The 57,671-nt window shown below is 62.3% G+C and carries 48 protein-coding genes, 2 tRNA genes and 2 pseudogenes (1 of these 52 cut by a window edge); 16 read left to right on the top strand and 36 right to left on the bottom strand.

Going from position 1 to position 57,671, the window contains the following annotated elements:
• Positions 1–89: 89 nt before the first annotated feature.
• Positions 90–1,295 carry a nicotinate phosphoribosyltransferase gene (pncB, locus tag M2396_RS09295; protein WP_150572869.1) on the top strand — a complete coding sequence of 402 codons (1,206 nt, stop codon included), beginning with the start codon at positions 90–92 and terminating at the stop codon, positions 1,293–1,295.
• 3 nt (positions 1,296–1,298) lie between these two features.
• Positions 1,299–2,126, top strand: a complete 828-nt coding sequence (gene nadE, locus M2396_RS09300) for an ammonia-dependent NAD(+) synthetase (protein ID WP_150572870.1) — start codon at positions 1,299–1,301, stop codon at positions 2,124–2,126.
• A gap of 64 nt (positions 2,127–2,190) precedes the next feature.
• Here the strand turns inward: nadE and azu are convergent, their stop codons facing one another.
• Positions 2,191–2,640 carry an azurin gene (gene azu, locus M2396_RS09305; RefSeq protein ID WP_259074374.1) on the bottom strand — a complete coding sequence of 150 codons (450 nt, stop codon included), beginning with the start codon at positions 2,638–2,640 and terminating at the stop codon, positions 2,191–2,193.
• Between the two features lie 346 nt (positions 2,641–2,986).
• Here azu and M2396_RS09310 point away from each other — a divergent pair, with 346 nt between their 5' ends.
• Positions 2,987–3,574, top strand: a complete 588-nt coding sequence (locus tag M2396_RS09310; RefSeq protein ID WP_259074375.1) for a TIGR00730 family Rossman fold protein — start codon at positions 2,987–2,989, stop codon at positions 3,572–3,574.
• Positions 3,575–3,720: 146 nt separating this feature from the next.
• Here M2396_RS09310 and M2396_RS09315 read toward each other — a convergent pair whose 3' ends face one another.
• From M2396_RS09315 to rnr, 8 genes are all read right to left on the bottom strand, one after another.
• Positions 3,721–6,018 (bottom strand): YgiQ family radical SAM protein, encoded by a 2,298-nt coding sequence (locus tag M2396_RS09315; RefSeq protein ID WP_259074377.1) that lies wholly within the window; start codon positions 6,016–6,018, stop codon positions 3,721–3,723.
• A 129-nt stretch (positions 6,019–6,147) separates the two neighbouring features.
• Positions 6,148–7,545 (bottom strand): replicative DNA helicase, encoded by a 1,398-nt coding sequence (dnaB, locus tag M2396_RS09320; RefSeq protein ID WP_101315971.1) that lies wholly within the window; start codon positions 7,543–7,545, stop codon positions 6,148–6,150.
• A 111-nt stretch (positions 7,546–7,656) separates the two neighbouring features.
• Positions 7,657–8,103 (bottom strand): 50S ribosomal protein L9, encoded by a 447-nt coding sequence (rplI, locus tag M2396_RS09325; RefSeq protein WP_101315969.1) that lies wholly within the window; start codon positions 8,101–8,103, stop codon positions 7,657–7,659.
• Positions 8,104–8,123: 20 nt separating this feature from the next.
• On the bottom strand, positions 8,124–9,014 hold the full coding sequence (locus tag M2396_RS09330) for a hypothetical protein (protein ID WP_150571557.1): 891 nt from the start codon (positions 9,012–9,014) through the stop codon (positions 8,124–8,126).
• Positions 9,015–9,047: 33 nt separating this feature from the next.
• A complete protein-coding gene (gene rpsR, locus M2396_RS09335) occupies positions 9,048–9,278 on the bottom strand; it encodes a 30S ribosomal protein S18 (RefSeq protein WP_101315965.1) in 231 nt (76 codons plus the stop codon).
• Positions 9,279–9,306: 28 nt separating this feature from the next.
• Positions 9,307–9,729 (bottom strand): 30S ribosomal protein S6, encoded by a 423-nt coding sequence (gene rpsF, locus M2396_RS09340; RefSeq protein WP_101315962.1) that lies wholly within the window; start codon positions 9,727–9,729, stop codon positions 9,307–9,309.
• Between the two features lie 258 nt (positions 9,730–9,987).
• On the bottom strand, positions 9,988–10,734 hold the full coding sequence (rlmB, locus tag M2396_RS09345; protein WP_101315960.1) for a 23S rRNA (guanosine(2251)-2'-O)-methyltransferase RlmB: 747 nt from the start codon (positions 10,732–10,734) through the stop codon (positions 9,988–9,990).
• Positions 10,731–13,385, bottom strand: a complete 2,655-nt coding sequence (gene rnr / locus M2396_RS09350; RefSeq protein WP_150572873.1) for a ribonuclease R — start codon at positions 13,383–13,385, stop codon at positions 10,731–10,733. The genes rlmB and rnr overlap by 4 nt, the downstream gene beginning before the upstream one ends.
• 269 nt (positions 13,386–13,654) lie before the next feature.
• Here rnr and M2396_RS09355 point away from each other — a divergent pair.
• Both M2396_RS09355 and M2396_RS09360 read left to right on the top strand, forming a co-directional pair.
• Positions 13,655–13,741 (top strand) — tRNA-Leu (locus M2396_RS09355).
• A gap of 80 nt (positions 13,742–13,821) precedes the next feature.
• Positions 13,822–13,908 (top strand) — tRNA-Leu (locus tag M2396_RS09360).
• Between the two features lie 89 nt (positions 13,909–13,997).
• Here the strand turns inward: M2396_RS09360 and M2396_RS09365 are convergent.
• The 4 genes from M2396_RS09365 to M2396_RS09380 all read right to left on the bottom strand — a co-directional run bounded on the left by M2396_RS09365 (position 13,998) and on the right by M2396_RS09380 (position 20,680).
• On the bottom strand, positions 13,998–15,491 hold the full coding sequence (locus M2396_RS09365) for a surface lipoprotein assembly modifier (RefSeq protein ID WP_259074384.1): 1,494 nt from the start codon (positions 15,489–15,491) through the stop codon (positions 13,998–14,000).
• A 73-nt stretch (positions 15,492–15,564) separates the two neighbouring features.
• The gene (locus M2396_RS09370; RefSeq protein WP_259074386.1) at positions 15,565–16,389 is read right to left on the bottom strand and encodes a Slam-dependent surface lipoprotein; all 825 of its coding nucleotides are present in this window, start codon (positions 16,387–16,389) and stop codon (positions 15,565–15,567) included.
• A gap of 58 nt (positions 16,390–16,447) precedes the next feature.
• Entirely contained in the window at positions 16,448–19,573 is a 3,126-nt protein-coding gene (locus tag M2396_RS09375) for a TonB-dependent receptor domain-containing protein (protein WP_259074389.1), read from the bottom strand.
• A gap of 144 nt (positions 19,574–19,717) precedes the next feature.
• A complete protein-coding gene (locus tag M2396_RS09380; RefSeq protein ID WP_101315949.1) occupies positions 19,718–20,680 on the bottom strand; it encodes an AraC family transcriptional regulator in 963 nt (320 codons plus the stop codon).
• Between the two features lie 220 nt (positions 20,681–20,900).
• On the opposite strand from M2396_RS09380, the gene M2396_RS09385 reads away from it, so the two are divergent.
• The 5 genes from M2396_RS09385 (at position 20,901) to M2396_RS09405 (ending at position 26,475) form a co-directional block, all read left to right on the top strand.
• Positions 20,901–21,944 (top strand): class I SAM-dependent methyltransferase, encoded by a 1,044-nt coding sequence (locus M2396_RS09385; protein ID WP_259074391.1) that lies wholly within the window; start codon positions 20,901–20,903, stop codon positions 21,942–21,944.
• A 4-nt stretch (positions 21,945–21,948) separates the two neighbouring features.
• Positions 21,949–23,229 carry an MFS transporter gene (locus tag M2396_RS09390; protein ID WP_259074393.1) on the top strand — a complete coding sequence of 427 codons (1,281 nt, stop codon included), beginning with the start codon at positions 21,949–21,951 and terminating at the stop codon, positions 23,227–23,229.
• Complete coding sequence (locus M2396_RS09395; RefSeq protein ID WP_191622861.1) at positions 23,226–23,813, top strand: hypothetical protein; 588 nt, start codon at positions 23,226–23,228, stop codon at positions 23,811–23,813. The genes M2396_RS09390 and M2396_RS09395 overlap by 4 nt, the downstream gene beginning before the upstream one ends.
• A gap of 83 nt (positions 23,814–23,896) precedes the next feature.
• Positions 23,897–24,910 carry an extracellular solute-binding protein gene (locus M2396_RS09400; protein ID WP_101315923.1) on the top strand — a complete coding sequence of 338 codons (1,014 nt, stop codon included), beginning with the start codon at positions 23,897–23,899 and terminating at the stop codon, positions 24,908–24,910.
• Positions 24,910–26,475 (top strand): iron ABC transporter permease, encoded by a 1,566-nt coding sequence (locus M2396_RS09405; RefSeq protein WP_259074398.1) that lies wholly within the window; start codon positions 24,910–24,912, stop codon positions 26,473–26,475. The genes M2396_RS09400 and M2396_RS09405 overlap by 1 nt, the downstream gene beginning before the upstream one ends.
• A gap of 103 nt (positions 26,476–26,578) precedes the next feature.
• On the opposite strand, the pseudogene M2396_RS24310 reads toward M2396_RS09405, so the two are convergent.
• The 13 genes and pseudogenes from M2396_RS24310 to M2396_RS09465 form a co-directional block, all read right to left on the bottom strand.
• A pseudogene (locus M2396_RS24310) lies at positions 26,579–27,094 on the bottom strand (methyl-accepting chemotaxis protein); the annotation flags it as partial.
• Between the two features lie 390 nt (positions 27,095–27,484).
• Positions 27,485–28,177, bottom strand: a pseudogene (locus tag M2396_RS24315) (methyl-accepting chemotaxis protein); the annotation flags it as partial.
• A gap of 519 nt (positions 28,178–28,696) precedes the next feature.
• Positions 28,697–29,989, bottom strand: coding sequence for an adenylosuccinate synthase (locus M2396_RS09415; protein WP_103435853.1), 1,293 nt, complete (start codon positions 29,987–29,989; stop codon positions 28,697–28,699).
• Positions 29,990–30,051: 62 nt separating this feature from the next.
• Positions 30,052–31,239, bottom strand: coding sequence for an ATP phosphoribosyltransferase regulatory subunit (locus tag M2396_RS09420; protein ID WP_101315915.1), 1,188 nt, complete (start codon positions 31,237–31,239; stop codon positions 30,052–30,054).
• A 267-nt stretch (positions 31,240–31,506) separates the two neighbouring features.
• Entirely contained in the window at positions 31,507–32,376 is an 870-nt protein-coding gene (gene hflC, locus M2396_RS09425) for a protease modulator HflC (protein ID WP_150571120.1), read from the bottom strand.
• Complete coding sequence (gene hflK / locus M2396_RS09430) at positions 32,376–33,569, bottom strand: FtsH protease activity modulator HflK (RefSeq protein WP_101315911.1); 1,194 nt, start codon at positions 33,567–33,569, stop codon at positions 32,376–32,378. The genes hflC and hflK overlap by 1 nt, the downstream gene beginning before the upstream one ends.
• 96 nt (positions 33,570–33,665) lie before the next feature.
• Complete coding sequence (hflX, locus tag M2396_RS09435) at positions 33,666–34,967, bottom strand: ribosome rescue GTPase HflX (protein WP_101315909.1); 1,302 nt, start codon at positions 34,965–34,967, stop codon at positions 33,666–33,668.
• A gap of 13 nt (positions 34,968–34,980) precedes the next feature.
• Complete coding sequence (gene hfq, locus M2396_RS09440; RefSeq protein ID WP_060480687.1) at positions 34,981–35,241, bottom strand: RNA chaperone Hfq; 261 nt, start codon at positions 35,239–35,241, stop codon at positions 34,981–34,983.
• A 94-nt stretch (positions 35,242–35,335) separates the two neighbouring features.
• Entirely contained in the window at positions 35,336–36,307 is a 972-nt protein-coding gene (miaA, locus tag M2396_RS09445; RefSeq protein ID WP_101315907.1) for a tRNA (adenosine(37)-N6)-dimethylallyltransferase MiaA, read from the bottom strand.
• A gap of 1 nt (position 36,308) precedes the next feature.
• Positions 36,309–38,204 (bottom strand): DNA mismatch repair endonuclease MutL, encoded by a 1,896-nt coding sequence (mutL, locus tag M2396_RS09450; protein ID WP_259074409.1) that lies wholly within the window; start codon positions 38,202–38,204, stop codon positions 36,309–36,311.
• Entirely contained in the window at positions 38,201–39,646 is a 1,446-nt protein-coding gene (locus tag M2396_RS09455) for an N-acetylmuramoyl-L-alanine amidase (protein WP_178080739.1), read from the bottom strand. Before M2396_RS09455 ends, mutL begins: the two co-directional genes overlap by 4 nt.
• On the bottom strand, positions 39,647–40,120 hold the full coding sequence (gene tsaE, locus M2396_RS09460) for a tRNA (adenosine(37)-N6)-threonylcarbamoyltransferase complex ATPase subunit type 1 TsaE (protein ID WP_101315901.1): 474 nt from the start codon (positions 40,118–40,120) through the stop codon (positions 39,647–39,649).
• The gene (locus tag M2396_RS09465) at positions 40,108–40,968 is read right to left on the bottom strand and encodes an NAD(P)H-hydrate dehydratase (protein WP_259074415.1); all 861 of its coding nucleotides are present in this window, start codon (positions 40,966–40,968) and stop codon (positions 40,108–40,110) included. The genes tsaE and M2396_RS09465 overlap by 13 nt, the downstream gene beginning before the upstream one ends.
• Before the next feature lie 65 nt (positions 40,969–41,033).
• Between M2396_RS09465 and queG the strand changes: the two genes are divergently transcribed.
• The gene (queG, locus tag M2396_RS09470; RefSeq protein WP_101315897.1) at positions 41,034–42,116 is read left to right on the top strand and encodes a tRNA epoxyqueuosine(34) reductase QueG; all 1,083 of its coding nucleotides are present in this window, start codon (positions 41,034–41,036) and stop codon (positions 42,114–42,116) included.
• Between the two features lie 4 nt (positions 42,117–42,120).
• Here queG and M2396_RS09475 read toward each other — a convergent pair whose 3' ends face one another.
• Positions 42,121–42,732: a trimeric intracellular cation channel family protein gene (locus M2396_RS09475; RefSeq protein WP_101315895.1), complete on the bottom strand. Its 612-nt coding sequence runs from the start codon at positions 42,730–42,732 to the stop codon at positions 42,121–42,123.
• A 94-nt stretch (positions 42,733–42,826) separates the two neighbouring features.
• Positions 42,827–43,369, bottom strand: a complete 543-nt coding sequence (orn, locus tag M2396_RS09480) for an oligoribonuclease (RefSeq protein ID WP_259074418.1) — start codon at positions 43,367–43,369, stop codon at positions 42,827–42,829.
• 186 nt (positions 43,370–43,555) lie between these two features.
• Between orn and rsgA the strand changes: the two genes are divergently transcribed.
• A complete protein-coding gene (rsgA, locus tag M2396_RS09485; RefSeq protein ID WP_101315891.1) occupies positions 43,556–44,587 on the top strand; it encodes a small ribosomal subunit biogenesis GTPase RsgA in 1,032 nt (343 codons plus the stop codon).
• A 97-nt stretch (positions 44,588–44,684) separates the two neighbouring features.
• On the opposite strand, the gene motB is transcribed toward rsgA, so the two are convergent.
• Both motB and motA read right to left on the bottom strand, forming a co-directional pair.
• Entirely contained in the window at positions 44,685–45,707 is a 1,023-nt protein-coding gene (gene motB / locus M2396_RS09490; protein ID WP_259074421.1) for a flagellar motor protein MotB, read from the bottom strand.
• 3 nt (positions 45,708–45,710) lie between these two features.
• A complete protein-coding gene (gene motA, locus M2396_RS09495) occupies positions 45,711–46,562 on the bottom strand; it encodes a flagellar motor stator protein MotA (protein ID WP_101315887.1) in 852 nt (283 codons plus the stop codon).
• Positions 46,563–46,692: 130 nt separating this feature from the next.
• On the opposite strand from motA, the gene M2396_RS09500 reads away from it, so the two are divergent.
• From M2396_RS09500 to asd, 3 genes are read left to right on the top strand one after another with little or no spacing between them, the layout of a single operon-like run.
• A complete protein-coding gene (locus M2396_RS09500) occupies positions 46,693–48,228 on the top strand; it encodes an HDOD domain-containing protein (RefSeq protein WP_181107302.1) in 1,536 nt (511 codons plus the stop codon).
• Between the two features lie 46 nt (positions 48,229–48,274).
• On the top strand, positions 48,275–49,084 hold the full coding sequence (locus M2396_RS09505; RefSeq protein ID WP_219855678.1) for a rhodanese-like domain-containing protein: 810 nt from the start codon (positions 48,275–48,277) through the stop codon (positions 49,082–49,084).
• Positions 49,085–49,093: 9 nt separating this feature from the next.
• The gene (asd, locus tag M2396_RS09510; protein WP_186700664.1) at positions 49,094–49,957 is read left to right on the top strand and encodes an archaetidylserine decarboxylase; all 864 of its coding nucleotides are present in this window, start codon (positions 49,094–49,096) and stop codon (positions 49,955–49,957) included.
• A gap of 91 nt (positions 49,958–50,048) precedes the next feature.
• On the opposite strand, the gene serB is transcribed toward asd, so the two are convergent.
• Entirely contained in the window at positions 50,049–51,263 is a 1,215-nt protein-coding gene (gene serB, locus M2396_RS09515; RefSeq protein WP_101315883.1) for a phosphoserine phosphatase SerB, read from the bottom strand.
• A 135-nt stretch (positions 51,264–51,398) separates the two neighbouring features.
• Here serB and M2396_RS09520 point away from each other — a divergent pair, with 135 nt between their 5' ends.
• Positions 51,399–52,871 carry a histidine kinase gene (locus M2396_RS09520; RefSeq protein WP_101315881.1) on the top strand — a complete coding sequence of 491 codons (1,473 nt, stop codon included), beginning with the start codon at positions 51,399–51,401 and terminating at the stop codon, positions 52,869–52,871.
• A gap of 114 nt (positions 52,872–52,985) precedes the next feature.
• Here M2396_RS09520 and M2396_RS09525 read toward each other — a convergent pair whose 3' ends face one another.
• The 5 genes from M2396_RS09525 to parE all read right to left on the bottom strand — a co-directional run.
• Positions 52,986–53,696, bottom strand: coding sequence for a membrane integrity-associated transporter subunit PqiC (locus tag M2396_RS09525; RefSeq protein ID WP_101315879.1), 711 nt, complete (start codon positions 53,694–53,696; stop codon positions 52,986–52,988).
• 173 nt (positions 53,697–53,869) lie between these two features.
• A complete protein-coding gene (gene parC / locus M2396_RS09530; protein ID WP_101315877.1) occupies positions 53,870–56,128 on the bottom strand; it encodes a DNA topoisomerase IV subunit A in 2,259 nt (752 codons plus the stop codon).
• A 10-nt stretch (positions 56,129–56,138) separates the two neighbouring features.
• Positions 56,139–56,657, bottom strand: a complete 519-nt coding sequence (locus tag M2396_RS09535) for a TIGR02281 family clan AA aspartic protease (protein WP_103435839.1) — start codon at positions 56,655–56,657, stop codon at positions 56,139–56,141.
• Positions 56,654–57,637, bottom strand: a complete 984-nt coding sequence (locus M2396_RS09540; protein ID WP_409035100.1) for an esterase-like activity of phytase family protein — start codon at positions 57,635–57,637, stop codon at positions 56,654–56,656. The genes M2396_RS09535 and M2396_RS09540 overlap by 4 nt, the downstream gene beginning before the upstream one ends.
• Positions 57,637–57,671, bottom strand: partial view of a DNA topoisomerase IV subunit B gene (parE, locus tag M2396_RS09545; protein ID WP_101315871.1) — the 3' portion only. It continues 1,870 nt past the right edge of the window; only the last 35 of its 1,905 coding nucleotides appear in the window; its start codon lies off the right edge, out of view — the gene reads right to left on this strand; it ends in the stop codon at positions 57,637–57,639. The genes M2396_RS09540 and parE overlap by 1 nt, the downstream gene beginning before the upstream one ends.

Raw genomic sequence — 57,671 nt, forward strand, 5'->3', positions numbered from 1 at the left:
TGCCCTGTGAAGCGCAAAGGCTGGCACAATGATCGCCATTCCCGCGCGCTTGCGCCGTTTCAGCGAGCGCCGCCGACCTGGAGCTTTCAATGAGCGAGAGCGCATTCTCTGAGCGCATCGTGCACAACCTGCTCGACACCGATTTTTACAAGCTGACGATGATGCAGGCGGTGCTGCACAACTATCCCGATGCTGATGTCGAGTGGGAGTTTCGCTGCCGCAACGGCGAAGACCTGCGCCCTTATCTGGGCGAGATTCGCCGCCAGATCGAGCTGCTCAGCGAGCTGACCCTGGACGACGGCCAGCTGGCGTTTCTTGAGCGCATCAGCTTTCTCAAGCCAGACTTTCTGCGCTTTTTGCGCCTGTTCCGCTTCAACCTGCGTTATGTCCATCTGGGCATCGAAGACGATCAGCTGTGCTTGCGTCTAAAAGGCCCGTGGCTGCATGTGATCCTCTTCGAGGTGCCGCTGCTGGCGCTGATCAGCGAGGTGCGCAACCGTCACCTGCACCCGCACATGCCGCTGGCGGCTGCCCGCGATCAGCTCTACCGCAAGTTCGACTGGCTCAGGGCCAACGCCAGCGAGGACGAACTGGCCGAACTGCAGGTAGCCGACTTCGGCACCCGGCGGCGCTTCTCCAGCCGCGTCCAGGAAGAAGTCGTGCGGGTCCTGCGCGATGACTTCCCGGGGCGCTTCGTCGGCACCAGCAATGTCGATCTGGCATGGAAACTGGATATCAGACCATTGGGCACCATGGCCCATGAATGGCTGATGGCCCACCAGCAACTCGGCCCGCGCCTGATTGACAGCCAGATCGCCGCGCTCGACTGCTGGGTCCGCGAGTACCGCGGCCTGCTCGGCATCGCCTTGACCGATTGCATCACCATGGATGCCTTCCTCAATGATTTCGATCTGTACTTTGCCAAGCTGTTCGACGGCCTGCGCCACGACTCCGGCGAGCCGGTGGCCTGGGCGGAAAAGGCTATCGCCCATTACCAGCAACTGGGCATCGATCCGATGACCAAGACCCTGGTGTTCTCCGACGGTCTCGACCTGCCGCGTTCGTTGCAGATATTCCGTGCCCTGCGTGGTCGCATCAATGTCAGCTTCGGCATCGGCACCAACCTCACCTGCGACCTGCCGGGAGTAGCGCCGATGAGCATCGTGCTTAAAATGACCGACTGCAATGGCTCGCCGGTAGCGAAGATTTCCGACGAGGCCGCCAAGACACAGTGCCGCGATGAAAACTTCGTCGCCTACCTGCGTCACGTATTCAAAGTTGCCCACAAGGAGTAACCCATGCAAGCCGTTCAGCAAGAGATCGCGCAGCAGCTCAAGGTGCAGCCGCCATTCGCCGATGCCGCCGCGCTCGAAGCCGAAATTGCCCGGCGTGTGGCCTTCATCAAGGACTGCCTGGCCAACGCCCGGCTCAAGACCCTGGTGCTGGGCATCAGTGGCGGGGTCGACTCGCTGACCGCCGCCCTGCTCGCCCAGCGCGCCGTCAACGAACTGCGCGCCAGCAGCGGCGATGACGGCTATCGCTTCATCGCCGTGCGTCTGCCGTACAACGTGCAGCACGACGAACACGACGCGCAGGCCTGCCTGGATGTGATCAAGGCCGATGAAGTGCACACCATCGACATCGCTCCCGCCGTGCTTGGGCTCAAGAGCAAGGTCGATGTGCTGCAGGACGGCGCACCGGCCATGGTCGATTTCGTGGTCGGCAACATCAAGGCGCGCATGCGCATGGTGGCCCAGTACAGCGTCGCCGGCGCCCGTGGCGGCCTGGTGATCGGCACCGACCATGCGGCCGAGGCGGTGATGGGCTTCTTCACCAAGTTCGGCGACGGCGCCTGTGATCTGGCGCCGCTCAGCGGCCTGGTGAAGAACCAGGTACGTGCTATTGCTCGTGCCTTTGGTGCGCCTGAGTCACTGGTCGAGAAAGTACCGACCGCGGACCTCGAAGACCTTGAGCCAGGCAAGCCAGATGAAGCAGCGCACGGCATCACTTACCAGCAGATCGATGCCTTCCTGCACGGTGAGCCTGTCGACCAGCATGCCTTCGATATCATCGTCAGCACCTACCGCAAGACCCAGCACAAGCGCGAGCTGCCGTTCGCGCCGTAATCGGCGGCGATAAAAAAGCCCGACCGCGACGTTGATCGCGGGCGGGCTTTTTTTGTGGCGTGGCTTACTTGACCACGACCTTGCCTTTCATCATCGAGATGTGGCCTGGGAAGGTGCAGAAGAAGCTGTAGTCGCCGCCAGCTTCCAGCTTGGAAGTGTCGAAGGTGACCTTGGTTTCTTTCTCTGGCGCACCGATCATCGCGGTGTGAGCGATGATATTGGCGTTGTCTTCCTTCAGGTAACCCTTGTCGATGCCTTGGGTCATGCCTTCGCTGGCAATGGCCTGCATGTCGGCAGTCTTGCTGACCACCAGGTTATGGCCCATGACGTTCTTCGGCAGGTTGCCGGAGTGAGTCAGGGTCACGGTGAATTCTTTGCAGCTCTTGTCGACGGTGAATTCTTTGCTGTTGTAGGACATCTGGTCAGTCGAATCAATGGTCACCGCGCACTCGGCTGCAAACACAGAAGCGCTGGCGAGGGTCAGCAGGGATACCGCTACAGCTTTCGCAAACATCGTGAATCTCCTTGGCAGGGTTTATCAATTGCGAGTCTGCCTGAAAGCGGAACGAGCGTGCCTGATATGCATCAAGGCAGTGTTCGGCTGGCAGCCAGTAAATTTGTTCTATGGATTGTATACAACCAATCTAAGTGCACATCATGCCTGCATAACCGACGATGGGACAACCTCTCATTTAGGAGCAAACGATATGTCCCTTGGTAGCTTGATGAACAGCCTGCTCGCCGCTTACGCCCATGGCACCACTGGCGCGGCCTGCGAGTTTTCCCGTCCCGAATAAATCCGATCTTGGAAGCGACAGGCATGCGCTTTACCCTTGGACGTCTGTAAAGGGAGAGAAGCAATGCCTGTACGTTCCGTTTGTGTGTTCTGCGGCGCCAGTATCGGCGCCAACCCCGCCTACCGCGCAGCGGCCGTTGCCCTCGGCGAAGCGATTGCCCGGCGTGGCCTACGCCTGGTCTACGGCGGCGGCGCGGTCGGCCTGATGGGCGTGGTTGCCGACGCGGCGATGGCGGCCGGCGGTGAGGTGATCGGGATCATCCCGCAGAGCCTGGTCGACGCCGAAGTCGGCCACAGTGGGCTGACCCGCTTGGAAGTGGTCGACGGCATGCATGCACGCAAAGCCCGTATGGCCGAACTCAGCGATGCCTTTATTGCCCTGCCGGGTGGCTTGGGGACGCTTGAGGAGTTGTTCGAGGTGTGGACCTGGGGGCAACTGGGCTACCACGCCAAGCCGCTGGGACTGCTCGATGTAAACGGCTTCTATACCAAGCTGGGCGGGTTCCTCGACCATATTGTCGAAGAAGGTTTTGTGCGGCCGCAGCACCGGGCGATGCTGTTGCTCGGGCAGCAGGCGGATGCGCTGCTGGACGGGATGGATGAATTCGTCGCGCCGGTGGTGCCCAAGTGGGTCGATCGCGCACCTGACTGACCGTGCATCTGGGCCCGCTTGCGCGGGCCTTTCGCGACACAAGGCCGCTCCCACAGATCCGGTGCACGCCTCGAAGGCGGCGCTGACCATGTGGGAGCGGCCTTGCGTCGCGAAAGGGCCGCAAAGCGGCCCCATCAACCTTCAGATCAACGCGGAACCGCTGGCTGACGCGGCTTCTTCTTGCCGCCGCCCTTGGCCGCTTCCTTACGCTCCTTGGCCGCCTGCTGGTTACGCGCAAACGCCTCGGCCTTGGCCTTCTCACGCTTGTCCCACGGCTTGCTGCCGTCACTGGCGCGCGGTGGCAACCCGGAGTGCTGAGTAAGGATCTTCTGTTCCTTGCCGACCTTGTGGCTGCCGCTCGGCGTGGAGTTCTTGCGCCGTGCACTCTGATAGCCGTCGGTCTGCGGCTGATGCAGCGGGATCAACTGGTGCTTGCCCGGGCCGATCAGGTCGGCGCGGCCCATGCGCTCCAGTGCTTCACGCAGCATCGGCCAGCCTTTCGGATCGTGGTAGCGCAGGAATGCCTTGTGCAGCCGACGCTGCTCGTCGCTCTTGACGATCTCGACGCCTTCGCTCTTGTAGGTGACCTTGCGCAGCGGGTTCTTGCCCGAGTGGTACATCGCCGTGGCCGAGGCCATTGGCGACGGGTAGAACGCTTGCACCTGGTCGGCACGGAAGCCGTTGCCCTTGAGCCACAGGGCGAGGTTCATCATGTCCTCGTCGGTGGTGCCCGGGTGCGCGGCGATGAAGTACGGGATCAGGTACTGCTCTTTGCCCGCTTCTTTCGAGTACTTCTCGAACATGCGCTTGAAGCGATCGTAGCTGCCGATACCCGGCTTCATCATCTTGTCCAGCGGCCCACGCTCGGTGTGCTCCGGGGCAATCTTCAGGTAACCGCCGACGTGGTGGGTGACCAGTTCCTTGACGTACTCCGGCGACTCGACCGCGAGGTCGTAGCGCAGGCCCGAAGCGATCAGGATCTTCTTCACCCCCGGCAAGGCACGGGCCTTGCGGTACAGCTCGATCAGCGAAGTGTGGTCGGTGTTGAGGTTCTCGCAGATGCCCGGGAACACGCACGACGGCTTGCGGCAGTGCTTCTCGATCTCGGTGCTTTTGCAGGCGATGCGGTACATGTTGGCGGTCGGCCCGCCAAGGTCGGAGACCACGCCGGTGAAGCCCGGCACCTTGTCGCGCATCTCCTCGATCTCGTTGAGGATCGACTCGTGCGAGCGGTTCTGGATGATGCGGCCTTCATGCTCGGTGATCGAGCAGAAGGTGCAGCCGCCAAAGCAACCACGCATGATGTTCACCGAGAAGCGAATCATCTCGTAAGCCGGGATGCGCTCCTTACCGTAGGCCGGGTGCGGCACACGGGCATACGGCATGCCGAACACGTAGTCCATTTCTTCGGTGGTCATCGGAATCGGCGGCTGGTTGAACCAGACGTCGACGTCGCCGTGCTTCTGCACCAGCGCACGGGCGTTGCCCGGGTTGGTTTCAAGGTGCAGAACGCGGTTGGCATGAGCGTACAGCACCGGGTCATTGCGGACCTTCTCAAACGAGGGCAGGCGCAGCACGGTCTTGTCGCGGGTCATGCCCGGGCTGTCGAGGATCTGCACCACCTTGGCTTCGTTCGGATCTTCGACCTCGCCCTTGGCTTGCTCGATGGCGCAGGCCTGGGTGTCTTGAGTATTCACGTACGGGTTGATGATCTTGTCGACCTTGCCCGGACGGTCGATGCGCGTCGAGTCGATTTCGAACCAGCCGGCCGGGGTGTCGCGGCGTACGAAGGCGGTGCCGCGCACGTCAGTGATCTGCTCGATGGTTTCGCCGTGGGACAGGCGCTGCGCGACTTCAACTACCGCACGCTCGGCGTTGCCGAACAGGAGGATGTCGGCGCAGGCGTCGATCAGGATCGAATGGCGGACCTTGTCCTGCCAGTAATCGTAGTGGGCGATGCGGCGCAGCGAAGCCTCGATGCCGCCGAGCACGATCGGCACATGCTTGTAGGCTTCCTTGCAGCGCTGGCTGTACACCAGGCTGGCACGGTCAGGGCGCTTGCCGGCCAGACCACCAGGGGTGTAGGCATCGTCGGAGCGCATCTTCTTGTCAGCGGTGTAGCGGTTGATCATCGAGTCCATGTTGCCGGCCGCGACGCCGAAGAACAGGTTCGGCTCGCCAAGCTTCATGAAGTCGTCTTTGGACTGCCAGTTCGGCTGGGCAATGATGCCGACCCGGAAGCCCTGGGCTTCGAGCAGGCGGCCGATGATGGCCATGCCAAAAGACGGATGGTCGACGTAGGCATCACCGGTCACGATGATGATGTCGCAGGAATCCCAGCCGAGCTGATCCATCTCCTCCCTGCTCATCGGCAGGAAAGGCGCTGGCCCGAAGCATTCGGCCCAGTACTTGGGATAGTCGTAAAGTGGTTTGGCTGCGTGCATGTCAGTGACCGGTTCTTGGTGTGCAGGGAAATCGCGGGCGCGGAATATAGCACAAATTTTGATCAAATCCGACGGTAATGGTCGGATTCATGATGAGGGGCTCGGGCGGCGCAGCAGCACCGCCGGCTGTTACTCGTCGTCGTCGAAGTTGTACGCCCCCGGGGCGAGGTTCTCGAAGCGGGTGTACTTGCCGATGAACGCCAGGCGGACAAACCCGATCGGGCCGTTCCGCTGCTTGCCGATGATGATCTCGGCGACGCCCTTGTGCTCGGTCTCGGGGTGATAGACCTCATCCCGGTAGACAAACATGATCACGTCGGCGTCCTGCTCGATTGCACCCGATTCACGCAAGTCGGAGTTGACCGGGCGCTTGTTCGGGCGCTGTTCCAGCGAGCGGTTCAACTGCGACAGGGCAATGACCGGGCAGTTGAATTCCTTGGCCAGGGCTTTCAACGAGCGGGAAATCTCCGAAATCTCGTTGGTACGGTTGTCACCACTGGAGCCCGGGATCTGCATCAGCTGCAAGTAGTCGACCATGATCATGCCGATCTCGCCGTGCTCACGCGCCAGACGGCGGGTGCGCGCACGCATCTCCGAAGGGCTGATACCGGCGGTATCGTCGATGAACAGCTTGCGGTCGTTGAGCAGGTTGACTGCGGAGGTCAGGCGCGGCCAGTCGTCATCATCAAGCTGACCGGAACGCACCTTGGTCTGGTCGATGCGACCCAACGACGAGAGCATCCGCATGATCAGCGATTCGCCTGGCATCTCGAGGGAGAACACCAGCACCGCCTTGTCGCTGCGCAGCACGGCGTTTTCCACCAGGTTCATGGCGAAGGTGGTTTTACCCATCGACGGACGGCCGGCAACGATGATCAGGTCGGCCGCCTGCAGGCCGCTGGTCTTGCCGTCCAGGTCGGTATAGCCGGTGGAGATACCGGTGATGTCGCTGTCGGAGTTGAACAGCGTGTCGATGCGGTCGATGGCCTTGGCCAGCAGGTCGTTGACCCCGACCGGGCCGCCGGTCTTGGGCCGCGCCTCGGCGATCTGGAAGATCTGCCGCTCGGCATCGTCAAGAATCTCGGCGGCGTTGCGCCCTTGCGGGTTGAAGGCGTTGTCGGCGATATCGGTGCTGATGCTGATCAGCTGGCGCAGCGTGGCGCGCTCACGAATGATCGCCGCATAAGCCTTGATGTTGGCAACCGACGGGGTGTTCTTGGCCAGCTCGGCCAGATACGCCAGGCCGCCGACCTGGCTCGACTGGCCTTCGCGGTCGAGCTGTTCGTGCAGGGTGACCACGTCGAACGGCTGGTTGAGATCAACCAGCTTGTGGATGGCACGGAAGATCAGGCGGTGGTCATGCCGGTAGAAGTCGCCATCCGAGACCTGATCCAGCACCCGCTCCCAGGCTTCGTTGTCCAGCATCAGACCACCGAGCACGGCCTGTTCGGCCTCGATGGAATGCGGCGGCACTTTCAGCGCAGCGGTTTGCAGGTCGAGCTGTTCTGGATGGGTGATCTCGTTCATGGCCACAATAGAATTCTGGGTGATGAGAAAAACAAAGGGCACGGCCTGCAAAGCAGAGCCGCGCCCAATGTTAACCGGCTAGCCCACGAGGAGCCAGCCGAGTGCTACAGCTTAGGCTGCAACGACAACCACGCGAACGGTGGCTTCAACGTCGCTGTGCAGGTGCACGGCTACGTCGTATTCGCCAACGTTACGGATGGTGCCGTTCGGCAGACGAACTTCAGCTTTAGCCACTTCAACGCCGGAGGCGGTCAGGGCATCAGCGATGTCGTGGGTGCCGATCGAACCGAACAGCTTGCCTTCGTCGCCAGCGGTGGCAGTGATAGTCACTTCCAGCTCGGCCAGTTGGGCAGCACGGCTTTCAGCCGAAGATTTCTTGTCGGCTGCAGCTTTTTCAAGCTCGGCGCGACGTTCTTCGAACGCAGCGACGTTGGCGGCATTGGCAACAGTGGCCTTGCCGAACGGCAGCAGGAAGTTACGGCCGTAACCGGCTTTAACTTTAACTTTGTCGCCCAGGTTGCCCAGGTTAGCGACTTTTTCCAGCAGGATCAGTTCCATTTGGTAAAACCTCTTAACTTTTAACCTTCACCGTTCGCGGAATCGTCACCCTGAGGCGACTTGCGACCGCGAAAATCAACCAGGCTATCGACAATGGCCAGGACCACGAGCAGCGGATAAGTCAGCTGCATGAACAGCACCAGCGTCACGTACAACCCGACCAGCCAGAATCTGCCCAGACGTTTCTGTGCCACCAACCCGTGCAGCAGGGCAAGCCCGGCAAACATGAGCGGTACGCTGCAAAGCGGCGTGAGCAGCGCCAGGGCAGAACCGAGGTTCGGACCCAACACCATGCACCCCAGCAATACCAGCGTTGGCACCAAGGGAATCCGTACCGCTTGAAACTCGCGGCCGAAACCTCCCGGGTTGTACAACGAGGCCTGCCAGTAGCGCCCCAACATCAGGGACAACACACTGACAACCTGCAGCAAAGCCGCAATCAGGCCATTGAGCACCGGTACGACAAGACTCCCAAGGCGTGCCTGCTCCTCTACCGATAACTGCTGGTAGAGACCGTCGAGCATCTGCGGCAGGGCTTTTTCAAGCGCTCGCGCCAGAGCTTCAATCGGTTCACGGAACACCGAACTGAGAATCAGGCCATACAACAGGCCCAGTGCAATGCTGGACAACAGCACCCGGTTCCAGGAATGCCCGGCGCGCAACAGCGCAGCCAACCCCAGCGTACCCAGCAACACCATCAAGGTGCGCGGCTCGCCGAAGACCCACCAGACCAACGCCGGCAAAATGCCCCAGACGATGACCGAGGAAGCGTCCTTGAAACCGCGCCGCAGGAACACCAGGCTCCCAGCGGCGGCACACAACCAGAACAACAGCGGCAATGCCGCACAACCGGCCACTACTACAGCGGCCTGCACGCGACCGCGCATGATGAAATCAGCCAACGCTCGCATGCTTATCCCTTGCTACTTGTCGAAAGCCAGGCCTCAGCGGCCGTGGCTGTCGGTGTAGGCAAGCAGGGCCAGGAAGCGGGCGCGCTTGATAGCGGTAGCCAGCTGACGCTGATAACGAGCTTTGGTACCGGTGATACGGCTTGGAACGATCTTGCCGGTTTCGGATACGTAAGCTTTCAGGGTGTTGAGATCTTTGAAGTCGATCTCTTTCACGTCTTCAGCAGTGAAGCGGCAGAATTTACGACGACGGAAGAAACGTGCCATGTAATAGGCTCCTCAAAAGGTCCGTGGATTACTCGTCAGCGCTATCGCTGGCGTCGCTGTCATTGCTGTCGTCGCCATCGGCGCCATCAGCTTCAGGACGTTCACGACGCTCACGGCGCTCGCTGCGGTTCTCTTCGGCCTTGAGCATCTCGGACGGGCCAGTAACGGCTTCGTCGCGACGGATGACCAGGTTACGGATCACGGCATCGTTGTAACGGAAGTTGTCTTCCAGCTCGGCCAGGGCCTTGCCAGTGCACTCAACGTTCAGCATCACGTAGTGAGCCTTGTGAACATTGTTGATTGCGTAGGCCAGTTGACGACGGCCCCAATCTTCCAGACGGTGGATTTTGCCACCATCTTCTTCGATCAGCTTGGTGTAACGCTCAACCATGCCGCCGACTTGCTCGCTCTGATCCGGGTGGACCAGAAAGATGATTTCGTAATGACGCATGAATGCTCCTTACGGGTTAGAAGCCTGCCAGGGAATCTGGTCAGACAAGGAGTGAATGACACTGTATGACTTGCCTTGTGCAGAAGGCACATGCGCGCCTGCCTGCTGGGCAAGGGGCGCAATTGTAGAGAAGGCGGGACGCACAAGCAAGGTGATTGGCGATTATTTGAACAGCGGCAGGGATCTGCCCAAATCGCCAGGGTGCAGACTGATCCCGGCGGGCAAATAGCTACGCCGGGATCGCTGCAGACGACTGGATCAGCGCTTCAGTTGGCGCTGACGTACGGCTTCGAACAGGCACACACCGGTAGCCACCGACACGTTCAGGCTGCTGACGCTGCCAGCCATCGGCAGCTTCACGAGGAAGTCGCAATGATCACGGGTCAGACGACGCATGCCCTTGCCTTCAGCACCCATGACCACCACCAGCGGACCGGTCAGGTCCTGCTGGTAGATCTCCTTGTCGGCTTCGCCGGCAGTGCCGACCACCCACAGGCCGCGCTGCTGGAGCTTCTCCAGGGTACGCGCCAGGTTGGTCACGGCGACCAGCGGGATCACCTCGGCAGCGCCGCAAGCAACCTTGCGCACAGCCGGAGTCAGGGTCGCCGACTTGTCCTTGGGCACCACCACCGCGGTGGCACCGGCAGCATCGGCGGTGCGCAGGCACGCGCCGAGGTTGTGCGGGTCGGTAACGCCATCGAGCACGAGAATCAGCGGCGGGGTTTCGGTGCGCTCGAGCAATTCCTCAAGCATCAACTCGCCCCACACCTGCGCCGGGCTGACTTCAGCCACCACGCCCTGATGCACGCCTTCAACCCAGGCGTCCATCTCGCGACGCTCGGCCTGGCCGACCGCTACGCGGTTTTCTGCGGCCAGAGCCAGCAGGGTTTGCAGACGCGGCTCACTGCGCCCTTCCGACAACCAGATCTGCTTGACCCGCTTGGGATGGTGCTGCAGCAGCGCCTGCACGGCGTGCACGCCGTAGATTTTTTCCAACTGACTCATGACTTGTTCTTGCTCTTGCGTGGCGCGCCGGACTTGGACGGCCCTTTACGGTGTTTGCTTGGCTTGTCGCTGGCGGGCTTGCTCGAACTTTTGCCGGACTTGCTTGCCGTCGGCGCATTGCGGGCTTCGCCCATCAGCGCTTTTTTCACTTCACGGCTCTTGCGTACTTCGGCGTTGCGCTGCACGGCATCGCTCGGGAAGTAGGCATCCGAACTTTCATTCTTGCGCCGACGCGGTGCTGGCTCGGCCTTGGCTTCTGGCTTGGCTTGCGACGTGGCCTCGCGCTTGCTGTCCTGCTTCACGTCACGCTTGCCCGTGCCAGCACCTTTGCCTGCCGGCGCGGACTTGCCCGCCGGAGCCGTCTCGGCGGCGCCACGTTGCTTGCGGCCAACCGGCGCATTGACGGTGGCTTCGGACATTTCGAAGTCGATCTTGCGCTCGTCGAGATCGACCCGCATGACCTTGACTTCAACCGTGTCGCCCAGGCGGAAGCTGCGACCGGTGCGTTCGCCCGACAGGCGATGATGCACGGCGTCGTAGTGGTAGTAGTCGCCCGGCAGCGCGCTGACGTGGACCAGACCTTCGACGTAAATGTCGGTCAGTTCAATGAACAAACCAAAACCGGTCACAGCGGTGATCACGCCCGGGAAGACTTCGCCCACGCGGTCTTTCATGTACTCGCACTTGAGCCAGTTGACCACGTCGCGGGTGGCCTCGTCGGCGCGCCGCTCGGTCATCGAGCACTGCTCGCCCATCTGTTCCAGGGTGGCAACGTCGTACGGGTAGATGCGCGCTTTGGGGATTGCCACGGCGCCGGCACGCTTGACGTGCGGGGTGTCGATCTTGGAGCGGATCACGCTGCGAATGGCACGGTGCACCAGCAGGTCCGGGTAACGCCGGATCGGCGAAGTGAAGTGGGTGTACGCTTCGTAGTTCAGACCAAAGTGGCCATTGTTGTCGGTGCTGTACACCGCCTGGCTCAACGAGCGCAGCATCACCGTCTGGATCAGGTGGAAGTCCGGACGCCCGGAAATGCTCGCCAGCAGGGCCTGATAGTCCTTCGGCGAAGGCTCCTTGCCCTTGTGCAGCGACAAACCCAGCTCGCCGAGGAAGGCGCGCAGTTTTTCCAGACGTTCCGGTGGCGGGCCGTCGTGCACACGGTACAACGACGGCACTTCGTGCTTCTGCATGAACGCAGCGGTGGCGACGTTGGCCGCGAGCATGCATTCTTCGATCAGCTTGTGCGCTTCGTTACGCACAGTCGGGCGAATTTCTTCGATCTTGCGGTTATCACCGAAGATGATCCGGGTTTCCTGGGTCTCGAAGTCGATCGCGCCACGGGTATGGCGCGCCGCCAGCAGGACCTTGTACAGGGCGTGCAGGTTCTTCAGGTGCGGCACGACTTCACTGTACTCATCGCGCAGGGCCTTGCCTTCACGGGTACGCGAGTGCTCGAGCATGCTGCTGACCTTGTTGTAGGTCAGCCGTGCATGGGAGTGGATCACCGCCTCGCAGAACTGGTAGTCGACCATCTGCCCGGACTTGTTGATGGTCATTTCACAGACCATGGCCAGGCGATCGACGTGCGGGTTCAACGAGCACAGGCCGTTGGACAGCTCCTCGGGCAGCATCGGGATCACCCGCTCAGGGAAATACACCGAGTTGCCGCGTTGCTGCGCTTCGATATCCAGGGCCGAGCCCAGGCGCACGTAGCTGGACACGTCAGCAATCGCCACGTACAGGCGCCAGCCGCCGGAGAACAGCCGCAGCTTGCCTTGCGGCTCGCAATAGACGGCGTCATCGAAGTCACGGGCGTCTTCGCCGTCGATAGTGACGAACGGCAGGTGACGCAGGTCGATGCGGCGTTCCTTGTCCTTTTCTTCGACTTCGGAGCGGAACTTGCGCGCTTCCTTGACCACTTCCTGCGGCCACACGTGCGGGATGTCGTAGCTACGCAGGGCAACGTCGATTTCCATGCCCGGCGCCATGTAGTTGCCGATCACCTCGACCACATCACCCTGCGGCTGGAACCGCGGCGTTGGCCAGTGGGTGATCTTGATTTCGACGAACTGGCCGATCTTGGCGCCACCGTTACGCCCGGCAGTGACCAGCACTTCCTGCTGGATCTTGGGGTTGTCCGGGGTTACGTAGCCAATGCCGCCTTCTTCGAAGTAACGGCCAACCACGCTCTCATGGGCGCGGGAGATGATCTCGACCAGCACACCTTCGCGGCGACCACGACGGTCAGTACCTGAAACCCGTGCCAGGGCACGGTCACCGTCGAACGCCAGACGCATCTGCGACGGGCTGAGGAACAGGTCAGCGCTGCCATCATCCGGGATGAGGAAGCCGAAACCATCGCGGTGACCCGACACGCGGCCGCAGATCAGGTCCAGTTTGTCTACCGGGGCATAGGTGCCACGCCGGGTATAGATCAGCTGACCGTCACGTTCCATGGCGCGCAGGCGGCGGCGCAGGGCTTCGATCTGGTCTTCTTCGAGCAGGCCGAACTCTGCGGCCAGCTCCTCGCGCGCGGCTGGCTCGCCACGATCGGCAAGGCGCTGCAGGATCAGCTCACGGCTGGGAATAGGGTTGTCGTATTTATCCGCTTCGCGAGCGGCCTCTGGATCGAGGGATTGCCAATCGGCCATCAGGAGGGGTTCACCTTGGTATATATAGAGTAGAAGTTTGGCATAGGCCTATTGAAACCGGAAATGTCGTCGTTGGACAGCCCCCGTCTGACAGTCTTGTTGGCGAGGGAAGCTCAACAGAATCAACGTGTTGAGTTTTTTACTTTTTTTTTGATACGAGGGCTTTACAGCCCCCAATGGCGTCCGTATAGTGCGCACCACAACGACGGACACCGCCGTTGTAGTTGAGATAAGCGATGTTGTAAAGCATCCTCTAATCTTGACAGTGTGCCCAGGTGGCGGAATTGGTAGACGCGCTGGTTTCAGGTATCAGTGACCGCAAGGTCGTGGAAGTTCGAGTCTTCTCCTGGGCACCAAATATTTCGAAGCATAGATAGCAGGTCTGTCTGTGATTCAGCAAGAGATTCATCGCAGTACGCTGTAGATGTAAAGCTTTGCCCAGGTGGCGGAATTGGTAGACGCGCTGGTTTCAGGTATCAGTGACCGCAAGGTCGTGGAAGTTCGAGTCTTCTCCTGGGCACCAAATTAAAAACCCACTAGCTTGCTAGTGGGTTTTTTCTTGCCTGCGATTTGGTATGCCCCGCCATGACCGGCCTGAGCAGCCCTCCTCCTTCAAAAACTCTTCTCGAATTTCAGCGCCACTTCGGTCTGGCGATAGGCATAGGCCCAGTCGATGCTGCTGTCAGTCACCGTGCGTTTGGCGTACAGGCTCGGTACCACGCCAGCGAACGCCAGCCGCGGAACGCTGAGCGTGGCGATATAGATCTGCTGGCGATCCTTGCGCAAGCCGCCGAGAAACGCATCGGGCTGGTCGTAGCGGGTCTTGCGGTAGAGACCGACGACGCTCAGATTCAGCCCGGCATCAAAGCTGTGATAGGCGCCGAGGCTGGCCAGGTACTCGCGATTGCTGGCACTGGCGGCGTCCTGGCTGCGCCGGGTATAGGTCACTCCGGTAAATACCAGGGTCCGTGGATCGAGCATGTACGACAGCGAAGTACCGACCTGCCGCTCGTCGTAGTCATCGAAATAATCGCGTTGCTCACCCTGAAAGCGAAAGTACTTGTTCTGCAGCTGCAGGCTGAGCTGCAGACGGTTGCTCAGGTTGTGCTTCCATTCGCCGCGTACGCCGCTGGCCTGGTACTTGGTGTGGTGGTCGCTGTAGTAGTTTTCGAACAACGGCGTCAGCGACACATCGTTGAGCGCGCTCTGAAAGTTGTAGCCGGCGTAGAGCACGCTGGTGTTGTCGTCGTACCAGGTCTGGTTCTCCTGCGTTTCGCTATGTTTGTCATAGCTGTTGCCATAGCTCAGCCCGCGCACCAGCAGGTGGTGGTTACCAGCCAGCTGAAAGCGTCGCTCGGCAGCCACGTCATAGACCGTGCTGGCTGACTTGATCGGCTTGGGCATCTGCCGCGAGTAATCAAAGCACTCGAAGAAAATCGTGCACACCTGGGTGGTGGTGAGCATGCCATTGCCCTGGTTGATATTGCTGTTGTAGCCAAACCCCAGCGATGCCGAGCCGTGCCACTCGCGTCGGCTGTCGATGGCGCTGCGGTACTGACCAAGCACTTCGAGCACCGCCTCGGGCACTTCAGCACTGGCGACCTCAGCGAACAACGCTTCGGCTTCAGCGGTCTGGTTGTCTTCGAACAGCGTACGCGCCAGCTCCAGACGGGCACGGACGAAGCCGGGCTGCAGTTGATCGGCGCGGCGCAGGTGAGCGATCGCCTGTTTGTACTTGCGCCCCTGGCGATCGATCAGGCCTTCGGCCATTTCCACCAATGCCTGTTCGTGCCCGGGCAGTTGCCGGTAGCGCTCGACAAACTGGCGCACCTTGCTCCACTGCTGCAGGTTGATCGACACATAGATAGCCGGGCCGAGGTCTGCGAGGCTGTTCTGCACGTTGTACGTCTGCCCCTCGATGGTGATCAAGGATGCGTCATTCTCGGCCGGGTCCGGTGCGCCCAGGTTGGCCCGCTCCCGCGCCTCGGCGCGGCGGTCAATCTTGTTCAGCAGCAGACGGGTGTCGTCATCGTCGGCCAGCAGTACGGGGGAGAACAAGGTCGAGAGACACAGCAGGGCGACGTGCACCCGCATGGACGGCAGCATGGTGATCGATCCAGAGACAGGGACAAAAAGTGGGAGGCAGGCGCCGCAGCGCCCCCTCCGTTGCACAGGGGTATTACTGCTTGGCGCCGCCGAAGGCGACTTTGGTGGTGCCGCTGGTGTAGATACCCGCCAGGGCCTCGGCGTTGTTGCCGTAGAACTGGCCTTTGATCTGATTGGAACGAGCGAATGACCCATTGGCTGCGATGGTAGTGCCCGCGAAGTTGATAGATCCTACGCTACCCGCCAGCGTGCCGGAGCCGCTGCCATAGTTGGCGGTCAGCACACCACTGGTCACGCCGGCGGCCGTACCTGGGTTGTACTGGTTGATGCCCACGACGTTGTACTTGGCATTGACCAAGGCCGGCATGCTGGTAGTTGGATTTTCGCCAACGAACCAGACCGTACGGTTGGCATGCGACAGGTTCAGGTCAGTGCTGTTGGTCGGCTGGGTACCGCTCTTGGCTGGCGCCCACTCGCCGAAGTACACCTCGGCACCCGATACCTTGGCGATGACTTCACCGCCGAATTGCGGGAAGCCGGGGGACGGCGCTGCGATCTGGCGATAGGCATAAACCTCGGTATTGTAGGCAGCCTTGTTTTTCCAGGTCTGCGAGGTAATTACGCCTGTACCGGGGTTGGTGATGAGCGCCGAGGTGGTGCCATAGCCGCTGAGAAGCGCATTGGTTTGAGCAATAGGCCCTGCCTTGAAGCTGACAACGGCTGAGGTGCTCGCGGTAGCGCCGGCTACCGTTGGCATAGCGATACCCGCTGTGCCTACTGCCATCAAGTTCGAAGGCAGTGCCTGCACATAAGTCGAAGAGGAACCACCGCTGACCGTAGCGGCAAATGCACCGGAGGTCACCAACGACAACGCTGTCATTACAAATAGTTTTTTCACAACACTCTCCTTGTCATAGTTTATGAACAACGCTGTTTTACAAAAAACAGCAAAAAATCTAGAAACGTGCAGTCAGCCCCATCTTGAGCGTGCGCCCGGGCGCTGGCATGACCGTGCGCGCCAACGGGTCAAGATAATATCGATTGGTTATATTGTTCACACCGAAGTCGACATCAATATTCTTATTGATATGCAGCGTCGCATACGTATCGAATACCCAAATAGGGTGCCACTCGTAAGGCTGATTGATGCCTTTGACCATATCAAGATTCTGCTTGATCCACTTAGCCTCTTCCTTGTTCTTCGCGCTGCTGTGATAGACCATGCGTGCGCCGATCTCCAGGCGCTCATCGAACAGGCGCATGCCGCTGTCCAGGTTCAAAGAATAGTGAGGCTGCAAGCTGGTCCTGGAGAACGTCGTCGGGAAGCCACCGGTTACACACTCCTTGACCCGCCCATAATAGGGATCAACGGTGCTGGCCATGTCTTTGTCGCACAGGCGCTGATCCAGTCGATAGCTGGCACCAAAACTGCTGAAATACTTGCCGGTATCAAAGCGTGTTTGCAACTCGATGCCTAACAGCAGCTTTTTTTCGTACTGGATAATATTGTAGGAAAAATCCCTGTCGATATAATCCTTGATCTCACTCTTGTAATAATTGATGCGAAAATCCGCGTTCCTCCACTCGGGTACAAACCCTAGCAGGTCCTGAACGTAACCGACTTCCCAGTTATACGCATGTTCTGGACTCGGCTGATTGGATGTGATGCTTGAACGGCTACCCGAGAACGCTTGAGTGTCTTCGTAGATTGTGGGAAAGCGAATGAACTCGACATACCTTGCGTACACCCTGGCACTGTCACTCAGCTTGAGGGTCACCCCTGCCATCGGCGCCCAAGCGCTGTCTCTGCGTTTCTTCGGCTTGGCCCAACGCTCATCCTCGGGTATCTGCTGGTATACCCCACCGCTTGAGGGTGCTTTCAAATAACGGGCAACCGTGCGGCCACTGCCTTGAGCATTGGCTACCTGTTCACTAAAGTTAATGGTGCCGTTGGTGAATGGATTTGCACTGCTGTCCAACCGCGTGCCTTTGAGCGGAACCTGCGCCACCTCGACGGGACCGTAATAAACTCCATCTACAGTAGCATTCGCCAGTTCGCCGGCAACAGCTTCCTCAATTTCAGCTGGGTTGTCCAACCCCCAACTCTCCACCATGTCCCTCACCGAGGCTTCATAATTGTTGGCCTCTTCGTCGCTGAGCAGCTTGACATATCCAAAGTCACGGATGGTCTGATAACTGTTAACACCCCAACCTTCAACTTGCCCTTTGCGATTCTCATCCAGCGTCGTATCGAACGAGTTGTAATCGCTGTAACGCGCCCCCGCCGTAAACGTCAACCACGGCGTTGCAGCCCACTCGTTATTAAAACTAAAGTTATACTGCTCCCGCCTGCCGCCGCGCGGCCCCAAGTAGTTGATGGCGTAGGCAACCACACCACCACTCTCTTGATCGAGATTGTTGCCCTGCTCCAGTTTTTCTTTGCTGAAGTCCCCGGACAGCGTCAGCATCCAACTGTCTGTCAATTGCATTTTATTACCCAGTGTCACCCCCCAACGGTCGTGCTGGGTCACTTGCAGCGCGCGCGAGAACAAGTTGAAGCGCCCGTCGGTATTGGCTAACTTGTCCGGCATGGCGCTATCGCCATTGCAGCCGAACAGACTGTAGCGACACTGCACATAGTTGTCCCAGGCGGCATCGCCCCTACCGTCAATACCATTGATGGCATATATCTGCTCGCCATTCTGGTAGCGCTTGGAGTCACTCTTGGTCAGCCAGAAACCAGCCTGGAGGTCGACCCAGCGATTATCTTCAGGGCTCCAGCTGTAATTGATTGAAAACGTGTCTTGCTTGACTTCACTGTAAGGCAGCTGAAAACCAAAATTGCTGCCACTGGGGACCTGCTTGATGACCTCGTTGATCATGTAAGGGATGGTTTCGCCAAACTCGAGATCGCTGTGCATGTAAGAGAGTTTAATGCGCTGCTCATCAGGCAAGTACAGCGTGCCCTTGAGCAGCGTGGTGCGCATCTCGTTGGACGTGCCCGCTACCTCGCCACCCGGGTTGTAGAAGCTGGCCAGGTAGTTGGCGGAGGTGTCGCCCACTACCGGCGCATTTTCCGCTGTAACGCCCTCATAACCGCTTTCGGATTCGTAACGCTTGCTGCCCTTCTTGCCGCTGAAGTAGTTCCCCTTTTTGCGATAGCTGTAAGCGCCAAGCAGGTCGAAATTGTCCTGGCGGGTCGCTGCGGCAATGCGGTAGGCATTGTCCTCGAAGTCGAAATCATTCGCCCGTGAGTCGGTATGCGGGGTGTAACGGGTGCCGCCGCCATTGGCGAAATAAACGGAAGTGCCGCCGGTATACGCGCCTTCGATATCGCGGTAGTCGCGGCCGAAGCTGCGCATGCCGTCTTCATTGGGCGCTACCGAATTACTGGCGGTTTCGCTCTTGAGCTCGAGTCCATAGGTCTCGCCTGGCCGCACGATATCCTCGGCGTCCAGCGTGCGGATCTCCACCGAGCCACCGATGCCACTCTTGACCCCAGCGGTCAGCGATGGCCCTTTCTCCACCGAGATGCCGCCGATCATATTCGGATCGACGTAGTTGCGGTTGGAGACCCCTGCCGAGCCCAGCCACACCGAGGTCGATTGCTCGGTACCATCCACGGTGACCGGAATCCGACCTTCGCCCTGGATGCCGCGAATGTTCGGATCAAGCGCGCCGCTGTTGCGTGACTCGCCGCTATAGACGCCATTCAAGCCCTTGAACAGGTCACCAACACTGGTGCCCTTGTAGCGCTCGATGTCTTCCTTGCCGACATAAACGTTGGAGACGTCCTTGCGATAAACGTCGTTCTCGCCCTTCTCGGTCTGGTCCTCCCATTCACCCTTGACCTCCAACGCCTCCAGCACCTGCAGGCCCTGCTGCGAAGTACCTGGCCTGCTCAGCTCATCCTCGAAACCTGCCGGCAGCTCGATCTCGATGGCGCCCATATTCGGCGCGGGCGCCTGAGCTCCTGGGGCGTTTTCCTCGCCCAGCGCTGCGGGGCTGGACAGTGTCAGCAGGATCGACCACGCCAATGGCTTGAGGCGCATTGGCGATGGCGGTGGGGTGAGCAAAGACATGGCGAGACCTGTATTTATCGTGACATGGCAGTTTCATGACCGCTGACTCGCGGCGCAGTGATACTAACGATAAATGCAAATGAATCTCGTTTAGATTGATATGCGAAAACAATAAAAACCTATGCGCACAGCCCGACCACGTCGCTAGCGCTTCTTGCCGAAAATCGACTTCGGCGCCCGGCCGAAGTAGCGGGTAAAAGCCACGGTGAAATTGTTCGGATATTTGTAGCCCACCTGCCAGGCGGCCTGGGCCACTTGCTGGCCGGACTCGAGCAGGGTCATCGCCTTGCGCATGCGCATGTCCAGGAGCATGCGCGCCGGGGTCGAGTCGAACAGGTGACGAAAACCCTCCTTGAGCTTGTGCTCGTTCATCCCCACCGCCGTGGCCAAGTACTCGACCGTCAGAGGCTGATGCAACTGCTCGCAGAGCAGGTTGCGCGCACGCTCGATGCGCTCGACGTCGCTGCTGCTTAGCGCCGAGCTGATGCTGTCCTGCGGCGCCAGCAGATTGAACTGTTCGGCCAACAGACTCAGCGTATGGATGTGCAGATCAAGGCGGTTGGCCGGGTTCAGCAGGCCTGGCTGCAGGTAGCGCACCAACGCCGCGGCATGCGCCTGCGCGGCTTGCGAGCTTGGGCGAAAGTCGAGGCGATGCAGATGCCCGGTACCCAGCACCTGCGCCGCCCGCTCCTCGCCGACGTACTTGCACAGGGTCTGCTCATCGATCACCAGGCGCAGCTGCGAGGCGGTTTGATTGGCCTGATAGCGGCGCTCGCCGGGGGTCGCCTTGAACGCCGTGATGGTGGTGTGGCCAGCCTCGAAAGCGAGGTGGTTGCCATCCTTGCCAGTGAACCCCGATTTACCCTGCAAGCCAATCGTCACCACCATCACATGGCCGTCATGCGGGCCGCAGGTCTCTTCGATCAAGGGGCGCAGCGGGTGGTAATGCAAGCGCCCCAGTGACAGGCCCCGCTCCAACTGCAACAGCTCGGAGTGGCACTGGCCAAGGTCCTCGCTCAGCTGCATGCGCAGGCGCCCATCAGCCAACACGCTGCGCTCGCGCGCTTGATCCAGACCGAGACGGCAACTCCCTTTCAATGTGCTCATGCTGACTTCCCTGAAGGTCCGCGAGCTCGCGTCGCATAGGAACGGCTCCGACTCGCATACTTATACTGAATGATTCTCATTTAATATATATCACCTTTATCAGTGATTCGGCCATGCCTTGTTTCGTTTCATACAAGCGGCCACTACAGGGAGTTACCGTGCCTCAATCTGCGAAGCCACACTGCTGCCGCGTGCACCTGAGCAACCCAGCGGGTGAACGATGACTTGCAACTACCAGGACCTGCGTAGCAGTCACCCCCTCCAGGCCTGCTGGGACCTGCAACTGGGCGGCCTTGGCGCCGATGCCCTGCGGGTAGCCCTTGAGTACGGCGTGTTCGACCAGTTGCGCCAGTTCACCAGTGCCCGGCACACGGCAGAGGCGCTGGCACTGGACCAGCAAGCCACCAGTTATCTGCTGGAGCTGCTGTGGTGCCAGGGCTTGCTCGAGCGCAACGAGCAGCAGCCTGCGCTGTATCGCAACCTGCCCACCGCCGAACGCCACCTGCGGGCCGAGGCCGACCACTACTGCGGCGATGCCCTGCTGTTCCGCCATCAGGTACTGCGCCAGACCGGCAGCCAGCTCGGCGACTACCTGCGCAGCGGTATGGCGACGCCGTCCGCCAGCCCACAGGCGATCGCTCGCAGTTGGGCCAACGCCGCTCGCCTGCAGATCGCTCAGGAGCAACGCGCAGTTACCACCGAGTTGGCCTGCGCGCTGATCGAGCGCCTGCCCGAATGCGCCCAATTGGAACGTGTGCTTGACCTCGGCGGTGGGCCGGGGCTGGTCGCCATCGCACTCGCCGAACGCTTGCCGAACCTGACCGGAGTGGTCTTCGAGTACCCCGAGGCGGCCGCCGTGGCGGACGACAACATCCAGCGCGCCGGGCTTGGCGAGCGTTTGCAGGCGCTTGGCGGCGACCTCAACCACGACGACATCGGCAGCGGCTTCGACCTGATCTGGTGCTCGTCGGTGCTGCACTTTGTCCACAACCTGCCCGCCATGTTGCGCCGCCTGCACGCCGCCCTGCGCCCCGGCGGGCTGCTGGTGTGCTGCCAGGCCGAGGTGCCCAGCGAACGCGCTGCGGCAGCGCAGGTCCTGCCGTACTACCTGCACATGCGCCTGCAAGGGCGCCACGTACTGGCCGAGGGTGAAATGGCGCACCTGCTTCAGGGCGCAGGCTTCAGCGCGGTACAGCAACTCAACGGGCTGCGTTTTCCGGTCACCCCGGTGAACGCCGTCATCGCTCGCAGACCTCAGGGATAACGTGATGAATCGCACTCGAATCGCCGGCCTGCAACTGCTGTTTGGCTGGCTCAACCTGGCATTGGCGGTGCCCAGCATCTACCTGATGTTCGGCATGCCGCTGGTAATGCGTCAGTACGGCTGGAGTGGCACCGAGATCGGCCTGTTTCAACTGGCTGGGCTGCCGGCAGTGTTCAAGTTCCTGCTCGCCGTACCGGTACAGCGGATGCGCCTGGGCAACGGACATTTGGTGCACTGGATGCTGTTGCTCGGCGCCCTGCTGCTGGCCCTGTATTGGCTGATTGGTCGGCATGACCTGATCGAACAGCGTCTGGCGCTGTTCACCATGACCTTCGCCATCAGCATCATCGCCACCTGGATGGACATCCCGCTGAACGCCCTGGCCGTGCAGTGGCTGCCACGCAGCGAACAGCTGCGCGCCGGCAGCATTCGCTCGGCGGCATTGTTCATCGGCGCGATCGTAGGTGGTGGCGCGATGTTGCTGGTTCAGTCCCGGCTGGGCTGGCAGGCGCCGTTTCTGTTGATGGCCGCTGCGTTGGTACTGGGCATGCTGCCATTGCTGGTCTTGCGCAAACGGGCACAGGCGGCTACCAGCGAACCTGTCGAGCCACCTGGCCTGGTCGCCGAGTGGATGAGTTTCTTCGCTCAGCCCGGTGCACGCCAATGGAGCTGGGTGTTGCTCAGCGCGTTCCCGTTCATCGGCGCCGCCTGGCTGTACCTCAAGCCGTTGATGCTTGATCAGGGCATGGCCATGGAACAGGTAGCCTGGCTGGTGGGAATCGCCGGCGGCGCCACGGGCGCCATATCGAGCCTGCTGTTTGGCCGGCTGATACCGGTGCTTGGCACGGCCCGGGCGATCCTGTGCTACCTGCTCGCCGCCCTGCTGGCGCTGCTGCTGTTGACCGTCAGCGTATGGCTGCGACTGGGGCCTGCCTGGCTGACCGCCAGCGTGCTGCTGCTCGCGGCAAGCATGGGCGCGGTGTCCGCGCTGATGTTCGGCCTGACCCTGTGCTTCAGCCGTCGCGGCAACACCGCCAGCGACTACGGCCTGCAGTCCAGCCTGTTTGTCATCAGCCGTCTGGCTGTGCCGGTTGCCGCCGGGCTGCTGCTTGATCGGCTGGGCCAGCACGGCATGCTGGCCTGCCTCAGCGCAGGTCTGCTGGTGGCGCTGCTGCTGGCCTGGCGAGTGCGTCACAGCATCGCCGGCAGCACCGCCGCTGTGCTGGCGAGCGAGCGTCACACCGCAGCGGGCCTGGCTCGCTGCATCAGCGAGGGCAAAGCATGAAGCAGCAAACCGTCGGCATCTGCCTGGTCAGCGGCGACAGCGCGCTGCGCGACGATGTGCAAGCTGTGCTGGATCGGCTCAACCACTGGCTAGGCCACGAGACTCCCGCCGCCAGCCAGTCATGGCCGGACAACGACCCACAGTGCCTGTACCGGCAGGTCGCCGAGCAGGCTCAGGCGTACGTTCGCGAGCATGCCGAGAGCCATGGCTTGTATCTGGATCTGCAGGTATTCGGCAATGCCGAGGCGGCACGCTCGGCCCTGCACAGCGAGCATGCCAGCGACAGCGATTATGTGCTGTTCGATACGCGCCAGCTGGCGCCGCAACCAGCCAGCGACCCATTGCTCGAACTGCTCGCAGCCCAGCCCCAAGCCAAACGTTCGCCCAGCTCTGCGCTGCTGCTGTGTAACGCAGACGATCTTGGCCACTGGCTCAACCGGCTTGGCGGCAACCGCCTGCTAAGGGTGCCACACGCCGACCAGGCGCTGCGCCGGGCTGATCTGTTGCGGCTGTTTGTCGATCACCTTGAACACGCCTACTTCAACCGCCTGCTGGCCCGCACGACACTGCAATCGAATGAATGAATTTCTCGTCACTCGGCCACATGAGAAACGATTTCGTTTACCATTGTTTCCAAATATGTAGCCGTAAGCGAGGAAGTACCCGCATGACGATCCGTCCGCAACCGCTGATGCGCACCCTGGCCGCCGCTGTTCTGAGCCTGGTGATTGGCGCACCGGCCGCCATGGCAGACGCGCCGGTCAGCCTGACCCTGTACAACGGTCAGCACAAGGAAATCGGCGAAGCCATCGCCAAGGCCTACGAGGCCAAGACCGGCATCCATATCAATATCCGCAAGGGCAGCAGCAACCAGCTTGCCAGCCAGATCATCGAAGAAGGCGACCGCTCGCCCGCCGATGTCATCTATACCGAAGAGTCGCCACCGCTGAACAACCTCGGCGAGCTCGGCCTGCTGGCCAAGATCGACGACGCCACCCTGAACATGCTGCCCAAGGAATACGTGGCCAGCAACGGCACCTGGATGGGCGTGACTGCGCGCACCCGCGTGGTGGTGTTCAACCCGAAGAAAATCGACGAAAAAGACCTGCCGCAATCGGTCATGGACTTCGCTGACCCTGAGTGGGACGGTCGCGTCGGCTTCGTGCCCACCAGCGGCGCGTTCCAGGAGCAGGCGGTCGCCATCCTGAAAATGCACGGCCGTGAAGCGGCCGAAGAATGGCTGACCGGCCTCAAGGCGTTCGGCAAGACCTACACCAACAACATGGTCGCGCTGAAGGCCGTGGAAAAAGGCGAAGTCGCCGCGGTGCTGGTCAACAACTACTACTGGTACGCGCTTGAGCGCGAGCGCGGCAAGCTCGACTCCAAGCTGTACTACCTGGCCGATGGCGATGCCGGCGGCCTGGTGACCATTTCGGGCGCTGCCGCGGTGAAAGCCAGCAAGCATCCCAAGGAAGCCCAGGCACTGCTGAACTGGATGGCCAGCGAAGAAGGCCAGCGCGTGATCACCCAGACCACCGCCGAATACCCGCTGCACAAAGGCATGGTCTCGGACCGCGGCCTGAAGCCGTTCGAAGAGCTGCGCCCGCCGCAGATCACCCCCGCCGACCTGGGCAATGCCGAGGAAGCGCTGGAGCTGGAACGTGAGGTCGGTCTGCTCTGATGACTGCCGCCCTGCCCCAAGCGGCCCAGGCGCGTTTCGTGCCTCGCCGCAAGCGCCCATCGATCTGGGTGCTGCTGCCGGTTCTGTTTCTGGTGGCGATGAGCTTGCTGCCGTTGCTGTACGTCGCCATGAAAGCCTGGGAAGCCGGCTGGCAGGAGGCATTGCATCTGCTTTGGCGGCCGTTCGTCTGGGGCTTGCTGCGCAATACCCTGCTGCTGATGGTTGGAGTCACCGCCGTGTGCATGGTGCTCGGCCTGGCCCTGGCCTGGCTGCTGGAGCGCAGTGACCTGCCAGGGCGGCGCATATGGGGCGTGGTGCTGTGCCTGCCGTTTGCCGTGCCGTCGTTTGTCAGCAGCTTTACCTGGGTATCGCTGAGCTCGGACTTCGAGGGCCTGGGCGGGGCAATCATGATCATGGCACTGTCCAAGTACCCGCTGATCTTCTTGCCGGTTGCGGCGACCTTGCGCAATGTCGACAGCTCGCTGGAAGAGTCGGCGAGGACCCTCGGCTGCAGCCGCTGGGGGGTGTATCGCAAGGTCACCCTGCCGCTGCTGTGGCCGGCGATGCTCGGTGGCGCCTTGCTGATCGCGCTGCACATGCTGGTCGAGTTCGGTGCCCTGTCGATTCTTGGCCTGCAGACCTTCACCACGGCGATCTATCAGCAGTTCGAACTGGAGTTCAGCAACGCCAACGCGGCGATGCTCTCGGCAGTGCTGCTGGCGCTGTGCCTGATCATGCTCACGCTGGAGCTGCGCGTGCGCGGCAAGGCGCGCCATGTGCGCATTGGCCAGGGTGTGGCGCGGCGCGCGCAGCCGATCAAGCTGGGCAGCTTCACGGCTGTCGGCCAGTTGTTCTGCCTGGCGTTGGCGGTGCTCGGTAGCGGTATTCCACTGGCGATGCTCGGCTACTGGCTGAGTGTCGGCTCGTCGGCAGCGTTTCCTGTGGGCGAGATCAGCCAGGCGCTGTTCACCTCGCTGTCGGTGTCGCTGGGCGGCGCCGGGTTCTGCGTCGTGCTGGCATTGCCGATCAGTTTCCTGGTGGTGCGCTACAAGGGCCGCCTGGCGATCTGGGCCGAGCGCCTGCCGTACCTGCTGCATGCCCTGCCGGGCCTGGTGATTGCCCTGACGCTGGTGTTCTTTGCCCTGCACTACGTGCCGGCGCTGTACCAGACCACGGCGTTGTTGCTGCTGGCGTATGCCTTGCTGTTCCTGCCTCTGGCCCAGGCGCCGGTGCGCACGGCGCTGAACAAGGCCTCGCCGACGCTTGAAGAGGCGGCCCGGACCTTGGGTGCGAGCAGCTTCAGCGCGTTTTGCCGGGTGACTCTGCCGATCATCTTCCCGGCGCTGGCAGCGGCCTTTGCGCTGGTGTTCCTGGATGCCATGAAAGAGCTGACCGCGACCCTGTTGCTCAGCCCGACCGGAATGACCACCCTGGCAACTGAAGTGTGGGCCCACACCGCCAACGTCGAGTTCGCCGCGGCGGCGCCCTATGCCGCGCTGTTGATCGTAGTATCAGGCCTGCCGGTGTATCTGCTGACCACGCGGATGTACCTGAACCGAGCCTGAGGTTTCTGAAATTGCGCTTGTCGTGAGTTTGCTGGGGCCGCGTAGCGGCCCCCGACGATCTCACTACACGTGCAGCTTCAGAACACCTTGAAAGGGATGACTCTTACGCCCGGAACTGACCAAGGCTGGCGCGCAGCTGCGCCGCCAGATCATCCAGCACCTTGCCGCTGGCGGTCGTCTGCATCACCACCTCGGCCGAGCGCTCGGCCTGGGCATGAATCGTCTCGACCCTGCCGCGTACCGCTTGCGCACCGTGTGCCTGCTGCTCGGCAGCACGGGTCGCCAGGCCAATCGCCGCATGCACTTGTTCGACGGCGGCCTGCACCGATTGCTGGCGGCGTTCGTTATCGCGCAGCACCAGCAAGCCTTCGCTGGCCTGGCGCCCGGCCTGGCTGATGGTTGCCACCGCCTGCTTGGCGCCTTGCTGCAGGGCAACGATATGCGCCTGAATGTCCCCGGTCGAACTCTGGGTCTTGCTCGCCAGCGCCCGCACCTCGTCGGCCACCACCGCAAAGCCACGCCCGGTCTCGCCGGCACGGGCGGCTTCGATTGCCGCGTTGAGGGCGAGCAGGTTGGTTTGCTCGGCAATGCCGTGGATTACCGTCAGCACCACCTCGATCTGTTCGCTCTGCTTGGCCAGCCGCTCGATCACCTGCGAGCCGGCATCGACCTGGCCCGCGAGGTTTTCGATCAAGCCAGCAAGCTGGGTCGAGGTGCGGCTGTTTTCGTCAGTGGCCTGGCGGATGTCGACCACCTGCTGCAAGGCAGCCTGCATCGCATGGCTCTCGGCCTGGGCTTCGTCGGCCATGCCGGACAGGTCGCGCAAGCTGGCCGCCACTGCGTCACGCTGCAAGGCTGCGGCAGCGTCGGCACCGGCGCTGCGCTGGGTCATGACACCGATTTCGACGCCGGTGCGCTGGGCGACTTCACCCGCCTCGCGGACGATCGGCTGCAGCTTGTCGACAAAGCGGTTGACCGCTGCCGCCATGTCGCCGATTTCATCACGGCTGTCGAGGCTGACCCGTTTGGTCAGGTCACCGTCGCCCGCAGCCAGGTCATTGAGTGCCGCAATCAGCAGGCGCAGCTTGTTGACCACGCGCCGGCCGAGTACCACTGCCACTACCAGCAGTACGCCAAGCCCCACCAGCACCAGGCCCAGGCCAATCCGCCAGCGCAGCTCGGCGGCCGCATCGCGGACGGTTTCGGCGGTGTTGGCCTGCATCGCGGTGGCGCTGTTTTGCGCAGCTTCCAGACGCGCACGCAGGGCCTTGCCGCTGTCTGCGGCGGCCGCCCCGAGGCTGTCGCCGACCAACTGCTCGCTGCTGCCGATCAATGCCGCGAAGCGTGCATCGAGGGCCTTCAGTTCCTGTTCGACGGATGCGGTGGAAACGCCCATCAGCACCTTGCCGATCTCGGCACCGTTGGGGCTGATCGGTGCTTCGACGAAGTACACCGCAGGGTCCTTGCGCGCAGCGTTGAGCACTTTGTCCAGCGCCCGCTCACCCTCGCCCTTGTCCATCAGCGCCTGGTTGATCGGGTTTTGCCGGTTGAGGTAGCGCGTCAGGTGCTGGCCCTGAGCATCGTCATAGATCACGAACAATACATTGGGATTGCGCTGGGCACGGCGGGCAAAGTCGGAGAGCACCGGCACGTCGTTGTCCCAGATCGCTCGCGGGGCAACCGAGGCGAGCAACTCGGCCATGTCGTTGGCCGAGTCCTTGAGGTTCTTCTCCAGGGTGGCGCGCAATTGCTGTTGTTCACTTTGCAGGCGCGTCGACAAACCGCTGCTCAAACGCTGCCGAGTGCTGCTGGAGAGGCCTTCAAGGCCGGCGCGGACGTCCTGCCCGGCCAATTCCAGTTCACCCGCAAGCTTGCGGCTATCGCTGCCCAGGCGCTCACCCAGGTTCGCCTCAAGGGCGCTCACTGTGCTCCGGGTCAGCGCAACGGCCACCAGCACCTGCACCAAAAGGGCGATACCCAAGGCAACAAACACAGGCCGCAACAGGCGGCTTCGTAACAATGAATGAATGGCAGACACGGTGAACCCTCGTGTTTCTGGCGCCACTATTTTGATGGCATCGACAAGGGCATTCTTACAGCAAGGGTTGTGCCGTCGCAGCAGGCATAAACGCCAAGTTTATTCACCGACGATACAACGTGTGCAAAAAAAACGCCGCGCTCCCTTGCGGGAACGCGGCGCTGGATCAGCCTGGCAGGCTAATCAGGCAAACGGATGACGCAGCACGATGGTCTCGTTGCGATCCGGGCCGGTCGAAATGATATCGATCGGCGCGCCGGTCAGCTCCTCGATGCGCTTGATGTAAGCGCGAGCCGCTTCTGGCAGCTCTTCGAGGGTCTTGGCGCCCAGGGTCGACTCGCTCCAACCCGGCATTTCTTCGTACACCGGCTCCAGGCCGATGTAGCTGTCGGCGTCGGAAGGCGCTTCGAGCACTGCGCCGTTCTCGTTCTTGTAACCCACACAGATGTTGATGGTTTCAAGACCGTCGAGCACATCCAGCTTGGTCAGGCAGATGCCCGAGATGCTGTTGACGTCGATGGCGCGACGCAGGATGACCGCATCGAACCAGCCGCAACGACGGGCACGGCCGGTGGTCGAGCCGAACTCGTGGCCACGCTTGGCCAGGGTTGCGCCAGTGTCATCGAACAGTTCGGTCGGGAACGGACCGGAACCGACACGGGTGGTGTACGCCTTGGTGATGCCGAGGATGTAATCCAGGTACATCGGGCCAACGCCGGAACCGGTGGAGATGCCGCCGGCAGTGGTGTTGGAGCTGGTCACGTACGGGTAGGTACCGTGGTCGATGTCCAGCAGCGAGCCCTGGGCGCCTTCGAACATGATGTCCTTACCAGCGCGACGCAGGTTGTGCAGCTCGGCGGTGACGTCGAGCATCATCGGCTTGAGCTGCTCGGCGTAGGCCATGCACTCGTCCAGGGTCTGCTGGAAGTCGATGGCCGGCTCTTTGTAGTAATTGACCAGCTGGAAGTTGTGGTAGTCCAGCAGCTCACCGAGCTTGGCAGCGAAGCGCTCACGGTGGAACAGGTCACCGATGCGCAGGCCACGACGAGCGACCTTGTCTTCGTAGGCCGGGCCGATACCACGACCGGTGGTACCGATCTTGGCTTCGCCACGGGCCTTCTCGCGAGCCTGGTCCAGTGCTACGTGGTAGGACAGGATCAGCGGTGCAGCCGGGCTGATGCGCAGGCGCTCACGCACCGGTACACCCTTCTCTTCGAGCTTGGTGATTTCCCGCATCAAGGCGTCCGGTGCAACCACTACACCGTTGCCGATCAGGCACTGCACGCCTTCGCGCAGGATGCCCGACGGAATCAGGTGCAGCACGGTTTTTTCACCGTTGATCACCAGCGTGTGGCCGGCGTTGTGACCGCCCTGGTAGCGCACTACGGCGGCAGCATGTTCGGTCAGCAGATCAACGATCTTGCCTTTGCCCTCATCACCCCATTGGGTGCCCAGGACGACGACATTCTTACCCATAACACTTGTCCTCATTCACGCAAACTTGGTTGCCGACCCTGATGCGGGCCGCGCGAGCTGTCTCAATGGGTCAGAGGCAGGATCTGCCAACGCCCTTCTTGCTGAATCAATTGCCGATCACAATCCGCCTCGAGGGCAGCACTCAGCGGCTGGCCAGGCAATGCCTGGACCACTCGCTGGCCCTCGTTGCGCAACTGGCAGACCATCTGCCAGAGGGCCGCGTCGCCGCTGTCGGGCATCCAGATGCCGCCAGAAGGCAATACGACCTCCGCTCGCCCCAGTGTGACCAGGGTCTTCAAATCCGTGGAGAAACCAGTGGCCGGACGCGCCCGGCCAAAGTCGGCACCGATGTCATCGTAGCGACCGCCCTGAGCGATCGACTGACCGACCCCAGGCACGAACACCGCGAACACCACACCGGTGTGATAGTTGTAGCCGCGCAGCTCGCCGAGGTCGAAGTACAGCGGCAGCTCCGGGAAGCGCGCTGCCAACCGATCAGCGATCGCCAGCAGGTCATCCAGCGCAGCCAGGACGCTGGCCGGGGCACGGCCAAGACGCACACGCGCCTGAGCCAGCACTTCACGGCCACCGCACAGCTCAACCAGGGCACGCAGCATGCCGCCCAGGTCCTGCGGCAGGTCAGCGGTCAGTGCGTACACTTCATCGCGGGCCTTGCGCTGCAGCGCATCGAACAGCTGCTGCTCGACATCGCCGGACAATCCGGCAGCACGCGCCAGACCACGGTAGATACCGACGTGGCCGAGGTCCATATGCACGTCCGGCACATCGGCCAGGCGCAGCATGGCCAGCATCAGGCTGATGACTTCGACATCGCTGGTCGGGCTGGCATCGCCATACAGCTCGGCGCCGAGCTGGATCGGGCTGCGCGAAGTAGACAGCTGGCGCGGCTGCGCATGCAGCACGCTACCGGCGTAGCACAGGCGGCTCGGACCTTCACGGCGCAGGGTGTGGGCGTCGATGCGCGCTACCTGCGGGGTGAAGTCGGCACGGAAGCCCATCAGCCGACCGGACTGCGGGTCGACCACCTTGAAGGTATGCAGGTCGAGGTCCTGGCTGGCACCGGTGAGCAGCGATTCCAGGTACTCGATATGCGGAGTAACGACCAGTTCGTAACCCCAACTCTGGAACAGGTCCAACACCTGCCGCCGCGCGACTTCAATGCGCGCAGCTTCAGGTGGCAGTACTTCCTCGATGCCATCTGGCAGCAGCCAGCGGTCTACCGTTGCCATTACGCCTTTTCCCCTTTGGTCCGAGCGGCCAACCCATAGGCAAGCCGTGAATACAGGCATTGGCACACAACAACAGGCAGCACTAATCCCAGCGCTACCGCCGTACCAACACCCTCGAATTACTAGCGCCGGGCTGACCCAATGCGAGCCAATCAACCTTGCAGACGCAAAAAAGCCGGGAAATTTCCCGGCTGACTCATCATACACCCCTTTTCCTTCGGGATGCACCCCGCCGGCAGTTTTACCTGCCAGGCGGGGCCTTGTCGCTTACGGCCGGCTCTTGTCCAGGTACCGGAAGAACTCGTTCTTCGGATCCAGGACCAGCACGTCGCTCTTGCTCGAGAAGCTCGCACGGTACGCTTGCAGGCTACGGTGGAACGAATAGAAATCCGCATCCTGGTTGTAGGCCTTAGCGTAGATGGCGGCCGCCTGGGCGTCACCATCACCGCGGGTTTCCTCGGATTCACGATAGGCTTCGGCCAGCAGTACTCGACGCTGACGGTCGGCATCCGCACGGATACCCTCGGCCAGCTCGTTACCTTTGGCGCGATGCTCACGGGCCTCACGCTCACGCTCGGTGCTCATACGATCGAACACGCTGCGGTTGACTTCCTTCGGCAGGTCGATGGCCTTGACGCGAACGTCGACCACTTCGATACCCAGCTCCTTGTTGGCCATGCGGTTCAGCGATGCAGTGATGTCAGCCATCAGTGCGTCACGCTCACCGGATACCACTTCGTGCAGGGTGCGTTTACCGAACTGGTCACGCAGGCCGCTTTCCAGACGTCGCGACAGACGCTCGTCGGCGATCTGCTTCATGCCCGAGGTCGCGGTGTAGAAACGGTCGGAATCTTTCACCCGCCATTTGGCATAGGCGTCGACCATTACCGCTTTCTTTTCCAGGGTCAGGAAGCGTTGCGTCGGTGCGTCCAGGGTCATCAGCCGCGCGTCGAACTTGCGCACCTGGTTGACGTACGGGATCTTCACATGCAGGCCGGGCTGAACATCAGCCTGAACCACACGACCGAATTGCAGCAGTACCGCACGTTCGGTCTGGGACACGATGTAGAAGCTGTTCCAGGCCACGACAGCCAGCACGACTGCGGCGATCAGGGCGATCAGCGATTTATTGCTCATCAGCGGCTCTCCCTAGTACGCAGTGCCTGTTGTTGCTGTTGCAGGTCCTGCGCTGCGCGCACGGCTGCGTCGTTGACCGACGGCGACGCGCTGCTGCTGCCGGCAGAAGCCGACGTGTTGCGACCGCCTTCAACCATCTTGTCCAGCGGCAGGTAGAGCAGGTTGTTCTGCCCGTCCTTGGTTGCCACCATGACCTTGCTCGAATTGCTGTAGACCTCTTGCATGGTCTCCAGGTACAGACGCTGACGGGTTACGTCCGGCGCCTTGCGGTACTCGGTGACCAGCTTGGTGAAGCGATCGGCTTCACCCTTGGCGCGGGCAATCACTTCATCGCGGTAGCCGTTGGCGTCTTCGATGATGCGCTGCGCCTGACCACGGGCCTCTGGCACCACGCCGTTGGCGTAGGACTCGGCCTGGTTGCGCGCACGCTGCTCGTCTTCACGGGCACGGATCACGTCGTCGAAGGCTTCCTGCACTTCACGCGGGGCTGCCGCGCTCTGTACGTTGACCTGAGTCACGGTGATACCGGTACGGTAAGTGTCGAGGAAACGCTGCAGACGCTCGCGGATGTCCACGGCCATCTGCTCACGACCTTCGGTCAGCACCTGGTCCATCGAGGTCGAGCCGACCACGTGACGCAGGGCACTGTCGGTCGCATGCTGCAAGCTCACTTCCGGCTGGTCGACGTTGAGCACGAAGTCCTGCAGGTTGGTGATCTTGTACTGCACGGTCAGCGGCACTTCGACGATGTTCTCGTCTTCGGTGAGCATCTGCCCCTGCTTGGTGTACGCACGCTCACGCGTCACGTTTTCCATGTACTTGCGATCGATCGGCGGGAAATAGATATTCAGGCCTGGACCCACGGTCTCGTAGTACTTGCCGAAGCGCAGCACAACCGCCTGCTCCTGCTCGTCGACCACGTACACGGCACTGTACAGCCAGATCGCAGCCAACACCGCCAGGCCTATGCCCAGCAGGCCGTAACCGCCACCCTTGCCGATATTGCGGTCACCACCGCCGCGTTTCTTGCCGCCACCGAACATGCCGTTCAGGCTGTCCTGCAGCTTGCGGAAGGCCTCGTCGAGATCAGGTGGGCCTTTTTTGTCGCCACCGCCACCACTGCCGCCGCCGCCACGGCGACCGCCCCAGGGATCCTGGTCTTTCGAGTTGCCACCCGGCTCATTCCAAGCCATAGCGCTCTCCATCTGATAAAGCAAAGACGCGCCCACGGCGCGCCGTCCAATGCTACAGAATGCCTGTCACGGCTGCCCGGCGACCTCGACGGGCATTTATTGCAAAGTGTGTTGCGCGATAAACGTCTGCGGCTCGATGCCGGCACGGCTGACCAGGCGATTAAGCTCGATCATCGGCAGGCGCACGCTGAGCAGGCTGCTGCCCTCTTCATCATGTTCCTCGCTCTGCACCGCGCCCAGTTCGAACAGCTGCGCGCGCAAGCGAGCGAAACGCTGATCAAGGCGCAGGGTGGCGACAAACAGATCATCCCCCAGCAACTCGGCAATTGCCTGGCCAACCAGCTCCAGGCCACGTCCATCACGTGCCGACACCCAGACCCGTTCCGGCTTGCCATCGGCATCGCGCTGGATCTGTGGCTCGACATCTTCAAGCAGGTCGAGTTTGTTATAGACCTCGAGGATCGGCAAGCCTTCTGCGCCGATCTCGCCCAATACCGCCAGCACCTGCTCGATCTGCTCCATGCGCTCTGGCTCATGGGCGTCGATCACGTGCAGCAGCAGGTCGGAGTTGCTCGACTCTTCGAGCGTAGCCCGAAATGCCTCGACCAGCTTGTGCGGCAGATGGCGAATGAAGCCCACGGTATCGGCCAGCACGATCGGCCCCAGGTCGTCGAGTTGCAGACGGCGCAAGGTCGGGTCGAGGGTGGCGAACAGCTGGTCGGCCGCGTACACGTCGGATTGGGTCAGGGCGTTGAACAGGGTCGACTTGCCGGCGTTGGTATAACCCACCAGCGACACCGACGGGATGTCCGCACGTCTGCGCCCGCGCCGCGCTTGCTCACGCTGGCTGCGGACCTTTTCCAGGCGCGCCTTGATCTGCCGCAGGCGGACCCGCAACAGGCGCCGGTCGGTTTCAAGCTGGGTCTCCCCCGGACCGCGCAGGCCGATACCACCTTTTTGCCGCTCAAGGTGAGTCCAGCCGCGCACCAGCCGCGTGCTCATGTGCTCAAGCTGGGCCAGTTCGACCTGCAGCTTGCCTTCATGGGTACGCGCCCGTTGGGCGAAGATATCGAGGATCAGCCCGGTACGGTCAAGCACGCGACACTCGAACACACGTTCGAGGTTACGCTCCTGACTGGGCGTGAGGGTGTGATTGAAAATCACCAGATCGACATGCTCGGCACTGACCAGGTCGCGTAACTCCTCGACCTTGCCACTGCCAATCAGGAATTTGGCGCTGGGCTGATGCCGTGTCACCGTAGACAGCAAGACGATTTCAGCACCGGCCGACAGGGCCAGCTCCTGGAACTCCTGCGGGTCTTCGCGCGCCTCAGGGTTCTGACCTTCCAAGTGAACGAGCAACGCTCGTTCACCACCACCGTGGCGCTCAAAGAACAATGCAGGCTCCTAATCAGGCGTTGCCTGGCTCGCTGTCACCGTTCTCGGAATCGGACGGGCTTGGCAGACGAACCGGACGTGCAGGTACGACAGTCGAAATGGCGTGTTTGTAGACCATTTGGCTGACGGTGTTTTTCAGTAGAACTACAAACTGGTCGAAAGATTCGATCGAGCCCTGCAGCTTGATCCCGTTGACCAGATAGATCGAAACCGGGACCTTTTCTTTTCTCAAGGTGTTCAAGTAAGGGTCTTGTAGCGAATGCCCTTTTGACATATGCCGCACTCCTGTAAGGATAAATAATAAAAAAACGAGAAAATTCTATGATTACGCCGCCCACTCGCAAGAGTAGACGGCAATTAGCAGGGACTCAGCTCAATATGGAGATGGCCCCAAGGTATTTCAAGGTGCGGGACAGATTGTCGCAGGCCAGGCTGTCCAGCCAGTGCACGTCGGACCAACCGCGCAACCAGGTGAACTGCCGCTTGGCCAGCTGGCGAGTCGCAATGATACCGCGTTCTCGCATCTCATTCTCATCTAGCTTGCCGTCTAGGAAATCCCAGACCTGCCGATAGCCCACTGCCCGTATAGACGGCAGCCCGGCGTGCAAGTCACTTCTGGCTCGCAGCTCTCGGACCTCATCGATGAAGCCCTGTTCCAGCATCTGTGAAAATCGTAACGCAATTCGCTCATGCAGAATGTGACGATCTGCAGGAGCGATCGCCAGACTGGCCACAGTATAGGGCAAATGGCCGGCCGCGCCTGCGTCTGCGCCGCTACTTTCGGCTGATTGGCGCTGGCGGTGGGCAGTCATGCTCTCACCACTCACCCGATACACCTCCAGCGCTCGGATCAAGCGCTGCGGGTCGTTGGGGTGGATGCGCGCCGCAGACACCGGATCGACCTCGGCCAACTGCCGGTGCAATTCGCCCAGGCCCAGTGCGCTGGCCTGGGCTTCCAGCTCGGCGCGCACGGCCGGGTCAGCCGCCGGCATGTCGGCCAGGCCTTCAAGCAAAGCCTTGTAGTAGAGCATGGTGCCGCCGACCAGCAGCGGGATCTTGCCGCGTGCGGTAATCTCGGCCATGGCCGCCAGGGCATCGCTGCGAAACTGCGCCGCGGAGTAGCTCTCGGCGGGGTCGATGATATCGATCAAGCGGTGCGGGTACGCCGCCAGGATGTCTTTCGACGGTTTCGCAGTGCCGATGTCCATGCCGCGATAGACCAGCGCCGAATCGACGCTGACCAGCTCGCAGGGCAGCACTTTGCTCAACTCGATGGCGAGATCGGTCTTGCCCGCCGCAGTCGGGCCCATGAGGAAGATCGCTGGAGGTTTGCTGCTCATGTCACCGACCGCGCAGGAAGAGTTTGTCCAGATCGTCCAGGCCCATCTGGGTCCAGGTCGGTCGGCCGTGGTTGCACTGGCCGCTGCGCTCGGTGTTTTCCATGTCGCGAAGCAAGGCGTTCATCTCGGGGATCGCCAGGCGCCGGTTGGCGCGCACGGCGCCGTGGCAGGCCATGGTCCCGAGCAGCTCGTTGAGGTGCGCCTGGATGCGGTCGCTGGTGCCGTATTCCATCAGGTCAGCAAGCACGTCCTGCACCAGCCGATTGGCTTCGGCCTGTTTCAGCAACGCCGGGATCTGGCGAATCGCGACCGTCTCCGGGCCTAGCCGCTGCAGCTCGAAGCCGAGGCGCTGGAACCACTGTGCATGCTCTTCGGCGCAATCGGCTTCACGCTGGCTCATCGCCAGGGTTTCCGGCACCAGCAGCGGCTGGCCACTGAGGCCTTCGCTGGCCATGGCCACCTTGAGCCGCTCGTACATGATCCGCTCGTGGGCGGCATGCATGTCGACCAGCACCAGGCCTTGGGCGTTTTCGGCAAGGATGTAGATGCCCTTGAGCTGCGCCATGGCGTAGCCCAGCGGCGGTATATCGCCCTGGCCGTCGGGCAGCGCGACCGGCGCGGCGCTGTTCAGCGGCGCATAGAATTCGCGGTAAGCGGCCTGCGCTTCGGCCACCGGCAGTGGCTGCGAGGGGCGCGGCGTGTGCTGGTACTGGTACTGGTAACCCGCACCAGCGCCGGAGCCGGAGCCGGCTGGAGCAGGCTGCTGCTGTTCGAGCACAGGCGTGGCCAGGCGCATCTCGCCCTGAGGGCCGAACTCGCCAGCCAGCTGGCCACCAGCACGCACCAGCTCGGCGGCTGCGGCAGGAGCGGCCACCTGACCTTCCGGGCGCACATCGGCCAGCGCGCGATGCAGGGTGCCGTAGAGAAAATCGTGAACCGTACGCCCTTCACGGAAGCGTACTTCGTGCTTGGTCGGGTGCACGTTGACGTCGACGCCGTTCGGCTCCAGCTCAAGGAACAACACAAAGGTCGGATGGCGGCCGTTGAACAGCACGTCGCGATACGCCTGGCGTACCGCATGGGCCACCAGCTTGTCGCGCACCGCCCGGCCGTTGACGAAGAAGTACTGCAGGTCAGCCTGGCTGCGCGAGAAGGTCGGCAAGCCGACCCAACCCCATAGGCGCAGGCCGTTGCGCTCGACGTCGATCGGCAGCGCCTGCTCAAGAAAGCCCGGGCCACAGATCGCGCCGACTCGCCGCGCCCGCGACACATCATCGGCGGCCTCGTGCAGGCTGAGGATGCTCTTGCCGTTGTGACGCAGGTGAAAGCCGACATCGAAGCGTGCCAGTGCCAGGCGGCGGATGACTTCCTGCAGGTGATCGAATTCGGTTTTCTCGGCCTTGAGGAACTTGCGCCGGGCCGGGGTATTGAAGAACAGGTCGCGCACTTCTACCGAGGTGCCGACCGGGTGCGCCGCAGGCTGTACCCGCGGGGTCATGTCGCGGCCTTCGGTCTCGACCTGCCAGGCTTCGCTGGCATCGGCGGTGCGCGAGGTCAGGGTCAGCCGTGCAACCGAACTGATCGACGCCAGTGCTTCACCCCGAAAGCCCAGGCTGAGTACGCCTTCAAGGTCTTCCAGCTCGCGAATCTTGCTGGTGGCGTGCCGTGCCAGGGCCAGCGGCAGGTCATCCGGGGAGATGCCGCTGCCGTCGTCACGCACACGCAGCAGCTTGGTACCACCCAGCTCGACCTCGACATCGATGCGCCGGGCACCGGAGTCGAGGCTGTTTTCCAGCAGCTCCTTGGCTACCGACGCAGGTCGCTCGACTACTTCGCCGGCAGCAATCTGGTTGGCCAGCCGCGGGCTGAGCAGCTCGATGCGCGAACCACCGGTCATTGCTGCGACGCCAGGGTGGTACCCGGAATATCCAGATGCTGGCCGACCTTCAGCTCATCGGTTTTCAGGCTGTTGCTGCTGCGCAGGGCAGCCACGCTGACCTGGTAACGCACGGCGATCATCGCCAGGGTTTCACCCGGACGCACGGTATGGTCACGCGGGCCTTGGGCAATCTTGCCGCTGTCACGCAGCCAGGCGATGTAGGTGCCAGGCGGCGGGCTCTGTTGGAAGTACTGGCGCAAGCCGGTGTGGATCGAGCGCGCCAGCGCCTGCTGGTGGCTCTTGGTAGCCAGCTTGGCGGCTTCGTTGGCGTTGGAGATAAATCCGGTTTCGACCAGGATCGACGGAATATCCGGCGATTTCAGCACCATGAAGCCCGCTTGCTCGACCCGGCGCTTGTGCAGCGAGGTGATGCGGCCCATGTTGCCCAGCACTTTTTGCCCGACATCCAGACTGGAGCTGAGCGTAGCGGTCATCGACAGGTCGAGCAGAACCCCGGCGAGCATGCGGTCCTTGTCGTCGAGGCTGACGTTGCCGGCACCGCCGATCAGGTCGGAGCGGTTTTCCGTGTCGGCCAGCCAGCGCGCGGTTTCCGAGGTAGCGCCGCGGTCAGACAAGGCGAACACCGAAGCACCAAAGGCGGCCTTCGACGGCGCGGCGTCGGCATGGATCGAAACGAACAGGTCTGCACCCTTCTTGCGGGCGATCTCGGTGCGTTTGCGCAGCGGGATGAAGTAGTCGCCGGTACGGGTCAGCTCGGCGCGGTAGCCTTTCTCGCTGTTGATCTGGCGCTGCAACTCTTGAGCGATCTGCAACACGATGGTTTTTTCGTGCTGACCGCGCGAGCCGGAAGCGCCCGGGTCTTCGCCGCCGTGACCGGCGTCGATGGCAACCACGATATCGCGCTTGCCGCTCGGTGCTGGCGGCAGCTTGATCGCCGGCTGGGTCGGCGTTACCGGGATGGCCGGCGTGGTGGCCGGCGGCTGCACCGGCGTCGGCGCGGGCGTCGGCGTAGTGGCCGCGATGGCGTCGGCTTCCTGATCGTACAGGTCGACCACCAAGCGGTTACCGTACTGGGCATTGGGCGCCAGAACGAAGCTTTTCGGGGTGACGGCCTTTTTCAGGTCGATGACCACGCGCAGGTCGGTCGGCGTGCGTTGCGCCGAGCGGACACTGCTGATCGGGGTGTTGGAGGTGGCCACGTTGAGCGGCGCGCCGAGGGTGGCACCATTGATATCGATAACCAGCCGATCCGGTGCGCTCAGCGTAAACACGCTGTGCTGCACGGGCCCGGAGAGGTCGAACACCAGTCGTGTGTTGTCCGGCGCGCGCCACAGACGCATGCTTTTTACTTGTGTGGCGGCCAGAGCGTTGACAGTCACTGCGCTGAGCAGCAGACCGACAACGACGACCAGTGCGCGTATGCGCATACCTAACCCCATTTACTGTTGAATTTTGTTGGCCAGCGCGGTGCACCAGGCTTGGCCACGAGCGCCCTGCGGCAACAGGTTAAGCGAGCGTCCGCCCGCTTGCGGGCTTATGGTAATGGTCAGGTCGGGCTTTGGCAAAACGCCCGCACCTTTATCGGGCCATTCGAACAGGCACAGGGCGTCACCTTCGAAGTAATCGCGAATGCCCAGGTACTCCAGCTCTTCCGGATCGACCAGCCGGTACAGGTCGAAGTGAAACGCCCGCACATCGCCGATTTCGTAGGGTTCGACCACGGTAAAGGTCGGGCTCTTGACCGGCCCGGTATGGCCCAGGCCACGGATCAGGCCACGCGACAGGGTGGTCTTGCCGGCGCCGAGGTCACCCTCGAGAAATATCACGCCATGACCGCCGGTCACTTCGGCCAGTCGCGCGCCGAAGGCCACAGTGGCTTCTTCGTCGGGCAGAAACAGGGTTACACCTGACACGCTGAATGCTCCTCCAATAATTCACGAATGACCGGCAGCAGATCACTGGCTGCCAGGCCCCTGCCCTTGACGCCCAGGCGCTCGCCAGCGCAGGCATGCAGCCACACGCCCAGGCATGCCGCCGACCAGCCATCCAGACCCTGCGCCAGCAATGCGCCAAGCACACCAGTGAGCACATCGCCCAGCCCTGCACCGGCCATCGCCGGGTGGCCTCGCTGGCACAGCGCCAACTGTCCGTCCGGATCAGCCACCAGAGTACCCGCGCCTTTAAGCACGCAGATGCTGGCGTACCTGCGCGCCAGCTTGCGCGCAGCGCCGGCACGGTCAGCCTGCACCGCCTCGGTGGAAATCCCCAACAAGCGCGCCGCCTCCCCTGGGTGCGGGGTGAGGATGCTCGCGCCGGGCACGGCCAACGGGCTGCTGGCGAGCATGTTCAACGCATCGGCATCCCACACCTGCGGCACATCGCTGTTGGCCACAGCCGACAGCAGGCTGCGCCCCCATGCGGCCTGGCCAAGCCCGGGGCCGACCACCAGCACGGAAGCGCGGGTCAATACCTCGATCAACTGATTGGCCGATGACACGCCCAGGCACATGGTCTCGGGCAGCCGGGTCAGCGCCGCTGAAACATGCTCAGGGCGCGTGGCGATGCTGACCAGGCCAGCACCACAGCGCAGCGCGGCCTCGCCACTGAGCAGCGCGGCGCCGCCGGTGCCGAGGTCGCCACCGACCACCAGCACATGGCCGAAGTCGGTCTTGTGCGCGTCTGCACGGCGCGCCGGCAGCCGGGCGAGGTTGCCTCGGCTGAGGGTTTTTACCGCGTTGCCGGGGTGTTTGGTCTGGGGCATGGGGTCAAAGGCTCCGATGTCTGGCAGAATTATACGCACCTGAGCCTGTAATGCCTTGCCCATCCATGTCCGTTTGTATTCCTGACCTCGCCGCGCTGGCCCAATCGATCAAGGATTGGGGCCGCGAACTCGGCTTCGCCCACGTCGGTATCGCTGGTGTAGACCTGGGCGAGCATGAACAGCACCTGGAGCGCTGGCTTGCCGCCGGCTATCACGGCGAGCTGGACTATATGGCCGCGCATGGCAGCAAACGTTCCCACCCCGAGCAGTTGATCCCGGGGACACTGCGGGTGATCTCGCTGCGCATGGACTACCTGCCCGGCGATACGCGCATGGCGCAGGTGCTCGCACAGCCGGAAAAAGCCTACGTGTCGCGCTACGCTCTGGGCCGCGACTACCACAAGCTGGTGCGCAAACGCGTGCAGCACCTGGCCGACCGCATTCAGGCAGACATCGGCCCGTTCGGCTTTCGTGCCTTTGTCGACAGCGCGCCGGTGCTGGAGAAAGCCATCGCGCAGGAGGCCGGGCTGGGCTGGATCGGCAAGAACACCCTGCTGCTCAACCGCAAGGCCGGCAGCTACTTCTTTCTGGCTGAGTTGTTCGTCGACCTGCCGCTGCCGGTGGATGAAGCCCAGACCAGCGAGCACTGCGGCCGCTGTCAGGCGTGCCTGGACGTGTGCCCGACCAATGCCTTCGTCGGCCCGTATGTACTCGACGCACGGCGCTGCATTTCCTACCTGACCATCGAGCTGAAGCAGGCGATCCCGGTCGAGCTGCGCGCGATGATCGGCAATCGGGTGTTTGGCTGCGATGACTGCCAGATCGTCTGCCCGTGGAACCGCTTCGCCCGCCCCACCCAGGAAAACGACTTCAAGCCGCGTCACGGCCTGGACAATGCCGGCCTGGCCGAACTGTTCATGTGGGATGAGGCGACCTTTCTGGGCAATACCGAAGGCTCGCCGCTGCGCCGCGCCGGCTACGAACGCTGGCTACGCAATCTGGCCGTCGGGCTGGGCAACGCACCGTCGACCATTCCGGTGCTGGAGGCGCTGCAGGCACGCCGCGAGCACCCGTCCGAACTGGTCCGCGAGCATGTCGAGTGGGCGCTGGCCCAGCACGCAGAACGGCAGGCGCAGCCAGCGAGCTGAGTGACTACTGCTGGTCGTTATAGTGAAACTTGGGCATTTCCCAGTGAAAGCGGATCGCCAGCAAACGCACCAGAAAACCACCAAACAGAGTCAGCAGCGTGGCCTGCTCGGCCGGCAGATTGAAGTGCACGCAGCCCAGATAGAACCACGCCGCCGCAAACGACACGCTGGCATACAGCTCGCGGCGAAACACCAGCGGGATGTCGTTGCAGAAGATATCGCGCAGAATCCCGCCGAAGACCCCGGTGATCACCCCACTGATCGACGCCACCAGCAGGCCTTGGCCCATCTCCAGCGCCGTCATGCAGCCAATCAGCGTAAACGCCACCAGCCCCAGCGCATCGAGCACCAGAAACAGCGAGCGCAGATGGCGCATCAGTGGCGCGATAAAGATCGTCAGCAGTGCAGCAAAGCTGGTCAGCACCAGGTACTCGGGGTGCTTCACCCAGGTCAGCGGATAGTGCCCCAGCAGCACGTCGCGCACCGAGCCACCACCCAGCGCCGTCACGCAGGCGATCAGCACCACACCGAACCAGTCCATGCCGCGACGGCCGGCGGACAAGGCCCCGGTCATGGCTTCGGCGGTGATAGCGACGAGGTAGAGCATCAGCAACATGGTGCGAGTCCGTGCGAGAAAGGCGCGCAGTCTACCCAGTTGCACCCCGCACCAGAAGGGGGCGCGCCGACTATCGTCCGCCGGCGCAGCAGGCTTAAACCTTGATGAAGTGTTCGCGGTAGTGACGCAGCTCGGCAATCGACTCGCGAATATCGTCCAGCGCCAGGTGGGTGCCACCCTTCTGGAAGCTGTCGCGCACCTCAGGGGCCCAGCGTGCAGCCAGTTCCTTGAGGGTAGAAACGTCGAGGTTGCGGTAGTGGAAGTAGCTTTCCAGCGACTTCATGTGGCGGTACAGGAAGCGCCGATCCTGGCAGATGCTGTTGCCACAGATCGGCGACTTGCCCTTCGGCACCCACTGCTGCAGAAACGCGATGGTCTGGGCCTCGGCTTCGGCCATGCTGATACGGCTGTCACGCACACGCTGGGTCAAGCCCGAGCCGCCGTGGGTACGGGTGTTCCACTCATCCATGCGTGCCAGCACTTCATCGCTGTGGTGAATGGCGATCACCGGGCCTTCGGCCAGGGTGTTGAGGTTGCTGTCGGTGACGATGGTCGCCATCTCGATGATGACGTCGCTGTCCGGATCCAGACCGGTCATTTCCAGATCGATCCAGATCAGGTTCTGTGTGTTGTCCATGAAGGGCTCCTGAGATAGGCCGTCATAGTAGCTTAGTGGCCCGACCGGGTAATTGGCTTTGCTCGCTAATTCACTGTGTTCAACGATTCCACAGGCACCTCCCCAACCAAGGTTAACGAATAGGCCACAACAGGAGCATGCTAAACTGTCAGCCGTTTTCCAACCGCAAGCCACCACGGAACATTCATGGCCAAACGCCAGCTCAACCGCCGCCAAAACTGGCGCATCGAAAAAATCCAGGGCGAACGCGCCGAACGCGCCGCCAAACGCGAGCAGCACGTCTTGCAGGAACTGGAAGGCGGCGACCTCGGACCCGAGCAATTCGGCCTGGTCATCGCCCACTTTGGCGTCCAAGTCGAAGTCGAAGCCCAGGACGGCGACACAGTTGGCCAGATCTTCCGCTGCCACCTGCGCGCCAACCTGCCTGCACTGGTCACCGGTGACCGCGTGGTATGGCGAGCAGGCAACCAGGGCATCGGCGTAATCGTCGCGCAACTACCGCGCTCGACCGAGCTGACCCGCCCCAACAACCAGGGCGTGCTCAAGCCGGTAGCCGCCAACGTCGATCTGATCGTGATCGTCTTTGCCCCCGCCCCTGAGCCCCACGCCAACCTGATCGACCGCTACCTGGTCGCCGCCGAGCACGCCGGCATTCGCCCGTTGCTGTTGCTGAACAAGGCCGACCTGATCAACGAGCAAAATGCACCGGCGCTGAATGCCTTGCTCGAGGTCTACCGCGACCTGGGCTACCCCCTGCTGGAGGTGTCGGCGCACCACGGCGACGGCATGCAGCAGCTGCAGAAAATGCTCGATGGCCACGTCAGCGTGTTTGTCGGCCAGTCCGGTGTCGGCAAGTCGTCGCTGGTCAACAGCCTGCTGCCGCAGGCGCACACGCGGGTGGGTGATCTGTCCGAGTGGTCTGGCCAGGGTACCCATACCACCACCACGGCGCGGCTTTATCACTTCCCCAACGGCGGTGACCTGATCGACTCCCCCGGTATCCGTGAATTCGGCCTGGTGCACGTCAGCCGCGATGATGTCGAAGCCGGCTTCATCGAGTTCAGCGAACTGTTCGGCACCTGTCGCTTTCGCGACTGCAAGCACGACCGCGAGCCAGGCTGCGCCTTGCTCAAGGCGCTGGACGAAGGCCGGATCAAGCCACAGCGTATGCACAGCTACCGCTCGATCATCGCCAGCCTGACCGAAGACAGCTATTAACAGCTGGGGCAGGTAAGTCGGGGCTGCTTTGCAGCCCAATCGGCCTAACTGACTGGCATTACCGCATTGCAGCCCTTTTTTGCTGTGCCGCAGGCGGTTATTCCTTCGGCTCGTCCATCTTCAAGGTACCGTCCTCGAAGATATTGAGCTTCTGCCGTAGCTCACGCGGCTGCATCGGCGCCTCGCCGGCACCAGCGGGCGCTGCTGCACCTGGCGCTGCCGAGCCTGGCGCCGCGGGTGCGTCAGATGCCGGCGGTGCATCCGGAGTGCCCTGCTCGCCCTCGATATTGCGCTGGGCCTTCTTGGTCAGGACGATGATATCGATGCGCCGGTTGACCGGGTTGAACGGGTTCTTGCGATCGAACAGCGACGACGAGGCATAACCCACCACCCGCGCCACCTGATCATCCGGATAGCCACCCGCCACCAGCGCACGTCGCGCAGCGTTGGCACGGTTGGCCGACAGCTCCCAGTTGCCGTAGTCACCGCTGCCGGCATAGGCCTTGGCATCGGTGTGGCCGCTGACGCTGATCTTGTTCGGCACCGCCTTGATGGTGTCGGCCATGGCCAGCAGAATGTCCTCGAAGTACGGCTGCAAACGCGCGCTGCCGATGTCGAACATCGGCCGGTTCTCGGCATCCATGATCTGGATACGCAGGCCGTCCTGGGTGATCTCGAACAGGATCTGATCCTTGAACTTCTGCAGCTGCGGGTTTTCTTCGACCTTGTTCTGCAGCTCCTGCAAGAGCAGGTTCAGGCGTTCCTTTTCAACCTGCTCGGCCATGGTCTCGACCTGATCCTTGTCCAGCTGCACGCTGGTGTCGGGCGTCGGCTCGGACTTCACCTCAGGGTTGATGGTCTTGTCCGGCGCCAGCTCCGGCGAGCCACCCAGGTCAATCACATAGGGCGTACCGCTTTCGGAGAAGCCGATCGGGTCCTTGAAGTAGCCGGCGATGGCGATCTTCTGCTCTGGGGTGGCCGTCGACATCAGCCACAGCACCAGGAAGAACGCCATCATCGCCGTCGCGAAGTCGGCAAAGGCGATCTTCCAGGCGCCGCCATGGTGACCGCCGCCAAAGCGCTTGACGCGCTTGATGATTATCGGCTGATTGTTTTCCATGAATCAGCGACCGCGAACTGCTTGTTCCAGCTCGGCGAAGCTCGGACGGTGCTTGGGGTACAGCACCTTGCGCCCGAATTCCACGGCCAGTGACGGCGGCATGCCCGAGGCCGAAGCCACCAGCGACGCCTTGATCGACTCGTACAGATTGACCTCTTCCTTGGCATCGTGAGCCAGGCAGGTAGCCAGTGGGCCGAAGAAGCCGTACGCAGCAAGAATACCGAAGAAGGTACCCACCAGCGCCGCACCTACGTGCATGCCGATGGCAGCCTGGTCGCCCTCACCCAACGAGGCCATGGTGACGACGATACCCAGTACCGCCGCAACGATACCAAAGCCAGGCATGCCGTCGGCGATCCCGGTGACCGCGTGCGAAGGGTGGTCGAGTTCTTCCTTGAGGCTCAGCAGCTCCATGTCGAACAGGCCTTCGAGCTCGTGCGGAGCCATGTTGCCGGTGGACATGATGCGCAGGTAGTCACAGATGAACGCAGTCATGCGCTCATCACCCAGCACTGCCGGGTACTTGGCGAAGATCGGGCTGGCCGAGGCGTCTTCGATATCGCCTTCGATCGCCATCATGCCTTCGCGGCGGCTCTTGTTGAGGATCTCGTAGACCAGGCCCAACACCTCCAGGTAGAAGGTATGGGTGAAGCGCGAGCCGAACATCTTCATCGACTTCTTGATCACGTGCATGGTCATGTAGCCAGGGTTGGCCTGCAGGAACGCGCCAAACGCAGCCCCGCCAATGATGAGCACTTCGAACGGCTGGATCAGCGCCGCAATCTTGCCGTGGGAAAGCACGTAGCCTGCGATCACGCTCGCGAAGACGACGATGATGCCGATAATTTTAGCCATAGGTTCAAAGCACTTGAAGTCGAGGTCAGGGTCGGGGACGGGAGCTTGAAAACTCTTCTTCTACTTATCGGCAGAACTGCGCCAGACTATAGCCACTCCAAGTGAAAAGCCAGTTCGGACTGATGTCAAAATGCCAATTGAAACCAAGGTACCAAGTCAGACGCCACGCACTTTAGACCGCTGGATAAAACTGCTGGATGACGTGCGCCTGCCCGTGCCCAAGGAAAGCCACGACCGGGTACTGGCGGCCATCAATGACAACCGTCGATCATTGCGCGACATCGCCGAACTGATGCAGGACAGCCCCGCCTTGGTACTGTCGGTCATGCGTGAGGCCAATCACTCGGCCAACGCCAGCCAGGCCGAGCCGGCCGAGAGCCTCGAAGTTGCCCTCAATCGCCTCGGACTTGAGCGCAGCGCACAGCTGCTGGCGCGCCTGCCGGCCTTGCCCGGCGATGACATCCCGCCGGTACTGCGCCAGTTTCTGTTGATCAGCCAGCATGCCGCGCAGCAGGCCAGTGGCCTGTTCGCCAGCCGCCTGGCGCGGCTGTGGCAGGAGATTCACTGGGGCAGCCTGCTGTTCCTGTCGCCGCTGTGGCCGATGGCCGTGACCTACCCCAAGCTGCTCGACACCTGGGAGCTACGGGTTATCCACAAGGGCGAAAACGCTGCCGAGGTCGAGATCGAGCTGTTTGGCGTACGCCTGATGGAGCTGTGCCAGGCGGTCGCCCTGCACTGGCGCCTGCCGGAGTGGGTAACCCAGGGCTACCGCCTGCTTACCAGCGAACGCGAACAATTGGCTCAGGTATTCAACATTGCCCGCGAGACGGACAGCCTCGAGCAGCAGCATCGGCTGGATGAAGAACCAGGCCTGCGCCGCTGGTTCAACCAACCGGCCAACACCGTATTGCTGGCCAACGGCCTGGCACTGGCGGCGCAAGTCGGCTGGGACAACCCGCACCTGCTGCGCTGGCAACTGCTGACCGCGCTGTATTTGCAGACCTCGCTGGACGACGTCCAGCAGCAGGTTCACCAGCAAGCCGCAGCGAGTGCCCGCCATCACGCCCGCCACGCCCTGTTCCACCCGGCCGAAGCGTTGATCTGGCCATGGCAGCAGCGCCGCCCGCACCCGGACATGCTCACACCACCGCCGCCGCCTGCAGAAAACCTGGAGCGCTGGCGCTCGCTGTGCGCCGAAATGCTGGCCCAGCCCAGCCGCTTCAGCAATGCCGTGCACCTGGCTACCCACGCCCGCGATGCACTGCTCGCCTGCGGCATGCAGCGGGTACTGCTGCTGACCTACGACAAGGCCACTGATGCCTTGCGCGTGCAGCAGACTGCTGGCCTGCCCAAGGAAGCAGCTGCACTGAACCTGGCAGTCAAACAGAACAAACTGTTACAACGCTTGACCAGTCAGGCCGGGCAATTGCGCCTGACGCCGGACAACCACGCCCAGTTCGCCGCCCTGCTGCCAGCGCCGATCAATGCCCTGTTCCCCAGCGAGCACCTGCTGCTGCGCTCGCTGGCGGTCAATGGCCAGGTAATCATGCTGCTGCTTGCCGATCAGGCGGGCCGCCCGCTGGCCGACGTCAGCGTGCAGGCACTGGGCAAGACTGCACAGTGTATCGAGCGCGCTCTGGCTACCTTCGCCACCCGCAGTAGCTGAGCCTTACGCTACAATCGCCCCCTCGCGTTCCACCTGGAGACTGTGGATGACTGATTTTTCCGGCTTGCCGCTGGTTATCGAAGCGCAAGACCTGTTGCCACGCCTGGGCTCGCCCGCGCTGATCGTGGTCGACCTGACCAGCGCCAACCGCTATGGCAGTGGCCACGTGCCCGGTGCGCGCTTCGTCGACCCCAAGCGTACCCAGCTGGGCCAACCGCCGGCGCCTGGGCTACTGCCGGCGCGCGCCGACCTGGAAAAGCTGTTCGCCGAACTCGGCCATCGTGACGATGCCGTCTATGTGGTCTACGACGACGAAGGCGGTGGCTGGGCCGGGCGCTTCATCTGGCTGCTGGATGTCATCGGTCATGCGCAGTATCACTACCTCAACGGTGGTATCCAGGCCTGGCCGGCTGATCAGCTGTCGACCGAGACGCCCGCCAGCGCCACCGGCTCGGTCAGCCTGACCATAAACGACGAGCCGACCGCCACCCGCGAATACCTGCAGAGCCGCCTCGGCGCTGCCGACCTGGCCATCTGGGACGCTCGCGCGCCGGGTGAATACCGGGGCGAGAAAGTGCTCGCGGCCAAAGGCGGGCACATCCCCGGCGCCGTCAACTTCGAGTGGACCGCAGGCATGGACATGAATGACCACCTGCGCATCCGCAAGGACATGGCCGAGATCCTGCAAAATCTGGGTATCACTCCCGACAAGGAAGTGATCACCCATTGCCAGACCCATCACCGTTCAGGCTTTACCTATCTGGTGGCCAAGTCCCTCGGCTACCCCCGGGTCAAGGCGTACGCCGGCTCGTGGGGCGAATGGGGCAACCATCCGGACACGCCCGTAGAGGTTTAAGGAAATTCAATGAAATCGCGTTTGTTCATCATCAGTCAGTACCTGCTGCCGCACCATCTGCTGTCACGCCTGGCCGGTTGCGTTGCCGAGTGCCGCGCGCGCTGGTTCAAGAATGCCTTCACCGCCTGGTTCGCCAAGCGTTATCAGGTCGACATGTCCGAAGCGCTGGTCGAAGACCTCAGCGCCTATGAGCACTTCAACGCCTTCTTCACCCGCGCCCTGAAGCCAGGTGCGCGCCCGCTGGATGAAACTCCAGGAGCCATTCTGTGCCCGGCCGATGGCGCCGTCAGCCAACTCGGGCCGATCGAGCACGGCCGCATCTTCCAGGCCAAGGGCCATGGTTACAGCGCGCTGGAGCTGCTCGGCGGCGATCCGGCGCTGGCCGCACCGTTCATGGGCGGCGAGTTCGCCACCATCTACCTGTCGCCGAAGGACTACCACCGCGTGCACATGCCGCTGGCCGGCACCCTGCGCGAGATGGTCTACGTGCCAGGCCGGCTGTTCTCGGTCAACCAGACCACTGCCGAAAACGTACCGGAGCTGTTTGCCCGCAACGAGCGCGTGGTCTGCCTGTTCGATACCGAGCGCGGGCCGATGGCCGTGGTGCTGGTCGGGGCGATGATCGTGGCTTCGATCGAAACCGTCTGGGCCGGGCTGGTCACGCCGCCCAAGCGTGAGCTGAAGACCTTCCGCTACGACGAAGCCAGCCGCACACCGATCCACCTGGAAAAAGGCGCCGAACTGGGCCGTTTCAAGCTCGGCTCCACTGCCATCGTGCTGTTCGGCCCGGAGCAGGTGAAGTGGGCTGAAAGCCTCGGTGCCGGCTCTGCCGTGCGCATGGGTGAACTGCTGGCGGTACCGACCGCAGTCTGATCCGCCGCCTAAGAAAAGGCCCCGCATGGCGCAAACCATGCGGGGCCTTTTCGTTTGTCGGGGCCGCTCTTCGCCCCCTTACGGGCTCAGATCAGCCGCGAGCGTCGCGGTCGCGCAAGCCGAGCAGATACAGCACACCATCCAGACCAAGGGTCGAGATCGCCTGTTTGGCCGACTGGCGCACCAGTGGTTTGGCGCGGAAGGCCACGCCCAGCCCTGCCAGCGACAGCATGGGCAGATCGTTGGCGCCGTCGCCTACAGCAATGGTCTGTGCCAGTTGCAGGCCTTCCTTGCTGGCCAGCTCCTGCAACAGGTCAGCTTTACGCTGGGCATCGACAATTGGCTCGATGGCCACGCCTGTGACCTTGCCGTCGACCACTTCCAGTTCGTTGGCGAACACATAGTCGATACCCAGCCGCGCCTGTACCTGCTTGGCGAAGTAGGTAAAGCCACCGGACAGGATGGCGGTCTTGTAACCCAGGCGCTTGAGCTCGGCGAACAGGTTTTCGGCGCCTTCGGTCAAGCGCAGCGATGCGCCGATCTCGTCCAGTACCTTAACGTCCAGGCCTTTGAGCAACGCCATGCGCTCCTTGAAGCTGGCGCGAAAATCCAGCTCGCCGCGCATGGCCCGCTCGGTAATGGCGGAAACCTGCTCGCCGACGCCGGCGGCCTTCGCCAGCTCGTCGATGACTTCGGCTTCGATCAGCGTCGAATCCATGTCGAACACCGCCAGCCGGCGGTTGCGGCGGAACAGGTCATCCTTCTGGAAGGCGATATCCACGGCCAGCTCTTCAGACAACGTGAAGAACGCGGCACGCAGGGCCTGAGCATCACTCGGCTCGCCGCGCACAGAAATCTCCAGACACGCTTTGCCGTGCTCGCTGTCGGCGTTCAGCGCCACCCGCGCCGACAGGCGTTCGATGCGCTCGATGGTCAGGCCATACTGGCTGATGATCGCACTGACCCGCTGCAGCTGCTCGGGGGTGACCTTGCGGCTGAGCAAGGTGACAATCTGCCGGGCGTCGCCCTGGCCATCGGCCCAGTGCTGGTAGTCAGCCTCGGAAATCGGTGTGTAGCGTGCCTGCAGATTGAGCTCGTGGGCCTTGCTCTGCACGCTGTGCAGCAACTGCGTGGCGACTTCGTTATCCGGGATATCGACGAGGATGCCAAACGACAAAGTGCCGTGCATCACGGCCAGGCCGATGTCGAGAATGTTCACACCGCCCTGGAGCAGGACGCCGGTGATGGCGGCAGTGAGACCTGGGCGGTCTTCACCGGTGATGTTGATCAGAACGATTTCGCGCACAACCTGGCTCCGACTTCGATGAAAAATGCGCATTCTACCGACTTTCGGTGACTATCGGGCGCCACTTGCACTTTGCCGACAAATGCCGGGTCGCTATACTGCGCAGCACTTTCTCGTCATAAAGAGCCGCGCTCTGTGAACCGGCCCACGCCAGTTAAATCCGATAACTTCTTCCTGATGCTGTTCCATGCTCTGCGCCAACGCCGCGTACCCTTGGCATTGCGTATCGCCAGCACCAATATTTTCCTGGTGGCCATGGCGCTGGTGATCTATGCCTGCGTGATGGGCCTGCAGTTCAAGCAGGCCATGCATGAGCAGGCGGACGCCCTGGGGCAGAGCCTGACCATCCAGACGGCCACCTCGGCGACCGAGCTGCTGGTGTCCAACGACATCCTCAGCCTCAACGTGCTGCTGGGCAATCTGGTGAAGAACCCGCTGGTGGCCCACGCCGCCATCTACAGCGTCGACAACCGCATCCTCGCCGAGGCCGGTCAGCGCCCGAAAAACACCCTGCTGGGTGAAGCCGAAGGCCTGTACCAGACCAAGATCACCTTTCAGGACGTGACCGCCGGGCAACTGCGCATCAGCCTGGACATGAGCGAGTTCCAGCAACCGATGCTGATCAGCTTGCAGAGCATGGGTATTCTGGCGGGGATCCTGCTGGTCTTGGCCCTGACCCTGAGCCTGCGCCTGGGCCGCTACATCTCCACGCCGCTGCTGCAGCTGCGGGTCTGGCTACGTGATCCGCACCCGTACACCCCGGCCATCGATCGTCAGGACGAGATCGGCGACCTTGCCCGTCAGTTGCATGCCCGCCTCGCGCCACCGCCGCCGCCTGAGCCGGAAGAAGAGGAAGAGCACGACGACGAGCATGACTTCGCCGACCTTGATCACGCCCCGGCAACCACCAGTGTCGCTGCCCGCAGCCGGGCTATTGCCCAGCAGGATGAGGAAGACGATGAAGCCTTTGCCGGCCTGATCGACGTCGAGCAAAGCAGCGCCAAGCCGGTTGTGGCCGCGCCAGTCTCGACCGAACCGCAGTACAGCGCCGTACTGGCCGTACAGCTGGGTTCGCAGGAGCAACTGCGCCGCCTGCCGCGCACGCGCCTGACCGAGCTGCTCGAACGTTATCGCGACTGCCTCGAGCAGGCTGCTTCGCTGTATGAAGGTGAAACCTTCACCCTGACCGACGGCAGCACCTTGCTGCTGTTCCACAGCCGCGAGACGGGTGAAGACTACCTGACCAATGCCATCTGCTGCGGCGAGCTGCTGCGCGCCCTGGGCCATGCCCTGCAGATCGAAGTGGCCGATAGCGGCATCACCTTGCAGCTGCAACTGGGGCTGACCGTGGGTGATGACCTGCAAGGACTCGAGCAGGTCGATCTGCTGATGACCGAAAAAGCCCAGGATGCCCTGGCCCTGTCGCAGCACAGCCGCAACCTGCTGTTGGTCGAGCGCAAGATCACCGATGATGCGCTGGTCCGCCAACGCGCCCGCATCCGCCCGATTGCCAGCCCTGAGGGTGCATGCTGTGTCGAGCGGTTGATGGAGCCGTACCCATCGATGCTGGAGCGGCAACTGGCGCGCATGCACGAGCGCCGGGCCTGAGGATTGGTCCACCCTGTGGGAGCGGGTGAACCCGCTCCCACAACCCGCACAAACAAAAAGGCCGCCCCCACAGATTTCTGCAGGGGCGGCCTTTGCAAGCGCCTCAATTCAAACTCAGAACCTGAACACTTCCATATCGGTACGCACCGGCGAAGCAATCGGGATCTTCGACTTCTCTGGGGTCTTCTTGACCTGCACCGGCGCCGCCGGCTTCTTGCGGGTTTCTTCAGCCAGGGCCGGCTGATTGGCCAGCGGCTTGACCGCGTTGCTCAACTGCTCGGCCAGCTTCTGCAACAACTGCCCTTGCGCCTGCACCTGGGAAGACTCGCTGCCCTCATGCGGTTGCTCAAGGTGCACTATGCGGTTGTCACGCACGTTGCCGCGGCGATCCAGCAGGCGCCACTGTGCATCCAGAATGGCCGGCTGATCCTTGCCCGAATCCAGCCGAGTGATCGACAGCAGCACCTGCACGTCCGGCGCAAAACCACTGCTCGCCGGCGCCAGCACCACCCGTTGGCTGTCTAGGCGCCAGGCCAGCTGGCGCACCAGCAGTTGGTCAATATCCGAAGACAGGCTGCCCGCCCAACGACCGTCCGTCGCCGAAGTCAGGCTGCCGTCTGCCTGGCGCTGCAAAAAGGTCTCGCGCTGCAGGTAGTCAGCCACCGAAACCGGGCCCAGCACCACAGCCATACCGGCACTCTGCGAAGGCTGGCCAGGTTCACCACTGTCCAGCTGATACAGGGCTACCGGCTGGTGCACACTGCACCCGCCCAGGCCCAGCAGACCGGTCATCAACAGCGCAAATGGAAAGCGCGGAAATTTCATCATCCCATCCAGGTGGCAGCCATTCGGCATACCGCAGTGATACACATGTAGAGTCTTTGGGGCGCTCGGCCACGCCGGCGCCGCGAGCGCCTATCATCCGCGAAAAGGTCGTCCGACTCCAGTAGTTCCGCCGCGAACAACGCCGAAAGTGCCGGTTCAGACGACTCGCCTGGTTAGCTCGAAGCTTCCACCAGCAGCCCATCGACGCGCTGGAAGCCGCGGGGCAGCTTGCTGCCTCGCCGACCGCGTTCGCCCTTGTAGTGCTCCAGATCATCTGGTTTGAGCGACAGGGTACGCTTGCCAGCCTGCAATACAAGGGTCGAACCCTCGCTGATGACGGCCAGGTCGGTGACGTACTCCTCGCGACTGGCAACCCGGTCGCCAGGTACGCCAATGATCTTGTTGCCCTTGCCCTTGCCCAGCTGCGGCAGGTCGGCGACCTTGAACACCAGCAAGCGGCCTTCGGTGGTCACCGCTGCCAGCCAGTCCTGCTCGCGGTTGCTCACCGGCCGCGGCGGGATCACCTTGGCGCCGTTGGGCAGGCTGAGCAAACCCTTGCCGGCCTTGTTCTTGGCCTGCAGGTCTTCGCCCTTGACCACGAAGCCGTAACCCGCGTCGGAGGCCACCACATACAGGGCGTCGTCCTCGGGCAGCAGCACGCACTCGAAGGTCGCCCCCGGCGGCGGTGTCAGCCGCCCGGTCAGCGGCTCGCCCTGGCCACGGGCCGAGGGCAACGTGTGCGCGGCCACCGAATAACTGCGCCCGGTGGAGTCGATCAGCACGGCAAACTGGTTGGAGCGCCCCGCCGCAGCGGCCTTGAAGCCGTCACCGGCCTTGTAGGAAAGCCCAGTGGCATCGATGTCATGGCCCTTGGCGCAACGCACCCAGCCTTTTTCCGAAAGCACCACGGTAACCGGCTCGGTCGGCATCAGCTCGTTTTCCGAGAGTGCCTTGGCTTCGCTGCGCTCGACAATTGGCGAGCGACGGTCGTCGCCATACTTCTCGGCATCTTTGATCAGCTCGCTGCGCACCAGCTTTTTCAGCTTGGCGTCGCTACCCAGCAGGGCCTGCAGCTTGGCCTGCTCTTTAAGCAGTTCGTCCTGCTCACCGCGGATTTTCATTTCTTCCAGGCGAGCCAGCTGGCGCAGGCGCGTCTCGAGGATGTATTCAGCCTGGATTTCGGTCAGCTCGAAGCGGGCAATCAGCGCCTGCTTGGGGTGCTCTTCGGTACGGATGATGTGGATAACTTCATCCAGGTTGAGAAACGCCGTGAGCAAGCCGTCCAACAGGTGCAGGCGCCGCTCGACCTTGTCCAGGCGGTGCTGCAGGCGCCGGCGCACGGTGCCGACGCGGAACTGCAACCACTCCTGCAGCAACAGCCGCAGGTTTTTCAGTTGCGGCCGGCCATCGAGGCCGATGATATTAACGTTGACCCGGTAGCTGCTTTCCAGATCAGTGGTGGCGAACAGGTGCTGCATCAGCTCGTCGGCATCGACCCGATTGGAGCGCGGGATGATCACGATTCGGCATGGGTTCTCATGATCGGACTCGTCGCGCAGGTCAGCCACCATTGGCAGCTTCTTGGCCTGCATCTGCGCAGCGATCTGCTCGAGCACCTTGGCCCCGGAGACCTGGTGCGGCAAGGCGGTGACGACAATGTCGCCATCCTCGACGCGGTACACCGCACGCATGCGGATCGAGCCTTTGCCGCTCTCGTACATCTTCAAGATGTCGGCACGCGGCGTGATGATCTCGGCTTCGGTCGGATAGTCCGGGCCTTGAATGTGCTCGCAAAGCTGCTCGATGGTCGCTTTCGGCTCGTCGAGCAGGCGCACACAGGCGCTGGCGACTTCGCGCAGGTTGTGCGGCGGCACATCGGTGGCCATGCCCACAGCAATACCGGTGGTGCCGTTGAGGAGGATATTCGGCAGCCGCGCCGGCAGAACCGACGGCTCCTGCAGAGTGCCGTCGAAGTTGGGCACCCAGTCGACCGTGCCCTGGCCGACTTCGTCGAGCAGCACTTCGGAGTAGCGCGACAGGCGCGCCTCGGTATAACGCATGGCCGCGAACGACTTCGGATCGTCCGGCGCACCCCAGTTGCCCTGGCCGTCGACCAGGGTATAGCGGTAGCTGAACGGCTGCGCCATCAGCACCATGGCTTCATAGCAGGCCGAGTCGCCGTGCGGGTGGAACTTGCCGAGCACGTCGCCGACGGTACGCGCCGACTTCTTGTGCTTGGAATCGGCATCCAGACCCAACTCGCTCATGGCATAGACAATGCGCCGCTGCACAGGCTTGAGGCCGTCGCCGATATGCGGCAGGGCGCGGTCCATGATCACGTACATGGAGTAGTTGAGGTAGGCCTGTTCGGTGAAGTCAGCCAGGGAACGGCGCTCGACGCCGTCGAGACTGAGTTCCAGTGAGTCGCTCATGCGGGCCTCGTCATTTCAGGTTCTGGCGCAACAGCATGCTGCCGCCGCGCTGGGTAAATTCAAGTTGTTTGAGGGCGCTCATGCCGAGCAGCACGGTTGTGCCGTCAAGGCCGGGCACCACCAGGGCGCGTACGCCCTGCAGGCGGATATCACCTAGTTGCAGGCTGTCCAGACGGGTCCGGTAGCCTTCAGTGCGGCCATTGGCGGTACTCACCAGCACAGGCGCACCGCGTTGCAGCTCAAGGCCTTTGGCCAGCGACTCGGGGATGGCGACATCGGTCGCGCCGGTGTCGAGCATGAAGTGCACGGTCTGGCCGTTGATTGCGCCGTCGGCGACAAAGTGGCCCTGACCATTGCTCAGTAAGCGAACTTCGATGAAACCATCACCATGGGCCGACTCGGGTTGCGCATTGGGGTTGCGCTGCTGATCCTCCCAGACGCCAAAAAAGCGCGTGGCAAGAAACATCGCCGCCGCCCAGGCGAGAATCATCAGCACCCTGCCCGCGCGCTTGCCGGCCGGCTGGCTCATGGTTTGCCACTCCAGCCGCCTTGTGGCGCAGCAAAGCGCCAGACGATCGGCCGTACTTCGCCATCGCCGCGGGCGCCGTTGTTGTTGTCCACGCCAATCCAGGCGCCCTCGTCATCGATGATCAAGGCTTCGGCGACGCCAAACAGCTGGTCATAGCGGCGCGCCTCGGTCAGCGCATCGGCGGCAAACGACCAGCAGCGCTCGACGGCGCCGCTGTCCACGGCGCGCCGGCATACCCGGTAGGCATTACGCTCCAGGGTAAACAGCTTGCCGGCATACAGCGCCAGGTCGGCAAAATCGCGCGACACCGGCCGCGGCTTGTCCACTTGCGGCGGCTGCATCTCGACCCCAGCCTCGCTGAACAGCACACAGCTGCGCACGCAGGTCCACAGCGACTGCTGGCGTTGCAACGCAACCAGGCCGCGCCGTTCCCGTTCGGCGGCCAGCCATAGGCGATCGCCCGCCGGGTTGATCACCACCCCCTCGAACAAGCCATTGAAGCGCAGCAGCATGCCGCTGGCACGTGCCCGGCCAACCATCAACGGGTCGATCTTCAACCAGTTCGGCTCACCTTGCAGCGGCAGCTGCAGCACCGCCGCATGGGATTCGCTGACCAAGTAGAAGTTACCCGCCTGATCGCAGCTGATACCTTCAAAGTCCAATTCACCACCGCGCACTGCGGCGACCGCCCAACTGCGCACCTTCAAGCCTAATGGCAAGCCACTGTCAGGCGCCGGCGGCGCGCTGAAGGGCATCGCTTCGGCCTGCCAGGCGCCATCGCGCTGCTCGAAGCGGTAGATCCGGTCGTCATCGCGGTCGGATACACCCCAGAGCGCGCCACGGCACATCGCCAGGCCCGAGAGGTTGCCGCTGGGCATGCCGTCAATGGCGTGCTCGCTGCTCAGCTTCAGCTCCGGCCAGTCGCTCGCCAGACTCGGCAAAGCGACCAGGGCCAGCACTGCGGCAAGCAACCGAACAATCAAACCATGACCTCAGCCAGGTTGCCTTTGGTTT

Source organism: Pseudomonas sp. BIGb0278, from assembly GCF_024809895.1.
In the GTDB taxonomy this organism is placed as follows: Bacteria; Pseudomonadota; Gammaproteobacteria; order Pseudomonadales; family Pseudomonadaceae; genus Aquipseudomonas; species Aquipseudomonas shirazensis.

What these genes read in the sequence shown, in the direction of transcription:
- pncB (WP_150572869.1), top strand. Translation starts at nt 90, where the DNA reads ATGAGCGAGAGCGCATTCTCTGAGCGCATCGTGCACAACCTGCTCGAC.
- nadE (WP_150572870.1), top strand. Translation starts at nt 1,299, where the DNA reads ATGCAAGCCGTTCAGCAAGAGATCGCGCAGCAGCTCAAGGTGCAGCCG.
- azu (WP_259074374.1), bottom strand. Translation starts at nt 2,640, where the DNA reads ATGTTTGCGAAAGCTGTAGCGGTATCCCTGCTGACCCTCGCCAGCGCT.
- M2396_RS09310 (WP_259074375.1), top strand. Translation starts at nt 2,987, where the DNA reads ATGCCTGTACGTTCCGTTTGTGTGTTCTGCGGCGCCAGTATCGGCGCC.
- M2396_RS09315 (WP_259074377.1), bottom strand. Translation starts at nt 6,018, where the DNA reads ATGCACGCAGCCAAACCACTTTACGACTATCCCAAGTACTGGGCCGAA.
- dnaB (WP_101315971.1), bottom strand. Translation starts at nt 7,545, where the DNA reads ATGAACGAGATCACCCATCCAGAACAGCTCGACCTGCAAACCGCTGCG.
- rplI (WP_101315969.1), bottom strand. Translation starts at nt 8,103, where the DNA reads ATGGAACTGATCCTGCTGGAAAAAGTCGCTAACCTGGGCAACCTGGGC.
- M2396_RS09330 (WP_150571557.1), bottom strand. Translation starts at nt 9,014, where the DNA reads ATGCGAGCGTTGGCTGATTTCATCATGCGCGGTCGCGTGCAGGCCGCT.
- rpsR (WP_101315965.1), bottom strand. Translation starts at nt 9,278, where the DNA reads ATGGCACGTTTCTTCCGTCGTCGTAAATTCTGCCGCTTCACTGCTGAA.
- rpsF (WP_101315962.1), bottom strand. Translation starts at nt 9,729, where the DNA reads ATGCGTCATTACGAAATCATCTTTCTGGTCCACCCGGATCAGAGCGAG.
- rlmB (WP_101315960.1), bottom strand. Translation starts at nt 10,734, where the DNA reads ATGAGTCAGTTGGAAAAAATCTACGGCGTGCACGCCGTGCAGGCGCTG.
- rnr (WP_150572873.1), bottom strand. Translation starts at nt 13,385, where the DNA reads ATGGCCGATTGGCAATCCCTCGATCCAGAGGCCGCTCGCGAAGCGGAT.
- M2396_RS09365 (WP_259074384.1), bottom strand. Translation starts at nt 15,491, where the DNA reads ATGCTGCCGTCCATGCGGGTGCACGTCGCCCTGCTGTGTCTCTCGACC.
- M2396_RS09375 (WP_259074389.1), bottom strand. Translation starts at nt 19,573, where the DNA reads ATGTCTTTGCTCACCCCACCGCCATCGCCAATGCGCCTCAAGCCATTG.
- M2396_RS09380 (WP_101315949.1), bottom strand. Translation starts at nt 20,680, where the DNA reads ATGAGCACATTGAAAGGGAGTTGCCGTCTCGGTCTGGATCAAGCGCGC.
- M2396_RS09385 (WP_259074391.1), top strand. Translation starts at nt 20,901, where the DNA reads ATGACTTGCAACTACCAGGACCTGCGTAGCAGTCACCCCCTCCAGGCC.
- M2396_RS09390 (WP_259074393.1), top strand. Translation starts at nt 21,949, where the DNA reads ATGAATCGCACTCGAATCGCCGGCCTGCAACTGCTGTTTGGCTGGCTC.
- M2396_RS09395 (WP_191622861.1), top strand. Translation starts at nt 23,226, where the DNA reads ATGAAGCAGCAAACCGTCGGCATCTGCCTGGTCAGCGGCGACAGCGCG.
- M2396_RS09400 (WP_101315923.1), top strand. Translation starts at nt 23,897, where the DNA reads ATGACGATCCGTCCGCAACCGCTGATGCGCACCCTGGCCGCCGCTGTT.
- M2396_RS09405 (WP_259074398.1), top strand. Translation starts at nt 24,910, where the DNA reads ATGACTGCCGCCCTGCCCCAAGCGGCCCAGGCGCGTTTCGTGCCTCGC.
- M2396_RS09415 (WP_103435853.1), bottom strand. Translation starts at nt 29,989, where the DNA reads ATGGGTAAGAATGTCGTCGTCCTGGGCACCCAATGGGGTGATGAGGGC.
- M2396_RS09420 (WP_101315915.1), bottom strand. Translation starts at nt 31,239, where the DNA reads ATGGCAACGGTAGACCGCTGGCTGCTGCCAGATGGCATCGAGGAAGTA.
- hflC (WP_150571120.1), bottom strand. Translation starts at nt 32,376, where the DNA reads ATGAGCAATAAATCGCTGATCGCCCTGATCGCCGCAGTCGTGCTGGCT.
- hflK (WP_101315911.1), bottom strand. Translation starts at nt 33,569, where the DNA reads ATGGCTTGGAATGAGCCGGGTGGCAACTCGAAAGACCAGGATCCCTGG.
- hfq (WP_060480687.1), bottom strand. Translation starts at nt 35,241, where the DNA reads ATGTCAAAAGGGCATTCGCTACAAGACCCTTACTTGAACACCTTGAGA.
- miaA (WP_101315907.1), bottom strand. Translation starts at nt 36,307, where the DNA reads ATGAGCAGCAAACCTCCAGCGATCTTCCTCATGGGCCCGACTGCGGCG.
- mutL (WP_259074409.1), bottom strand. Translation starts at nt 38,204, where the DNA reads ATGACCGGTGGTTCGCGCATCGAGCTGCTCAGCCCGCGGCTGGCCAAC.
- M2396_RS09455 (WP_178080739.1), bottom strand. Translation starts at nt 39,646, where the DNA reads ATGGGGTTAGGTATGCGCATACGCGCACTGGTCGTCGTTGTCGGTCTG.
- M2396_RS09465 (WP_259074415.1), bottom strand. Translation starts at nt 40,968, where the DNA reads ATGCCCCAGACCAAACACCCCGGCAACGCGGTAAAAACCCTCAGCCGA.
- queG (WP_101315897.1), top strand. Translation starts at nt 41,034, where the DNA reads ATGTCCGTTTGTATTCCTGACCTCGCCGCGCTGGCCCAATCGATCAAG.
- M2396_RS09475 (WP_101315895.1), bottom strand. Translation starts at nt 42,732, where the DNA reads ATGTTGCTGATGCTCTACCTCGTCGCTATCACCGCCGAAGCCATGACC.
- orn (WP_259074418.1), bottom strand. Translation starts at nt 43,369, where the DNA reads ATGGACAACACACAGAACCTGATCTGGATCGATCTGGAAATGACCGGT.
- rsgA (WP_101315891.1), top strand. Translation starts at nt 43,556, where the DNA reads ATGGCCAAACGCCAGCTCAACCGCCGCCAAAACTGGCGCATCGAAAAA.
- motB (WP_259074421.1), bottom strand. Translation starts at nt 45,707, where the DNA reads ATGGAAAACAATCAGCCGATAATCATCAAGCGCGTCAAGCGCTTTGGC.
- motA (WP_101315887.1), bottom strand. Translation starts at nt 46,562, where the DNA reads ATGGCTAAAATTATCGGCATCATCGTCGTCTTCGCGAGCGTGATCGCA.
- M2396_RS09500 (WP_181107302.1), top strand. Translation starts at nt 46,693, where the DNA reads ATGCCAATTGAAACCAAGGTACCAAGTCAGACGCCACGCACTTTAGAC.
- M2396_RS09505 (WP_219855678.1), top strand. Translation starts at nt 48,275, where the DNA reads ATGACTGATTTTTCCGGCTTGCCGCTGGTTATCGAAGCGCAAGACCTG.
- asd (WP_186700664.1), top strand. Translation starts at nt 49,094, where the DNA reads ATGAAATCGCGTTTGTTCATCATCAGTCAGTACCTGCTGCCGCACCAT.
- M2396_RS09525 (WP_101315879.1), bottom strand. Translation starts at nt 53,696, where the DNA reads ATGAAATTTCCGCGCTTTCCATTTGCGCTGTTGATGACCGGTCTGCTG.
- parC (WP_101315877.1), bottom strand. Translation starts at nt 56,128, where the DNA reads ATGAGCGACTCACTGGAACTCAGTCTCGACGGCGTCGAGCGCCGTTCC.
- M2396_RS09535 (WP_103435839.1), bottom strand. Translation starts at nt 56,657, where the DNA reads ATGAGCCAGCCGGCCGGCAAGCGCGCGGGCAGGGTGCTGATGATTCTC.